At 63.3% G+C, this 57,671-nt stretch carries 51 protein-coding genes and 1 riboswitch (2 of these 52 running past the window's edge); of the genes, 35 read left to right on the plus strand and 16 right to left on the minus strand.

Annotated features, from left to right (window positions below):
- From C6558_RS07615 to C6558_RS07645, 7 genes are all read left to right on the plus strand, one after another.
- Positions 1-1,491, plus strand: partial view of an aromatic amino acid lyase gene (locus C6558_RS07615; protein ID WP_025427806.1) — the 3' portion only. 48 nt of this gene lie to the left of the window's left edge; 1,491 of the gene's 1,539 nt are visible here — the last part of the coding sequence; its start codon lies off the left edge, out of view; the stop codon is at positions 1,489-1,491.
- A gap of 42 nt (positions 1,492-1,533) precedes the next feature.
- Complete coding sequence (locus C6558_RS07620) at positions 1,534-2,913, plus strand: dihydroorotase family protein (protein WP_057211100.1); 1,380 nt, start codon at positions 1,534-1,536, stop codon at positions 2,911-2,913.
- An 8-nt stretch (positions 2,914-2,921) separates the two neighbouring features.
- On the plus strand, positions 2,922-4,181 hold the full coding sequence (locus C6558_RS07625; RefSeq protein ID WP_025427804.1) for a Zn-dependent hydrolase: 1,260 nt from the start codon (positions 2,922-2,924) through the stop codon (positions 4,179-4,181).
- A 1-nt stretch (position 4,182) separates the two neighbouring features.
- Positions 4,183-5,280, plus strand: a complete 1,098-nt coding sequence (locus C6558_RS07630) for a DUF917 domain-containing protein (protein ID WP_025427803.1) — start codon at positions 4,183-4,185, stop codon at positions 5,278-5,280.
- A 111-nt stretch (positions 5,281-5,391) separates the two neighbouring features.
- The gene (locus C6558_RS07635; RefSeq protein ID WP_025427802.1) at positions 5,392-5,721 is read left to right on the plus strand and encodes a TfoX/Sxy family protein; all 330 of its coding nucleotides are present in this window, start codon (positions 5,392-5,394) and stop codon (positions 5,719-5,721) included.
- Positions 5,722-6,032: 311 nt separating this feature from the next.
- A complete protein-coding gene (locus C6558_RS07640) occupies positions 6,033-7,694 on the plus strand; it encodes a urocanate hydratase (protein WP_107027135.1) in 1,662 nt (553 codons plus the stop codon).
- A gap of 193 nt (positions 7,695-7,887) precedes the next feature.
- The gene (locus C6558_RS07645; RefSeq protein ID WP_025427800.1) at positions 7,888-8,694 is read left to right on the plus strand and encodes a class I SAM-dependent methyltransferase; all 807 of its coding nucleotides are present in this window, start codon (positions 7,888-7,890) and stop codon (positions 8,692-8,694) included.
- Positions 8,695-8,990: 296 nt separating this feature from the next.
- Here the strand turns inward: C6558_RS07645 and C6558_RS07655 are convergent, their stop codons facing one another.
- The 5 genes from C6558_RS07655 to C6558_RS07675 all read right to left on the minus strand — a co-directional run bounded on the left by C6558_RS07655 (position 8,991) and on the right by C6558_RS07675 (position 13,840).
- Entirely contained in the window at positions 8,991-9,752 is a 762-nt protein-coding gene (locus C6558_RS07655) for an SDR family NAD(P)-dependent oxidoreductase (protein ID WP_025427799.1), read from the minus strand.
- Between the two features lie 4 nt (positions 9,753-9,756).
- On the minus strand, positions 9,757-10,575 hold the full coding sequence (locus C6558_RS07660; protein ID WP_025427798.1) for an ABC transporter permease: 819 nt from the start codon (positions 10,573-10,575) through the stop codon (positions 9,757-9,759).
- Positions 10,575-11,441: an ABC transporter permease gene (locus C6558_RS07665; RefSeq protein WP_025427797.1), complete on the minus strand. Its 867-nt coding sequence runs from the start codon at positions 11,439-11,441 to the stop codon at positions 10,575-10,577. Before C6558_RS07665 ends, C6558_RS07660 begins: the two co-directional genes overlap by 1 nt.
- A gap of 78 nt (positions 11,442-11,519) precedes the next feature.
- Positions 11,520-12,680: a spermidine/putrescine ABC transporter substrate-binding protein gene (locus C6558_RS07670; protein WP_057211169.1), complete on the minus strand. Its 1,161-nt coding sequence runs from the start codon at positions 12,678-12,680 to the stop codon at positions 11,520-11,522.
- A 71-nt stretch (positions 12,681-12,751) separates the two neighbouring features.
- Positions 12,752-13,840 (minus strand): ABC transporter ATP-binding protein, encoded by a 1,089-nt coding sequence (locus tag C6558_RS07675; protein ID WP_084814685.1) that lies wholly within the window; start codon positions 13,838-13,840, stop codon positions 12,752-12,754.
- 186 nt (positions 13,841-14,026) lie between these two features.
- Here C6558_RS07675 and C6558_RS07680 point away from each other — a divergent pair, with 186 nt between their 5' ends.
- Positions 14,027-14,830: a LuxR C-terminal-related transcriptional regulator gene (locus C6558_RS07680; RefSeq protein WP_025427794.1), complete on the plus strand. Its 804-nt coding sequence runs from the start codon at positions 14,027-14,029 to the stop codon at positions 14,828-14,830.
- A gap of 339 nt (positions 14,831-15,169) precedes the next feature.
- On the opposite strand, the gene C6558_RS39610 is transcribed toward C6558_RS07680, so the two are convergent.
- Complete coding sequence (locus C6558_RS39610) at positions 15,170-15,466, minus strand: hypothetical protein (protein ID WP_128090449.1); 297 nt, start codon at positions 15,464-15,466, stop codon at positions 15,170-15,172.
- A gap of 32 nt (positions 15,467-15,498) precedes the next feature.
- Here C6558_RS39610 and C6558_RS07690 point away from each other — a divergent pair, with 32 nt between their 5' ends.
- The 17 genes from C6558_RS07690 (at position 15,499) to C6558_RS07770 (ending at position 34,277) form a co-directional block, all read left to right on the plus strand.
- Positions 15,499-16,467 (plus strand): sugar-binding transcriptional regulator, encoded by a 969-nt coding sequence (locus C6558_RS07690; RefSeq protein WP_025427792.1) that lies wholly within the window; start codon positions 15,499-15,501, stop codon positions 16,465-16,467.
- Positions 16,468-16,593: 126 nt separating this feature from the next.
- Positions 16,594-18,036 (plus strand): extracellular solute-binding protein, encoded by a 1,443-nt coding sequence (locus C6558_RS07695; protein ID WP_025427791.1) that lies wholly within the window; start codon positions 16,594-16,596, stop codon positions 18,034-18,036.
- A gap of 157 nt (positions 18,037-18,193) precedes the next feature.
- Positions 18,194-19,117, plus strand: a complete 924-nt coding sequence (locus C6558_RS07700) for a carbohydrate ABC transporter permease (protein ID WP_025427790.1) — start codon at positions 18,194-18,196, stop codon at positions 19,115-19,117.
- 10 nt (positions 19,118-19,127) lie between these two features.
- Positions 19,128-19,985, plus strand: a complete 858-nt coding sequence (locus tag C6558_RS07705) for a carbohydrate ABC transporter permease (protein WP_025427789.1) — start codon at positions 19,128-19,130, stop codon at positions 19,983-19,985.
- 3 nt (positions 19,986-19,988) lie between these two features.
- Complete coding sequence (locus C6558_RS07710; RefSeq protein WP_057211104.1) at positions 19,989-21,107, plus strand: ABC transporter ATP-binding protein; 1,119 nt, start codon at positions 19,989-19,991, stop codon at positions 21,105-21,107.
- Entirely contained in the window at positions 21,104-22,228 is a 1,125-nt protein-coding gene (locus C6558_RS07715) for an ABC transporter ATP-binding protein (protein WP_057211106.1), read from the plus strand. Before C6558_RS07710 ends, C6558_RS07715 begins: the two co-directional genes overlap by 4 nt.
- Positions 22,228-23,805 (plus strand): FGGY-family carbohydrate kinase, encoded by a 1,578-nt coding sequence (locus tag C6558_RS07720; RefSeq protein ID WP_084814683.1) that lies wholly within the window; start codon positions 22,228-22,230, stop codon positions 23,803-23,805. Before C6558_RS07715 ends, C6558_RS07720 begins: the two co-directional genes overlap by 1 nt.
- A complete protein-coding gene (locus C6558_RS07725; RefSeq protein ID WP_025427785.1) occupies positions 23,802-24,839 on the plus strand; it encodes a 2-hydroxyacid dehydrogenase in 1,038 nt (345 codons plus the stop codon). The genes C6558_RS07720 and C6558_RS07725 overlap by 4 nt, the downstream gene beginning before the upstream one ends.
- The gene (locus C6558_RS07730; protein ID WP_038576262.1) at positions 24,839-26,371 is read left to right on the plus strand and encodes a glycerol-3-phosphate dehydrogenase; all 1,533 of its coding nucleotides are present in this window, start codon (positions 24,839-24,841) and stop codon (positions 26,369-26,371) included. Before C6558_RS07725 ends, C6558_RS07730 begins: the two co-directional genes overlap by 1 nt.
- A gap of 12 nt (positions 26,372-26,383) precedes the next feature.
- Positions 26,384-27,436 (plus strand): class II aldolase/adducin family protein, encoded by a 1,053-nt coding sequence (locus C6558_RS07735; protein ID WP_025427783.1) that lies wholly within the window; start codon positions 26,384-26,386, stop codon positions 27,434-27,436.
- Positions 27,433-28,719: an FGGY-family carbohydrate kinase gene (locus tag C6558_RS07740; protein WP_084814682.1), complete on the plus strand. Its 1,287-nt coding sequence runs from the start codon at positions 27,433-27,435 to the stop codon at positions 28,717-28,719. The genes C6558_RS07735 and C6558_RS07740 overlap by 4 nt, the downstream gene beginning before the upstream one ends.
- Positions 28,716-29,555 (plus strand): TIGR01459 family HAD-type hydrolase, encoded by an 840-nt coding sequence (locus C6558_RS07745; RefSeq protein WP_025427781.1) that lies wholly within the window; start codon positions 28,716-28,718, stop codon positions 29,553-29,555. The genes C6558_RS07740 and C6558_RS07745 overlap by 4 nt, the downstream gene beginning before the upstream one ends.
- A gap of 14 nt (positions 29,556-29,569) precedes the next feature.
- Positions 29,570-30,508 carry a sugar phosphate isomerase/epimerase gene (locus C6558_RS07750; RefSeq protein WP_025427780.1) on the plus strand — a complete coding sequence of 313 codons (939 nt, stop codon included), beginning with the start codon at positions 29,570-29,572 and terminating at the stop codon, positions 30,506-30,508.
- 104 nt (positions 30,509-30,612) lie between these two features.
- Positions 30,613-31,398: a DeoR/GlpR family DNA-binding transcription regulator gene (locus C6558_RS07755; RefSeq protein ID WP_025427779.1), complete on the plus strand. Its 786-nt coding sequence runs from the start codon at positions 30,613-30,615 to the stop codon at positions 31,396-31,398.
- Complete coding sequence (locus tag C6558_RS07760; protein WP_025427778.1) at positions 31,395-32,162, plus strand: triose-phosphate isomerase; 768 nt, start codon at positions 31,395-31,397, stop codon at positions 32,160-32,162. Before C6558_RS07755 ends, C6558_RS07760 begins: the two co-directional genes overlap by 4 nt.
- 42 nt (positions 32,163-32,204) lie before the next feature.
- Complete coding sequence (locus tag C6558_RS07765; RefSeq protein WP_025427777.1) at positions 32,205-32,642, plus strand: RpiB/LacA/LacB family sugar-phosphate isomerase; 438 nt, start codon at positions 32,205-32,207, stop codon at positions 32,640-32,642.
- Positions 32,643-32,999: 357 nt separating this feature from the next.
- Positions 33,000-34,277 (plus strand): low temperature requirement protein A, encoded by a 1,278-nt coding sequence (locus C6558_RS07770; protein WP_025427776.1) that lies wholly within the window; start codon positions 33,000-33,002, stop codon positions 34,275-34,277.
- Positions 34,278-34,517: 240 nt separating this feature from the next.
- On the opposite strand, the gene C6558_RS07775 is transcribed toward C6558_RS07770, so the two are convergent.
- From C6558_RS07775 to C6558_RS07805, 7 genes are all read right to left on the minus strand, one after another.
- Positions 34,518-34,991, minus strand: a complete 474-nt coding sequence (locus C6558_RS07775; RefSeq protein WP_025427775.1) for a 6,7-dimethyl-8-ribityllumazine synthase — start codon at positions 34,989-34,991, stop codon at positions 34,518-34,520.
- A 91-nt stretch (positions 34,992-35,082) separates the two neighbouring features.
- A riboswitch (FMN riboswitch) is annotated at positions 35,083-35,232 on the minus strand.
- Positions 35,233-35,398: 166 nt separating this feature from the next.
- Positions 35,399-35,752, minus strand: coding sequence for a TfoX/Sxy family protein (locus tag C6558_RS07780; protein ID WP_025427774.1), 354 nt, complete (start codon positions 35,750-35,752; stop codon positions 35,399-35,401).
- A gap of 194 nt (positions 35,753-35,946) precedes the next feature.
- Positions 35,947-37,008, minus strand: coding sequence for an ABC transporter ATP-binding protein (locus tag C6558_RS07785; RefSeq protein ID WP_025427773.1), 1,062 nt, complete (start codon positions 37,006-37,008; stop codon positions 35,947-35,949).
- A 4-nt stretch (positions 37,009-37,012) separates the two neighbouring features.
- Positions 37,013-37,801 carry an iron ABC transporter permease gene (locus C6558_RS07790; RefSeq protein ID WP_025427772.1) on the minus strand — a complete coding sequence of 263 codons (789 nt, stop codon included), beginning with the start codon at positions 37,799-37,801 and terminating at the stop codon, positions 37,013-37,015.
- Positions 37,798-38,673, minus strand: a complete 876-nt coding sequence (locus tag C6558_RS07795) for an ABC transporter permease subunit (protein WP_025427771.1) — start codon at positions 38,671-38,673, stop codon at positions 37,798-37,800. Before C6558_RS07795 ends, C6558_RS07790 begins: the two co-directional genes overlap by 4 nt.
- A gap of 282 nt (positions 38,674-38,955) precedes the next feature.
- On the minus strand, positions 38,956-40,059 hold the full coding sequence (locus tag C6558_RS07800) for an ABC transporter substrate-binding protein (protein WP_025427770.1): 1,104 nt from the start codon (positions 40,057-40,059) through the stop codon (positions 38,956-38,958).
- 187 nt (positions 40,060-40,246) lie between these two features.
- Positions 40,247-41,125, minus strand: a complete 879-nt coding sequence (locus C6558_RS07805) for a MurR/RpiR family transcriptional regulator (RefSeq protein WP_025427769.1) — start codon at positions 41,123-41,125, stop codon at positions 40,247-40,249.
- Between the two features lie 173 nt (positions 41,126-41,298).
- On the opposite strand from C6558_RS07805, the gene C6558_RS07810 reads away from it, so the two are divergent.
- From C6558_RS07810 to C6558_RS07840, 7 genes are all read left to right on the plus strand, one after another.
- Positions 41,299-42,072, plus strand: coding sequence for an N-formylglutamate amidohydrolase (locus C6558_RS07810; RefSeq protein WP_025427768.1), 774 nt, complete (start codon positions 41,299-41,301; stop codon positions 42,070-42,072).
- 111 nt (positions 42,073-42,183) lie between these two features.
- The gene (locus C6558_RS07815; protein WP_107027138.1) at positions 42,184-43,731 is read left to right on the plus strand and encodes an amino acid permease; all 1,548 of its coding nucleotides are present in this window, start codon (positions 42,184-42,186) and stop codon (positions 43,729-43,731) included.
- A 95-nt stretch (positions 43,732-43,826) separates the two neighbouring features.
- Complete coding sequence (locus C6558_RS07820) at positions 43,827-45,191, plus strand: glutamine synthetase family protein (protein WP_084814681.1); 1,365 nt, start codon at positions 43,827-43,829, stop codon at positions 45,189-45,191.
- An 86-nt stretch (positions 45,192-45,277) separates the two neighbouring features.
- Positions 45,278-46,663 carry an aldehyde dehydrogenase family protein gene (locus tag C6558_RS07825; RefSeq protein WP_025427765.1) on the plus strand — a complete coding sequence of 462 codons (1,386 nt, stop codon included), beginning with the start codon at positions 45,278-45,280 and terminating at the stop codon, positions 46,661-46,663.
- Complete coding sequence (locus tag C6558_RS07830; RefSeq protein WP_025427764.1) at positions 46,660-47,808, plus strand: iron-containing alcohol dehydrogenase; 1,149 nt, start codon at positions 46,660-46,662, stop codon at positions 47,806-47,808. Before C6558_RS07825 ends, C6558_RS07830 begins: the two co-directional genes overlap by 4 nt.
- 234 nt (positions 47,809-48,042) lie before the next feature.
- Positions 48,043-48,762: a ParA family protein gene (locus tag C6558_RS07835; RefSeq protein WP_025427763.1), complete on the plus strand. Its 720-nt coding sequence runs from the start codon at positions 48,043-48,045 to the stop codon at positions 48,760-48,762.
- Positions 48,763-49,051: 289 nt separating this feature from the next.
- A complete protein-coding gene (locus tag C6558_RS07840; RefSeq protein WP_025427762.1) occupies positions 49,052-50,572 on the plus strand; it encodes a globin-coupled sensor protein in 1,521 nt (506 codons plus the stop codon).
- A 430-nt stretch (positions 50,573-51,002) separates the two neighbouring features.
- Here C6558_RS07840 and C6558_RS07845 read toward each other — a convergent pair whose 3' ends face one another.
- Together C6558_RS07845 and C6558_RS07850 are read right to left on the minus strand one after the other, a co-directional pair.
- A complete protein-coding gene (locus tag C6558_RS07845) occupies positions 51,003-52,292 on the minus strand; it encodes an FAD-binding oxidoreductase (RefSeq protein WP_025427761.1) in 1,290 nt (429 codons plus the stop codon).
- A 490-nt stretch (positions 52,293-52,782) separates the two neighbouring features.
- Positions 52,783-54,210, minus strand: a complete 1,428-nt coding sequence (locus C6558_RS07850; RefSeq protein WP_025427760.1) for a L,D-transpeptidase — start codon at positions 54,208-54,210, stop codon at positions 52,783-52,785.
- Between the two features lie 166 nt (positions 54,211-54,376).
- Here C6558_RS07850 and C6558_RS07855 point away from each other — a divergent pair, with 166 nt between their 5' ends.
- From C6558_RS07855 to C6558_RS07865, 3 genes are all read left to right on the plus strand, one after another.
- Positions 54,377-55,222 carry a DUF4432 family protein gene (locus C6558_RS07855; protein WP_025427759.1) on the plus strand — a complete coding sequence of 282 codons (846 nt, stop codon included), beginning with the start codon at positions 54,377-54,379 and terminating at the stop codon, positions 55,220-55,222.
- Positions 55,223-55,299: 77 nt separating this feature from the next.
- On the plus strand, positions 55,300-55,638 hold the full coding sequence (locus tag C6558_RS07860) for a TIGR01244 family sulfur transferase (protein WP_025427758.1): 339 nt from the start codon (positions 55,300-55,302) through the stop codon (positions 55,636-55,638).
- Positions 55,639-55,795: 157 nt separating this feature from the next.
- Positions 55,796-56,146, plus strand: coding sequence for a cupin domain-containing protein (locus tag C6558_RS07865; RefSeq protein WP_025427757.1), 351 nt, complete (start codon positions 55,796-55,798; stop codon positions 56,144-56,146).
- 276 nt (positions 56,147-56,422) lie between these two features.
- On the opposite strand, the gene C6558_RS07870 is transcribed toward C6558_RS07865, so the two are convergent.
- A protein-coding gene (locus C6558_RS07870; protein WP_025427756.1) for a thiamine pyrophosphate-binding protein crosses the window boundary here: on the minus strand, positions 56,423-57,671 show its 3' portion. 398 nt of this gene lie beyond the right edge of the window; the window shows 1,249 of its 1,647 coding nt (coding positions 399-1,647); its start codon lies beyond the right edge, outside the window — the gene reads right to left on this strand; its stop codon occupies positions 56,423-56,425.

The raw sequence follows: 57,671 nt of genomic DNA on the forward strand, positions 1-57,671 counted from the left end.
TTCGCGACGCTCGAGGAAATCGGCTCGGGTGCGGCGCGACCGGTCGCGGACGAGGGCGGCATGGAGCGGGTGGCGGCTGCCCACAAGGTGATCGCCGATCGCATCGCGCTCGGCCTGCCGGTCTACGGGTCCAACACCGGCGTCGGCTCGATGAAGGACCGGCTCTGGACGGCGGACGATCTGGCGGAGTTCAATACCTCCTTGGTGCGTGCCCATCATTTCGGCACCGGCGAATTTTTTGCGGTGCCGATCGTGCGCAAGGCCATCGCCATTCGCTGCAACACCGCGATGCGCGGGCATACCGGATGCAGCCCCGAGCTGATCCACGCCTTCCTCGCACTCATCGAGCACGACATCATCCCGGCAGTGCGTCGGCACGGCTCGATGGGCTGCGCCGATATCGGCCTGATGGGGCAGATCGCGGCCGTTCTGACCGGGGTCGGCGAAGCCTATCATCGCGGCCGGCTGGTTCCGGCCGAAACGGCGCTTGCCGATGCCGGGCTGACGCCTTTGGTGATGCGGCCGCGCGACGCGCTTGCGGCACTCAGCGTCAATGCGATTGCCTATTCGGCGGCCGCCGACGTGCTGCGCGAGGCGGCAGCGGCCATCCGCGTGCTGCTGGTGACCGGCGTGATGTCGTCGCAGGCGCTTGGCGCTTCGGCTGATCCGTGGCGGGTGGCCGCGACGCTGTCGACGCGGGGCGAGGCGCTGGTCGGCTCCTGGCTCTACGGCCAATCGGGCGTTTCCGACTGGCCCTTGCCGACGGCGATCCATGACCCATTGAGCCTGCGCATGACCGCACAGGTGTTCGGCGCCGTTGTCGATACGCTGCTGGTTGCCGCCGGCCGTCTGGTCGAGGCGACCTATCTTTCCGACGACAATCCGGTGGTGCTCGGCGGCCAGGTGCATGCCTCGGGTGCTTCGCTGCCCTTGACCACGACGCTCTATGTCGAAACGGCGCAAATCGCGTTTTCCCATGTGGCGCGCAACGTGCTCAACCGTTGCATCCTTCTGTCGAACGGCGGGCGCCGCAACCTGCCGGTCAATCTGGTGGCGCCGGGCGAAATCGCCACCGGCCTCGGCCCGCTGATGAAGCTTGCGGTCGAGCTCTACATGCGCGTGCAGTCGATGGCGGTGCCGCTTTCGGCCCAGTCGATCGTCGTTGCCGGCGGGTTGGAGGAAGAGGCGACCTTCCTGCCTTTGATCGTCGAGCGCATGGAAACCCAGGTGCGCGATCTGCGGCAGTTGGCGGCGATCGAGGCGATCCTGTCGTCGCAGGCGATCGATCTTGTCGGCGATGCGCCACACGGCATCGTCAAGCTCGCGCATGAGCGCACCCGCTCGATCAGCCCGATCTATCTGAAGGACCGGCCGCTATCGAAGGAAATCGAGGCGTTGCAAGGCGCGTTTACCTGCCATGACCTGCTGCGCACCTTCGTCACCATGGCGCCGATGCCGGAGTTCGACGACTTCTTTGCGCTGAGCAAGTGATCCAGGCTGATCCAACAAGGCTGATCCGATGGAGAGAACACGATGTCCGATTTCGATCTTGTCCTGAAAGGCACCATCGTTCTCCCGCACCGGATCGTCGAAGGCGGACATGTGGCCGTGCGCGATGGCAAGGTCGTGCATGTCGGGCAGGGGGTGGCACCGGCTGCCCGTGAACGCCACGATCTCGGACGCGCAATGATCCTTCCCGGCGCCATAGACGCGCAGGTGCATTCGCTGTCGCAGAAGAACCAGGAGGATTTCGTCTGGTCGACGCGCTCGGCCGCGGCCGGCGGTGTGACCACGATCGTCGACATGCCCTATGACGAAGGCAATCTCGTCTGCTCGGCGGAGGCCGTTGGGCGCAAGGTCGCCCATGCGAGCCCGCAGGCGCGGGTCGACTTCGCCCTCTACGGCACGGTCGACCCCGAGGAGGGGCCGGCCCGCATCCTCGAAATGGTCGAGGCCGGCGTTGCCGCCTTCAAGTTCTCCACCTTCGGCACCGACCCCAAGCGCTTTCCGCGCATTCCCGCAGCGCTGCTCGAGGATTGCTTTCGCGCGATCGCGCCGACGGGGCTTACAGCCGGGGTGCACAACGAGGACGACGAGGCGGTGCGCGGCGCGATCGAAAAGGTCAGGGCCGCTGGGATCACCGATTATCGCGCCCATGGCCTTTCCCGTCCGCCGCTCACCGAGCTCTTGGCGACCAACCAGATCTACGAAACGGGTGCTTCGACCGGATGCCCGGCGCATGTGGTCCACTGCTCGCTCGGGCGCGGCTACGAGATTGCCGACGCCTACCGGCGCCAGGGCCACGCGGCGACGATCGAATGCTGCATCCATTATCTGACGCTCGACGAGGAGAACGACGTTCGCCGGCTTGGCGGCAAGGCGAAGATCAATCCGCCGATCCGCCCGCGTGCCGAGGTGGAAAAGCTATGGCGGCATGTGGCCGATGGCACGGTGACGATGGTTTCGACCGACCATGTCAGCTGGTCGGAGGATCGCAAGACCAATCCGGACATGCTCGCCAATGCCTCCGGCGTGCCGGGTCTGGAGGTCATGGTGCCGCTGTTCGTCAAGGGCGCGCTTGAGCGCGGCATCCCGCTGACGCGGGCGGCCGAGCTGATGACGCTGAACCCGGCGCGGCATTTCCGGCTCGACCACCAGAAGGGCGCGCTGGAGGCCGGCAAGGACGCCGATATCATCGTCATGACGCCCGAGCCCTATACCTATGATGCGGCGACAAGCGGTCACAACGTCGTCGGCTGGTCGCCCTATAACGGCATCAGGCTGCCCTGGCGGGTGTCTGCCACCTATCTGCGCGGGTCGCTTGCCTTTGACGGGCGCGCCGTCGTCGCCAAGCCTGGCACCGGCGCCTTCGTTCGCCCGCTGCAGACTTTGCCTTTGCAGGAGGCCCGATGAGCACGAGCATCAAGACCAATCTGCCGGTGGATGCCAGCCGGATCGCCGGCATCGTCAACGGGCTTGCGGGGATCACGGAGCCGGATCGGCCCTATACCCGCCGGGCTTTCACGCCGCTGTTTCTGGAGGGCCGCGCCTTCCTCGATCGCCGCTTTCGTGCGGCGGGGCTGGAGACGCGCATCGATGCGGCCGGCAATCTCATCGGCCGGCGCAAGGGGCGAAAGTCCGCGCTCGGAACGCTGATGCTTGGTTCCCACTCCGACACGGTGCCGGAGGGCGGTCGCTTCGACGGCATTGCCGGCGTCGCCGCGGCACTTGAAGTGGCGCGCGCGCTTTCCGACGGCGGCATCGAACTCGATCACGACCTGGAGATCGTCGATTTCCTTGCCGAGGAAGTGTCGATCTTCGGCGTTTCCTGCGTCGGCAGCCGCGGCATGGCCGGCATCCTGCCGGATGGCTGGCTGAGCCGGGTGCAGGGCGAACTGAGCCTGCGGCAGGGCATCGTCGAAGTTGGCGGCGATCCGTCGCGGCTGCCAGCGCTCAAGCGTTCCGACATCAAGGCCTTTCTGGAACTGCATATCGAGCAGGGGCCGGTGCTGGAGACCGGGCGCCTGGATATCGGCGTCGTCACAGCGATCTCCGGCATCACCCGCATCGAGATCATCGTCGAAGGGCAGGCCGACCATGCCGGCACGACACCGATGGACCACCGGCGCGATGCGCTTGTCGCAGCCTCCCGGTTGGTGCTGGCAATCGAGGCGCTGGCAACCGAATTCTCCAAGGGCGAGGGACACTTCACCGCGACCGTCGGCGAGTTCTCGATCGAACCGAACGCCGCCAATGTCGTGCCGTCGCGGGCGCGGTTGCTGATCGATGCACGTGCCGAACTGCAGCCGCAGATGGAGAAATTCATCGTCGAACTGGGCGCGCTTGCCGCGCGCGTTGCCGGTGAGGCCGGCGTGACCATCGCGCCCGCCAATGTTATCTCCGACAATCATCCCACACCCGGCGATCCGCTGCTGCTTTCGACGCTGGAGGAAAGCTGCGGCCAGATCGGTGCCCGCCACCGGCGCATGGCCTCCGGAGCCGGGCATGACACCGCGTGGATGGGGCGCATCACCCGCTCGGCGATGATCTTCATTCCGTGCCGGGGCGGTCGTTCGCACGCCCCGGACGAGTGGGCGGAGAACGACGATATCGCGCTAGGCACTGCCGTGCTCTTCGATGCCGTCAGAAGACTCGACAAACAATTGCAGGAGAAGGTTTGAGATGGGTCGGATATTGACGGAGAAGGATGTCGAAGCTGCGGTCAAGGGCGGCTCCGTCTATGCCGCCGGCGGCGGCGGCTGGGCCGATCACGGCCGCATGCTCGGCTATGCCGCGGTCTCGATCGGCAAACCGGAACTGGTGTCGGTCGACGAGCTTGATGCCGACGACTGGGTGGCGACAGCAGCCGCCATCGGCGCGCCGGCCTCGACCACCCCCTGGGAAATGCGCGGCGTCGACTACGTCAAGGCGGTGCAACTGCTGCAGGAGGCGCTCGGCGAGAAGCTTTCGGGCCTGATCATCGGCCAGAACGGCAAGTCCTCGACGCTCAATGGCTGGCTGCCATCGGCGATCCTCGGGACCAAGGTGGTCGATGCGGTCGGCGACATCCGGGCGCACCCGACCGGCGACATGGGCTCGATCGGCCTTGCCGGGTCGCCTGAACAGATGATCCAGACCGCCGTCGGGGGAAATCGCGACGAGAACCGCTATATCGAGCTGGTGGTCCGCGGCGCGACCGCCAAGGTCTCGCCGATCCTGCGCACCGCCTCCGACATGTCCGGCGGTTTCATCGCCTCGTGCCGCAATCCGGTCCGCGCGTCCTACGTCAAGGCGAATGCGGCGCTCGGCGGCATCTCGCTGGCGCTGGCGCTCGGCGAGGCGATCATCGCGGCGGAAGCCAAGGGCGGCAGCGCGGTGATCGATGCGATCGTCAAGACGACCAATGGCGCGATCCTTGCCGAAGGCACGATCACCGACAAGTCGGTCACCTACACCAAGGAGGCCTTCGACATCGGCACGGTGACGCTGGGGAAGGGGGCTGACTCAACGGTATTGCACGTGATGAATGAATACATGGCGGTTGACTCTGCGGAAGGCCGGAGGCTTGCCACCTTCCCTGACGTCATCACCACGTTGTCATCAGAGGGCGAACCCTTGAGCGTCGGCCAACTGCGGGTCGGCATGACGATCTTCGTGCTGCATGTGCCGAAGTCGGTGATCCCGCTTGCGTCCAGCGTGCTCGACCCGACGGTCTACCCCTCGGTCGAAAAGGCGATGGGCATAGAGCTCGCCCGCTACGCTCTGGCCGGGCGGTCGTAGAGCATGTCCAGGAAAAGCGCGAAGCGGTTTGCCGTCCGGAAATGCAAGAGAACAATGAGGTAAAGCGTTTCCAGATTTCGTGTGCACAGGAAACGCCAGGGGAGAGAGGTCATGGCGCGGGATGCGGGACTTGAGGAACTGATCAAGGACGAGATCGCCGGGCGGCCGGGGCTGTCGGAAAAGGCGATGTTCGGCGGCTGGGCGTTTCTGCTCAACGGCAACCTGCTCTGCGGCGCGCGCGAAGGATCGATGCTGGTGCGGCTCGGCAAGGGCAATGACGGCTGGGCGCTGGCGCTGTCCGATGTCGAACTGATGGTGATGAACGGCCGCGCGATGCATGGCTGGGTGCGGGCCGGGGCAGACGCTTATGGCGACGACGCCGTGCGCAAGCGGCTCATCGATGCGGCGACTGCCTTCGTCGAAACGTTGCCGCCGAAGTGAATGCAGAGAGTGGTTTTGCCCCTCACCCTAACCTCTCCCCGTAGGCGGGGAGAGGCGACGTCGTTGCGACCCGGGGCGGCAAGCCGTGGTTATTCTTCTCGCCGAGAAGGGGAGAGGCACGATTGTGATGAGATGGCGCGTTGGCAGCGAGCAGGGGAGCCGTTTACGCCCCCGGCCTGTGGGCGATGGACCATAGCGGCTTCGCACGCGATGTTCGCCGCAAGCTGTGAACAATCCCCTCTCCCCTTGCGGGGAGAGGGTTAGGGTGAGGGGCAGCGAGCTGCCTCGCGACAACGAAGAGGAACGAGACGATGCCCAAGGCCAACCCCCGTCACCCGAACTTTCCGATCCCCGGCGGACTGGTGCTGCGCGCCAAGGGCTGGCGGCAGGAGGCCTTGCTGCGGCTACTCGAAAACGTGCTTTCTGTCGGCGAGGATCCGGACAACCTCATCGTCTATGCCGCGCTCGGCAAGGCCGCGCGCAACTGGCCGGCGCACCGCGCCATCGTCAAGACGTTGATCGAGATGGACGAGGACCAGACGCTGATCATCCAGTCCGGCAAGCCGGTCGGGCTGCTCAAGACCCATGCCAAGGCGCCGCTGGTGATCATGGCCAACTGCAACATCGTCGGCCAATGGGCCAAGGCCGAAGTCTTCTACGAGCTGCAACGCAAGGGGCTGATCTGCTGGGGCGGGCTGACGGCCGGGGCCTGGCAATATATCGGCAGCCAGGGGGTGATCCAGGGCACCTACGAGATCTTCATGCGCATTGCCGAGCGGCGGTTCGGCGGCGATCTTTCCGGCCGCTTCGTGCTGACGGCCGGGCTCGGCGGCATGGGGGGCGCGCAGCCGCTTGCCGGCCGCATGGCGGGCGCCGCCATCCTCTGCGTCGATATCGACCCGGAGCGGGCGAAGAAGCGCCGGGAGATCGGCTACCTCCAGGAGATCGCACCGGATCTGGATACGGCACTTGCGATGATCGATGCGGCGGTCCGGGACAAGCGGGCGCTCTCCGTCGGGCTCATCGGCAACGCCGCCGAGGTCTACCCGGAAATCGCCCGGCGCGGCATCGTGCCCGACGTGGTTACCGACCAGACCTCGGCGCACGACCTCGTCTACGGCTACGTGCCGAAGGGCATGACGGTCGATCAGGTGAAATCGCTGCGTGACGACGGCCAGGGCCATCTGATGGCCGCAAGCCGCGCCTCGATCGTCGAGCATGTTACGGCGATGCTCGAGTTTCAGAAAAAGGGCGCGGAAGTCTTCGACAACGGCAACCTCATCCGCACCCAGGCGCGCGAGGGCGGCGTTACCAACGCCTTCGACATTCCAATCTTCACCGAGGCCTATTTGCGCCCACTCTTTGCCCGCGCCATCGGCCCCTTCCGCTGGATGGCTCTGTCCGGCGAGGAGAGCGACATCGCGCGCATCGACGACCTGCTACTCGAAATGTTCCCGGACAACAAGATCGTCACCAACTGGATCAGGCTTGCACGCGAGCACATCCCGTTCGAGGGCCTGCCGGCGCGCATCGCCTGGCTCGGCCATGGTGAGCGCACAGCGCTGGCCCGTCGCGTCAACGAACTGGTGGCGTCGGGCGAATTGAAGGGACCAGTCGCCTTTTCGCGCGACCACCTCGATGCCGGCGCCATGGCGCATCCCAACATCATGACCGAGCGGATGAAGGACGGATCGGACGCGATCGCCGACTGGCCGCTGCTCGACGCCATGCTGCTCTGCTCCTCGATGGCGGATCTCGTCGTCGTGCATTCGGGCGGCGGCGGCTATGCCGGCTACATGACGAGCTGCGGCGTGACGGTGGTGGCCGACGGCACGCAAGCTGCCGACGAGCGGCTCGACCATGCGCTCACCAACGACACCGCACTCGGCGTCATCCGCTACGCCGATGCCGGCTACGACGAGAGTTTTGAGGAGATCGCCGCCAAGGGCATCGGGCACATTGCCCTGACATAGCCAGGGGCCGGCGTCTTGCCACCGTCTCTCCGAGAGGATCGTCGACGCCTTGGTATCGAGCAGTGCGCGAGCTACAGCGCCGCGCGTACGCGCGAAGGTCGTTGTAGCACTTTGAATTGCCGCATGTTTCCTTAAATCGAATACGATTTATGGAAACGCGGTAGAATGCTGGCTTTGCTGCTTGGGGGCGATCATGACATCAAGCTTCAATGTTCAAAGTGCGACTGGCTATGAGCAACTGATGGGGCGTTGGAGCAAACAGCTCGCGCCGCTTTTTATCAACTTTTCAGGCCTTGCAGATGGCGAGCGGATCCTCGACGTCGGATGTGGTACCGGAAGCCTGACCTTTGCGCTGCCGCATGCGGCAGATCTCCGTGAGATCACGGCGATCGACTTTTCGCCCGTCTTCGTCGAAGCGGCGATCAAGGCGAACACCGATCCGAGGATCAGGATCCAGCAGGCCGATGCCTGCGCGCTTCCCTTTGCCGATGATTATTTCGACCGGGCGCTGGCGCTGCTGGTCCTGCATTTCGTACCTGAAGCGGAAAAGGCCGTCGCCGAAATGCGCCGGGTGGTGCGGCCGGGCGGCGTGGTTGCGGCCGTGGTCTGGGATCATTTCGGCGGTCTGCCGGGCATGCGCATGGTGCTCGATACGGCGGCGATGCTCGATGAAAATGCCGATCAGGTACGCGCCCGCTATTGTTTCCAGCCGATGATGCGGCCCGGAGAGATGATACAGAGCTTCGCGGCGCATGGCCTCGTGGATATCGAGCAGACGTCGCTTATGATCCGGATGGACTATCAGTCGTTCGCAGATTTCTGGCAGCCGATCTCCGCGGGTGAGGGACCTCTCGGCAAATACGTCTCGGCACTAGAGCCAGCCCAGCGGGTGAAGATCGATGCAGCCGTGAAGGCCGCCTATGAGGCTGGCCAACCCGACGGCCCCCGGTCGTTTGCGGCAGTGGCCTGGGCATGCCGGGGTATTGTTCCGGAGGTGTGATAGGGCGTCAACATTTGCCGACCTCATCTCTGTGCTTGTCACAGAGATCCAGCGGCGCCGCGTCGGCGGCGCCAGAGGCTCCTTCGTTCCGGCGTCTGGCACAAGTCCTTCACGGCGCAGACGCGCCGTGGCTGGATTTCTGTGACAAGCACAGAAATGAGGGAAAGGAGGAAGCGCTTCGCGCACCACAGACACCAGGGACGCGAGGAAAACGCTCCGAGCCAGCGCGGAAATGAGGCGAGTGGGGCGGCGGCGCCTTCACAACGAGGCCTGGTGGGTACCTCAGCGTCCGGACGTCACACCACCGTCTCGCCGCCATCGACCACCAGGATTTGGCCGGTCATGTAGGACGATCGGTCGGACACCAGGAACAGGATCGACTCGGCGATTTCGTCGACGCTTGCCCAGCGGCCGAGCGGTACCTTTTCGCGGATGTAGGCCTCGATCGCGCCGCGACCGCCCATCTGGGCGATGAAGGGGTCGTTGAAGGGCGTATCGACCCAACCGGGGCAGAGCGCGTTGACGCGGATGCCGTGGCGGGCGTAGTCGCCGGCCATCTGCTTGGTCATGGCGATAACCGCATGCTTGGTGGTGGTGTAGGCGATCATCTCGCGGTCGTAGAGCACGCCCGACGATGACGAGGTGTTGACGATGACGCCGCGGCCGGCGGCCTTCATCGACGGCATGACCAGGCGGGCGGCCATGAAATGCGCACGCACATTGAGGTTCCACGAGCGGTCGAAGCCGGAGACTTCGACCTCTTCAAGATCGCCGGCAACCTGCGCGCCGGCGTGATTGTGCAGGATATCGATGCGGCCGTGGCGATAGAGGATATCGGCGATGCCGTCGGCAAGCGCTGCATCGTCGGTAACGTCGAGGGTGACGGCCTCGGCCTTGCCGCCCATGGCGCGGATGGTGTCGACGGTCAGGCTGCCGGCCTCGGGGCTGCGGTCGACGACGACGACATGCGCACCCTCGCGCGCCATGATGGCAGCGCCCGCCTGACCGATCCCGGAGCCCGCTCCGGTCACGATCGCGACCCGGTCTTTCAGGATCATCTGTTCACTCCCCGGATTTCGGTTTTTTGTCCCGCATCAGGATGCGGGCGGTCAGGATCAGGAGCAGCGAGGCGACGAGCACCAGCGTCGCGATCGCGTTGATTTCCGGCGTCACGCCGCGGCGGATCGAAGCGAAGACGTAGATCGGCAGCGTCGTCTTCGAACCGGCGACGAAGAAGGCGATGATGAAATCGTCGAAGGAGAAGGTGAAGGCGAGCAGGAAACCCGCCAGGATCGACGGCAGGATCTGCGGTAGCACGATCAGGCGGAAGGTGGTGAGCGGCGTCGCATAGAGATCGCTCGATGCCTCGACGATATCGCGCCCGAGGCTGGCGATGCGAGCTTTCACGATCATGGTAACGAGCGCCATCGAGAACAGCCCGTGCGCGGCGATGATCGAGCCATAGCCGAGCCCGAGCTGTGGCGGCTGGTCGCCCGGCCAGATGGCGGATAGCGCCGGATTGACGAAGGAAAAGACGGCGACGAGCGCCACAAGCGTGGCGATGCCGATGACGACGCCGGGCACGACGATGGCCGCGGCAAAGAGCGCGTCGAAGATCGCCCGGTTGCGCGGCGCCAGCCGCTCCATGCCGAGTGCGGCCATGGTGCCGAAGATGGCGGCAAGGGTGGCGCTGGTAAAGGCGATCATCAGGCTGTTCTGCAGCGCCGAGACCAGGAAGGTATTGCCGAGCGCCTTGCCGTACCATGCGGTCGAAAAGCCGGTGAACTCGCTGGCGCTGCGGCCGGCATTGAACGAAAACAGGACGACCAGCGCGATCGGCGCGTAGAGGAAGATATAGACCGAGGAGATGAAGGCGCGCATCAGACGAGATCCACCTGTCTTGTGCCGGCGACCCTGAAGGCGATGCGCATCGCCACCATCAGGATGACCACGACCACGGCCACCAGCGTCACGGCGATCGCCGAGCCGAAAGGCCAGTTTCGAGATTGCAGGAAGAGATCGACCAGCGCGTTGCCGATGAAGAACACCTTGCCGCCACCGAGAAGCTGCGGGATCAGGTATTCGCCGAGCAGCAGGATGGTGACGAGCGCCACGCCCGTCATCACGCCCGGCAGTGACAGCGGCAGGGTGACGCCGAAGAAGGTCGAGACGGGTCTCGCGCCGAGATCGGCGGAGGCTTCGAGCAGCCGGCGATCGAGCTTTTCGAGGCTGACATAGATCGGCATGATCATCAGCGGCAGGTAGCCATAGACGATGCCGAGCAGCACGGCGCCCGGCGTATTGAGCAGGCGCACATCCTCAAGGCCGATCATCGACAGCAGGTTCGGAATGCCGCGCGAGCCGAGGATATACATCCAGGCATAGGTGCGAACGAGCAGGCTCGTCCAGAAGGGTACGACCACCAGCGACACGAGGATAAGGCGGTACCGCGGGTCCGCCTTGACGGCGAGATAATAGGCGACGGGGTAGGCGACCAGCAGGCAGAGCAGCGCACCGACCGGCGCCAGCACCATCGTGTTCCAGAAGGCGGCCGCCCGGGTCGGGAGCCTGGCGAACTGGGCGAAGGTGAACGCCGCCTGATAGCCGCCTTCGGGCGCGCGCTCGCCGAAGGCGAAGACCAGCATGGCGATGAACGGCAGGACCAGAAAGATCATCAGCCATGCCGCCGCCGGCGCCACCAGCGCTGCCGTCACCAGGTTTCTCTTCGTGTTCGTTGCCGCGGGCATGTGAGTTGATCCGTCAAGTTTCATTGGCATTTCGGCCCCTCACCGCGAGGATGAGGGGCGGTCACGTCAAAGTTTCAATCAGGCTGACTTGAACCGCGCCATCAGCTCGGCGCGGCCCGGATCGGTCAAGGTTACCGCGGCGCCGAATTCGAGCGGCGTCAGCGAGGCCTCGTCGGGATAGACGATCTTGTTGCCGGTGACGTCGGCCGGCAGCAGCTTCATCACGCGGCTGTCGGTGGTCGGCGCGCCATTGGCGATATGTTCCTTGACGGCGTTTTCCGGTGCCATCAGGTAGTTGAGCAGCGCATAACCGGCCGCCTTGTTGGCCGCACTCTTCGGGATGGCGTAGAAGTCCGACCAGATTTCGCCGCCGTCCTTGCCGAGCACGAACTGGATTTCCGGCATGTCGCGGTTGAGCTGCGCGCCGTCATTGGTCCAGCACATCGTCATCCAGGCGTCGGTGGCGCGCATCGACGGCTGGTAGTCGCTGTTGATGGCGTAGAGGTGCGGCTTGACCTTGATCAGCAGTTCCTCGGCCTTGGCGAGCCCTTCCGGCTTGGTCGAATTGAAGGAATAGCCGAGCGAGACGAGCGCATTGCCGATGGTGGTCAGCTGGTAGTCGTGGACCATGGCGCGGCCGTCGGCCTCGGTCATGGCGATCTCGAAGAAGTCCTTCCAGCTGGTCACCGGTGTCTTGATCTTGCTGGAGTTGAGCGCGATGCCCGTGGTGCCCCAGTTCTTCGGCACGGCATAGGTCTTGCCGTCGACGACACCCTCGTTGGTGAAGCGCGCGGTCTCGGTCGAGGCGTCGTAGTTCGGCAGCTTGGAGAGATCGAGTTCGTCGATCAGGCCGAGCTTCACATAGGTGGAGATGGTGTAGTTGGTGGGCACGAACAGGTCCCAGCCGGTGCCGCCGGCCTGGAGCTTGGCGAGCATTTCCTCGTTCGAGCCGAAGACGTTGACCTCGACGGCAACGCCGGTTGCCGTCTGGAACGCCTCGAAGGTGGCAGGATCATGATAATTAGGCCAGGTGGCGATCGACATCTGCGTGCCGAGATCGCCGGCAAAGGCCGTCGAATTGAAGAGGCCCGGCTGGCGCGCCAGAACCGCCGTTGCAAGGCCAAGGCCGGTGACGCCGAGGAAGTGGCGGCGGGTGACCGAGCCGCGCTTCAGGCGCATCAGCTCGTCGGCCAATTGCTCGGCGGTGATCGGGGCATTTTCTCTGTACCATTTGGTCATGACGCTGTTCCCTTTATCGTTGACGTTCATGCAAGGCTCAGGGGGCGGCCGGGTCGGGCCGGAAACACATTTCAGGCCGGAAAGACGTGAAGCGCATTCGGATCGAAGGCGAGGCCGACCTTGTCGCCGGGCTCGACGAGATCGCTGTCGCCGAGCGCCCGGCGGTCGGCGGTGACGAGGAAATCGCCGAGGCCATCGACATCGATGGAGTATTCGACCGATGATCCCAGGAAGATGCGGTGCGTGACGGTGCCGGTGAGGGCGGCAGTGGCGGCAGCACCATTGCGTTTCAGGCTGATCGCCTCGGGGCGCAACGCGACCATGGCAGCACCGGCGCTCGGTGTCGTGGTGGCCGGGGCGGCAAACCGCGTGCCGTTGGCAAACAGGATGGAGGCGCCGCCATTGTCGACGGTGGCAGCGATCCGGTTGGTCTTGCCGACGAAATCGGCGACGAACAGGCTTGCAGGGCGATCGTAGATTTCCTGCGGCGGCCCGACCTGGACGATGCGGCCGGCATTCATGACGCAGACGAAGTCGCTCATCGACAGCGCTTCCTCCTGGTCGTGGGTGACGAGCACGAAGGTGATGCCGAGTTCGCGCTGCAGGGTCTGCAGCTCGATCTGCATGGCGGTACGCAGCTTCTTGTCGAGTGCCGCCAGCGGCTCGTCGAGCAGGAGCACCCTCGGCTTGTTGACGATGGCGCGGGCGAGCGCGACGCGCTGCTGCTGGCCGCCGGACATTTCGTGGATCCGGCGCTTGCCGAAGCCGCCGAGCCGGACCATCTCCAGCGCCTCCTGGGCGCGGCGCGAAATCTCGGCACTGGCGATGCGCGGCCGCATCTGCCTGAGGCCATAGGAGACGTTCTGCTCGACGTCGAGATGCGGGAACAGCGCATAGTGCTGGAACACCATGTTGACCGGGCGCCGATAGGCGGCAACGCCGTTCATCGCCTCGCCGTTGATATAGACGGTGCCTTCGCTCGGCTGCTCGAAGCCGCCGATCATGGGCAGGCAGGTGGTCTTGCCGCAGCCGGAAGGTCCGAGCAGCGCCATGAAGGCGCCCCGGGGCACCGCGAAGTTGATGTCCGAAACGGCGGTCACGCTGCCATAGCGTTTGGCGACCGAACGGAATTCGATGTCGTTCGTCGAAGCGGATGTCACGTCTGTTCCCTGCGGTTGTTGTCGGATACCGCCAAGGCTCTGATGCCCCCGCGCTCCACCGTCATTGACAGGCAGCCTAGTCAAAGTGCCCGGTGCCGGTATATACCCCGAGAGAGGTATTTCAACGCGAATTGGCTTGTGGGAGGAGTATACCCCGGAACAGGGCCGGATCGGCGGGAGAGCGGTTTGGGCATCGATCTCGAGGGATTATTTCAGGTCTTGGCGCCCATGGTCGACGGTGCGACCATGGACGACGAGGCTGTGGGTGCGGCCTATCGGCAATTGATGTCGACGCTGATGACCTTCGATTATGTCGTGGTTTTCGCCTATCGCGGCAAGGAACGGCCGATCGACCTCTACAGTACCTTCAATGCCAAGGACCATGTTCTATTCGTCAGCCTCTACCAGGCCGGGCCCTATCTGCTTGATCCGTTCTACCACGCGGCCTGCGAGGGCAAGCCGGGTGTCTGGCGCATGCGGGAGCGGGCGCCGGACCGGTTCTTCTCCAGCGAATACTATCGGACCTATTACGTGCAGACGGGACTGGCGGAGGAGGTCGGCTTCTTCGTGCCGATCAGCGAGCAGATCACCGTCGTGCTTTCGCTGATGCGGCGCGAGGCGACAGGCCCGTTCAGCACGGCGGAATTCGCGTTGCTGAAGAAGGTCGAGCCGCTGGTCTCCGCCCTTGTGCGCCACCACTGGGCCGACCTCGGGCGCCGGTTCGACACGGCGCTGGCAAAGACCGGCCGCAGCCGGAGAAAGTCGGCGCACCCTCCCGCGGACGGCGTCTGGCAGCACCTGAATCTGACCGAGCGCGAAGCCTCGATCATCGAACTCGTGCTGCAGGGTCATTCGTCGGAATCGATCGGCCTGAAGCTTGGGATCTCGACCGGCACGGTCAAGGTCCACCGCCGCAACGTCTACCGTAAGCTCGGCATCTCCTCTCAGACGCAGCTTCTTTCCCTCTACCTGCGCAATCTCGGCCAGTAGGGTTCAGCGCCACACCAGTCTTTCGGGGGGCGTGTTGGCGAAATTCTAAGAGCGCGCCCTTGCTTGACGGGCGGCGTATCCCCGTCGCCCCTCATTCCGGCCCTGTGCCGGAATCCAGCGACCTGACGTCTGTCGGGTCAAAAGACCTTCCAGCCCAAGGCCTTGGGCTGGCTGGATCCCTGTGACAGGCACAGGGATGAGGAGGTTTTTGCACCCTTGGCGTTCCCAGAGAACTGCCAAAGTGTGAAGCGTCGGCTGAGAATGGCTGTGTTGGAGGTGCGGCGCATCCCATTCTCCCTCATTCCGGCCTTGTGCCGGAATCCAGCGACCTGACGTCTGTCAGGTCAGAAGATCTTCCAGCCCAAGGCCTTGGGTTGGCTGGATCCCTATGACAGGCACAGGGATGAGGCGTCTCGATGCGCCCTCGGCCCTCCCTATGCCCGCCAGCGGCAGCAGTCCCATCGCCATCGATTCTCGGCCCATTGCACGCTCGTCGGCCAGTCCTTTCTCCTCGTCATTCGCCGCGATCCACAAACCATGAACGCACCGCGCACGTACTTGCTTGACATTTTTTTCACGGCATGAAATTTCTTTCAGCAACGAGATAAAAATATCATGCAATGCAAAAGGTATCATGCGTTGCAACATAACGAACCTGGGTGGAGACGATGGCGATCATCGGTGGTGCAAACCTTCGCGACGACGAAACCAGCATGGCGACGCGCGCCGCGTGGCTGCATTATGCCGGCGGTCTGACCCAGGCCGAGGTTGCCAAGCGGCTGGGGCTGACGTCACTGAAAGCCCACCGCCTGATCATGAAGGCCAACCAGGAAGGCCTGGTGAAGGTCTATATCGATGGCGAAGTGTCGGAATGCGTCGAGCTGGAGCAGAAGCTTTCCGCGCGCTACGGACTTGACTACTGCGAGGTCGTTCCCGACTTCGATGCCGACGATCTGCCGCTGAAGGCGCTCGGCATTTCTGGCGCGCAGTTCCTGAAGCGCGAGATCGAACGCGGCGAAACTGCGCTCGTCGGCGTCGGTCATGGCCGCACGCTTGCTGCTTGTGTCGAGTATCTGCCGCGCACCACCAGCAATAACACCCGTTTCGTCTCGCTGCTCGGCGGTCTCACCCGCAAGTTCTCGGCAAACCCGCATGACGTGATCCACCGGCTGGCCGAGCGTACCGGCGCGGAAGCCTATGTCATGCCCGTGCCGTTCTTCGCCAACACCGTCGAGGATCGCGACGTGCTCTTCAGCCAGCGCGGCGTGCGCGAAGTGTTCGATCTCGCCAAGACCGCCGACCTCTTGTTGGTTGGCATCGGCACGGCAGAGCGCGAGGCGTCGCTGGTTTCGACCGGAATGATCGAGATGAGCGAGATCGAGGAAATTCAGAGGGGCGGGGGCAAGGGCGAGTTGCTTGGCCACTTCTTCGACGAGGATGGTCGCCCGATCGAGACGACGCTGTCGAACCGCACCTTCACGCTCAGCCGCGACGACCTGAAGGATCGGCGCACGGTGGCCGTCGCCGGCGGCAAGATCAAGACGCCTGCCATTCGTGCCGTGCTTGGCAGCGGCCTGCTGAGCGGCCTCATCACCGACGAAAAGACCGCTCGGGCGCTGGCCGCCGACGGAAAATGAGGAGTGCCTGACAAAGTCGAGAGGCGAGGGCGAGGAGGTGTCGCTCTAACGCCTCGGGGGAGGAATCCCGGTCGGGTAGCCGGTGATCGCATGATGCAATCATACCCGCAACGGAGGAGAAGACTTATGTACGAGAAGGAGAAAGACCTCATCAGCGCGTTTCTGCGCGGAGAGGTAGATCGTCGCGGCATGCTCAAGGGTCTCGGCGCTGCCGGGATTGCGGCCGGTTCGGCCGGCACGCTCTTCAACATGATGTCGACCCAGGCGCTGGCCGCCGATTTCGACTGGAAGGCGCATTCCGGAAAGTCGTTGAAGCTGCTTCTGAACAAGCATCCCTATGCTGACGCGATGATTGCCAACCTTCAGGCCTTCAAGGATCTGACCGGTATCGAAGTCACCTATGACGTGTTCCCGGAGGACGTCTATTTCGACAAGGTGACGGCAGCGCTTTCGTCGGGCTCGTCCGAATACGACGCCTTCATGACCGGCGCCTACATGACCTGGACCTATGGTCCGGCCGGCTGGATCGCCGACCTCAACGAATGGATCAAGGATCCGACCAAGACCAACCCGAACTACAACTGGGACGATTTCCTCGCCGGCGTGAAGAACTCCTGCGCCTGGAACGGTCAGCCGGGCGGGGCGCTCGGTTCGGAAGACGCCAAGCAATGGTGCATTCCGTGGGCGTTCGAACAGAACAACATCACCTATAACCGCGAGATGTTCGACAAGGCCGGCGTCGAGCTGCCGAAGAACCTCGACGACATGATCGCGGTCGCGGCCAAGCTGCAGAAGGACATCGGCGGCATCTACGGCATCGGCGTCAGAGGTTCGCGCTCCTGGGCGACGATCCATCCGGGCTTCCTGTCCGGTTACGCCAACTTCAACCAGAAGGACTTGAACGTTTCAGCCGACGGTAAGCTGTCGGCAGCGATGAATACGGCCGAGTCCAAGGCCTATCACACCAAGTTCGTGCAGATGATCCAGGAAAGCGGCCCGAAGGACTGGTCGACCTATACCTGGTATCAGGTCGGCGCCGATCTCGGTGCCGGCGCATCGGCGATGATCTTCGACGCCGATTGCCTTGGTTACTTCATGAACGGCGGCGACAACAAGATGGCCGGCAAGCTCGGCTACGCCGCCTTTGCCGCCAACCCGGAAGCCACGGCCTCGACGCCAAACATCTGGATCTGGTCGCTCGCCATGTCCAATTTCTCCAAGGACAAGGACGCCACCTGGTACTTCCTGCAGTGGGCGTCGGGTCCGGAGCACGCGCTGTTCGGCGCCACCAAGATGGACTTCGTCGATCCCGTTCGCCAGTCGATCTGGAAGGACGAGATGTTCCGCGAGAAGCTGAACGGCAAGTATCCGGGCTATGTCGAAATGTTCGACGCTTCGGCCGCCGGCGCCTCGATCAAGTTCACGCCGCAGCCGCTGTTCTTCGACGTCACCACCGAATGGGCGGCGACGCTGCAGAAGATGGTCGCCAAGCAGGTACCGGTCGATGAAGGTCTCGACCAGCTCGTCGAAAGCATCGATCGCCAGCTGAAGGAAGCTGGTCTCGGCTGATACGCCTCCCAAGCGATGCCCGGCGCATTCGGCGCCGGGCATCCCGCGAGATCGGCTTAAGGCCGCCCAAACCAACCTGAGATGCCGGTGGACTGGCGCGGGGCTCGACCTCGCGTGCCGCGTGCTTTCTTCAAGACTTTAGAGAACGGAGCTCCACATGGCTTCAACAGCAACACTCCGCAAACCGGCGTCAGGTTTCAGGATCAGCAGGAAGATGCTTCCCTATGTGCTGAGCCTGCCGGCGCTGCTCGTGTGCATCGGCATTCTCATCCCCTTCTTCACGGCGGTTATCTATTCGTTCCAGCGTTATAGGTTGAGCCAGCCCTGGGCGCGTCAGTTCAACTGGGGCGAAAACTACCTGAACTTCGTCACCGATCCGGCCTTCTGGAACACGCTGAAGGTGTCGCTGCTCTATGCCGGGATCACCGTGACGCTGGAACTGCTGCTCGGTCTCGGCATCGCATTGTTGCTGCAGCGCCGCTCAACGATCAACAACTTCATCTCGATCATGCTGCTGTTGCCGCTGATGATTGCGCCGGCGCTCGCCGCTTTGATGTGGAAGCTGATGACCAATCCGAGTTTCGGCATCCTCAGCTACCTCGCAAGCCTGATCGGCCTGCATGACTTCCGCTGGGCCTCTTCGCCCGACACGGCACTCCTGACCGTCATCCTCGTCGATATCTGGGTCTATACGCCCTTCATCATGATCCTGCTTCTGGCCGGCCTTCGGTCGCTGCCGACCCAGCCTTTCGAGGCGGCGGCGCTTGACGGCGTGCCGCGAAGCTTCGTCTTTTTCCGCATCACCCTGCCGATGCTGACGCCCTATATCCTGACGGCGACGCTGTTCCGGTTGCTCGACAGTATCCAGCAGTTCGACATCATCTATGCGATGACGCAAGGCGGCCCCGGCAACACGCTGACCGTCTTTCAGGTCGAGGCCTATCTCAACTTCTTCCAGTCGACCAATGTCGGCCGTTCGGCAGCGCTTTTGATCATCCTGTGGGCGATCACCTACACGCTCTCCAACGTCTTCATCAAGAACTGGCTGCGCCTGCGCGAACGCGCCCGCGGCGAAGCGTAAGGAGGTTCACATGGAAACCACGTCTCCCATCGAACGGGTCCTGCGCGCTGTCGCCCTGACGCTCGTCGTTGTCTTCTTCATGTTCCCGATCTTCTGGATCTTCCTGATGTCGTTCCAGACGAACGAGACGATCCTGACCATTCCGCCATCGATCGTGTTCTCGCCGACACTATCCAACTATGCGGCGCTGATCACCGGCAAGTTGCAGACGGCCGCCGGTACGCTCGACATCGCCTTCATGCGCAACCTCGGCAACTCGATCTTCCTGTCGGTCGCTTCCGTTGCGGTGGCGCTGGTGCTCGGCGTTCCCGCGGCCTACGCCTTTGCCCGGCACAAGTTCAGGGGTTCGGAAGACATCGCGTTCACGCTGCTGTCGTTCCGCTTCGCGCCACCGCTGCTGGTGCTGCTGCCGCTGACCCAATATTTCCAGTGGCTCGGCCTTTCCAACACCTATTTCGGCCTGATCTGGGTCTACCAGCTGATCTGCCTGCCACTGATCCTGTGGATCGTGCGTGGTTACTTCGAGGATATCTCGGCCGACGTCGAATATGCCTACCGCATCGCCGGCCATTCCTGGTTTGCGACCTTCCGCAAGATCGCCCTGCCGCTCGCCGGTCCCGGTATCGCTGCCGCCGGCCTGCTCGCCTTCATCTTCGCCTGGAACAATTTCGTCTTCGCGCTGGTGCTGGCCTCCGCCGACAAGCAGCCGGTGACCGTGGGCGCACTTGCCTTCGTCACATCCTCAGGCATCCAATACGGGCAGATAGCCTCGGCCATCGTTCTCTCGGTCACGCCGACGCTCGCGCTCGCACTCTACGCCCAGCGTTACCTCGTCGAAGGTTTGTCGCTTGGCGCGGTGAAAGGGTAAGACATGACGACGCTTCACCTAAAAAACATCGTCAAGCGCTACAAGAGCCAGACGGTTCTCGACGACCTGTCGCTCGATGTCGCCAATGGCGAACGCCTGGTGCTCTTCGGCCCGTCCGGCGCCGGCAAGACGGTGCTGCTGCGCCTTGTCGCCGGCGTCATCGAGCCCGACGAGGGCAGGGTGCTGATCGGCGGCGAGGACATGACCGATGTCGATGCCGAACACCGCGGTGTCGGCATGGCCTTCCAGAACTTCGCGCTCTTTCCCCACATGAGCGCCTTCGACAATATCGCCAGCCCGCTGACGGCGACGCGGTCGTCGAAGGATGCGATCACCGCGGGCGTGCAAAAGGTCGCCAAGCTCCTGAAGATCGACCATGTACTGAGCCATCACCCGAAGGCGCTTTCCAACGGCCAGAAGCAGCGCACGGCATTGGCCCGCGCGCTGGTCGGCTCGCCGCCGCTGCTTTTGCTCGACGACCCGTTGCGCAATGTCGACGCGAAACTCCGCTTCGAGATGCGGCTGGAACTGCCGCGCCTTTTGGCAGCAGAAGGTGCTACCGTCGTCTACGTGACCCAGGACTACAAGGAAGCGATGGCGCTCGGCGACCGGATCGCGGTGATGTCGCAGGGGCGCATCCGCCAGATCGGTACGCCGCAGGAAATCTACAACGCACCCGCCGACATCGAGATCGCGCGGCTCTTCGGCGATCCGACGATCAATCTTTTGGACGTGGCGCCGCAGAAGAGCGGTGACGGTGTCTTCGTCGAACTCTCCAACGTCCGGGTGCGGCTTGCCGATTATGACGGCGATGTCTCGGGCAAACCTTGTGTTCTCGGTCTGCGCCCGGAAAGCATCGTCTTTGTCCAAGCATCGGCGCCGGGCGCCATCCCGGTGACGGTGGAGGCGGAAACGCCGCTCAACGAGAAGACCGTGACGCTGGCGATGACCGCGCGCGGCCGTGAAATCCTCGTGTCGCGTCCGGCCGGAACGCCTGGACCGGTGGCAGGACCGGCCCATATCGCCGTCAACGGTGCCCACGCCTTCCTCTTCGACAAGGCGAGCGGCCGGCTTCTGCCGCGCGCCGACATCGCATCCAAGCGCAATGGAGAAGCGGCATGAACGACACCGCTCTTTTGATCAGGGACGTCGATAAGTTCTATGGTCCGGTCGATTACGGCGTCCACGCCGTCAAGAAGCTCAACATGGACGTCCGGAAGGGCGAGATCATCGCGCTGCTTGGCTCGTCCGGCTGCGGCAAGACCTCGACGCTGCGCATGATCGCCGGTTTCGAGGCGGTGTCGCGCGGCACGATCTCGCTTGGCGGACGCGAAGTCCAGACGTTTGCGCCGGTGCGCCGCAACGTCGCCATGGCGTTTGAGGGCTATTCGCTCTATCCGCCGCTGACGGTGCGCGAGAACATCGCCTTTGCGCTCAAGGCGTCCAAGCTGTCGCAGAGCGTCGTCGACGAGAAGGTGGCTGGTATCGCCAAGCTGCTCGAGATCGAGGATATTCTCGGGCGTTATCCGAGCTCGATCTCCGGCGGCCAGCAGCAGCGCGCCTCGCTGGGGCGGGCGCTGATCCGTGATGCCAACCTGCACCTGCTCGACGAGCCGATGGGCCAGCTCGAGCCGCAGCTGCGCGCCGTGCTGCGCGGCCGCATCAAGCACTACATCAAGGAACGCGGACTGACGGCGATCCTCGTCACCCACGACCAGACAGAAGCCAATGCCCTTGCCGATCGCATCGCGGTGATGGAAGGCGGCGTGCTGCAGCAGTTCGATACGCCGCAGAAGATCAAGGAGCGTCCGGCGAACCTCTTCACCGGCACCTTCGTCGGTGAGCCGCCGATGAACGTGTTCGAGGCGAGTGTCACCGGTTCGGACGCCAAGGTCGCCTTCGGCCTCAGGGACGGCGTGCGGCTGGAATATCCGGCGTCGGATTTCTCCCATGCCGTGCGCGACGCGCTGATGAAGCGGCAGAAGGTGGTGCTCGGGATCCGGCCATATGCGGTGCGCCGCAGCGCCGACGGAGTTTCCGGACGTGTGGCGGTCAACCAATGGCTCGGTGACCAGACGCATATCGCGGCAGACTTTGCCGGCGGCACCATGGTGCTGGTCGAGCATGACCGCACCGAACTTGCCGTCGGCCAGCCGATCGGCATCCACCTCGATCCGTCGAGCCTGCATGTGTTCGACGGTGACAGCGGCAAGGCGATCAGCCACGGCGTGGAGCTTGCCTGATGCGCGACATCCTCATCGGCATCGATGCGGGAACGTCGGTCATCAAGTCGGTGGCCTTCGACCTTGGTGGGCGGCAGCTTGCCATGGCATCGGTGCCGAACACGTACGAGGCGGTCGGCAGGACCGGCAGCGTGCAGGACCTCAATCGCACCTGGACCGACACGGTCACCACCTTGACCGAGCTTTCGGCCAGGGTCGAGAACCTCGCTGGCCGTGTTGCGGCGGTCGCGGTGACCGGGCAGGGCGACGGCACCTGGATGATCGACAGAGCGGGCGATCCCATCGGTAAAGGCTGGCTCTGGCTCGACGCGCGTGCTGGCGACACGGTGGAGCGCCTACGTGGCGACAGCGGCGATGTCGAGCGTTTCGCCAGCACCGGCTCCGGGCTTGCCGCGTGCCAGCAAGGCGCGCAGCTGCGCTGGATGAGCGACAACGCGCCGGAAATGCTGTCCGGTGTTGCAACCACGTTTCACTGCAAGGACTGGCTCTACTTCAAGCTGACGCAAATGCGTGCCACGGATCCCTCCGAAGCCAACTTCACCTTCGGCAACTTCCGCACCCGCAGCTACAACGACGACGTCATCCGTTTTCTCGGCCTTCAGAAGCTCAAGCATTTCCTGCCAGAGATCGTCGACGGGGCAACGTCGCACCACCTGCTTTCGTCGGAGGCAGCCGGCGCCACCGGTCTTCCCACGGGCACACCGGTGGTGCTCGGCTATGTCGATGTCGTCTGCACGGCACTTGGCGCCGGGCTCTACGATCCAGGCACCGACACCGGCTGCTCGATCATCGGCTCGACCGGCATGCACATGCGCCTTGCCACGAGCGCCGACGACGTGCGGCTCAACCGTGATCTCACCGGCTACACCATGTGCATGCCGATCACGGACACCTATGCGCAGATGCAGTCGAACATGGCGGCAACGCTCAACATCGACTGGATCCTGTCGGTCGCCGGCGGCCTCTTGAAAGGCATGGGCGTCGAAAAGACCAAGGGCGAGCTTCTGTCCCATGTCGACGGCTGGTTGGCGGAGGCCAAGGATACGTCGCTCCTGTTCCAGCCCTATATTTCGGATGCGGGCGAGCGCGGGCCCTTCGTCGACGCTTCGGCGCGCGCTTCCTTCGTCGGGCTTTCGATCACCCACGGCTTCGGCGACATGGTGAAGGCGGTGTTCGACGGGCTCGCCATGGCCGCGCGCGATTGCTACGCCGAGATGGGGCCGCTTCCGGGCCGCATCCGGCTGACCGGCGGTGCCGCACGTAGCGCCTCGCTTCGGCGCATTCTTGGTGGTGCGCTCGGGGCCAGTGTCCAGACCAGCGAGCGCGAGGAGGCGGGGGCGGCAGGAGCAGCCATGATCGCGGCCGTCTCCCTCGGTATCTACCCCTCGATGGCAGAATGCGTGCGTGACTGGGTGTCGCCGCATCAGCGCGCTGCCGAGCCCGCCGACGCGGCGCTTGCGCGCCGTTACGACGGCCTCTTCCCCTCCTACCAGCAGTCGCGCATCGCGCTTCGACCCGTGTGGCACGCACTTTCCCAGGATGCTGCCTCGGGATCACAACAGGAAGAACTGAAATGAAAAAGATAGCCATCATCGGCGACCGGTTCATGCTGCCGGACGTGTTTCGCGACAAGATCGTCGAAGCAAGCGGCGACGGCCATGAGATCCGCACCCTCGAGCTGCCCTGGCCGGATGTGCCGATGGAGCATGGTTACGCCGTCGAAGGCATGGACGGTCTCAAGGAATATCTGGGGAAGGCGGACGATATCGTCGAATTCATCGGCGACGCGGAAATCCTGGTGACGCAGCTTGCGCCGCTCTCGCGCGGCATGCTGACGTCGCTTCCCGGGCTGAAGCTCGTTGCCGTCTCGCGTGGCGGGCCCGTCAATATCGACATGTCGGCGGCACGCGACGCCGGTATCAGCGTCGTCAATACGCCCGGCCGCAATGCCAGCGCCGTTGCCGAGTTCACGCTCGGCGCCATCCTCGCCGAGACGCGGTTGATCCGCACCGGCCACGAGGCGCTACGCAAGGGCGAGTGGCGCGGCGACCTCTACCGCGCCGACCGCACCGGCCGTGAGCTTTCGGAAATGACCGTCGGCGTCATCGGCTACGGCAACATCGGCACCAAGGTGGTGCGGCTGCTGCGGGCCTTCGGCACAAAGGTTCTGGTGCATGACCCCTATGTGCAGCTGAGCGCCGACGATCTCAACGCCGGCGTCGAGCATGTGGCGCTCGACGACCTCCTGTCGCGCTCCGACCTTGTGACGCTGCACCCGCGCGTCACCGAGGAAACCCGGAACATGATGAATGCCGAGACCTTCGCGAACATGAAACCCGGTGCAATCTTCGTCAACACGGCGCGCGGGCCGCTCTGCGACTACCACGCGCTCTATGAGAACCTTGTGAGCGGCCACCTGTCGGCGGCCATGCTCGAGACCTTCTCTGTCGAACCGGTGCCGGAGGACTGGCCACTGCTCCAGCTTCCGAACGTGACACTGACGCCGCATATCGCCGGCGCTTCTGTTCGCACCGTCACCTACGCCGCCGAGATGGCTGCCGAAGAGGTGCGCCGCTACATCGCCGGCCTGCCGCCGGTCAATCCGTGCTGATGACGGGAGGCAAGAACGTGGGTTCCGAGACCGGAATATATGATCTTTTTGTCGTCGGCGGCGGCGTCAACGGTGCGGGGATCGCGCGCGATGCGGCCGGGCGAGGGCTCTCGGTCCTCTTGTGCGAGAAGGACGATCTGGCGCAAGGCACAAGCTCGCGCTCGGGCAAGCTGGTGCATGGCGGGCTGCGCTATCTCGAATATTACGAGTTCCGGCTGGTGCGCGAGGCGTTGATCGAGCGCGAGGTGCTGCTCTCATCCGCGCCGCACATCATCTGGCCGATGCGGTTCGTGCTGCCGCACAATCCGGCCGACAGGCCCGCCTGGCTCGTGCGGCTCGGACTGTTCCTCTACGACCACCTCGGCGGCCGCAAGCGTCTGCCAGGCACCCGCAGCCTTGATCTCAGCACTGCGCCTGAGGGTGCGCCGATCAAGCGGGACTATCGCAAGGCCTTCGAATATTCCGACTGTTGGGTCGATGACGCCCGGCTCGTTGTGCTCAATGCACTCGATGCGCAGAAGAAGGGCGCGCGCGTCTTGACCCGAACCGCCTGCAGCGCCATTCGTCGCGTCGACGGCCTCTGGCAGGTGGAGATGACGGATCTGCGCACCGGCGTGAAATCCGAGGTCAAGGCGCGCTGCGTGGTCAATACAGCGGGGCCATGGGTCAACGATGTCATCGGCCGGATCGCCGGGCTCAATTCCAGCCGCAGTGTGCGACTGGTCAAGGGCAGCCATATCGTCGTGCCGAAATTCTGGGAGGGGCGGCAGGCCTATCTGGTGCAGAACCCGGACAAGCGGGTGATCTTCATCAACCCCTACCAGAACGACCTGGCGCTGATCGGCACGACGGATATCCCCTATGAGGGGCGGCCCGAGGACGTATCCGCCGATGGCAACGAGATCGCCTATCTCTTGAAATCGGTGAACCGCTACTTCAAGCAGCAACTGACCGAAGACGATATCGTCCACTCCTTCTCCGGCGTGCGTCCGCTCTATGACGACAATGCCGAAAACCCGTCGGCGGTGACGCGCGACTATATCTTCGAGGTCGATGCGGCCAACGGCCAGGCGCCGCTTCTCTCCGTCTTCGGCGGCAAGATCACCACCTTCCGCAAGCTGTCGGAACATGCGCTCGAGCGGCTGAAACCGTTCTTCCCTGAGATGGGTGCGGCCTGGACCGCCAAGGCGCATTTGCCGGGTGGCGACATGGCCAATGCCGATTTCGAGCAGTTTCTTGGGGATCTCAAGGCGCGCTATCGCTGGCTGACGGCCGACCTCGCCAAGCATTACGCGCGGCTCTACGGCACGCGCACGCACGATCTGATCGGCAATGCCAAATCGCTCGAAGACCTCGGCGCTGTCTTCAGCCCGCTGTTTCGCGAGCGCGAGGCGCGCTTCCTGATCGACAACGAATGGGCGTCGACGGCTGAAGACCTACTGGAACGGCGGACGAAACACGGCCTGCACATGACACAGGCCGAGAGGCTGGCTTTCGCCGGCTGGCTGGAACGCCAGCAAGTGGCGGCCTGAAGGAGAGTGGGAATGCGCAGTCTGGAATTGGAGGCCTTGCTTGATATCTCGGCGCGGGTCGGCGCCGACCCGCTGCTGGTGCAGGGGGCGGGCGGAAACACGTCGATCAAGGAGGTCGGCACGCTCTGGATCAAGGCCTCCGGCCTCTGGCTTGCCCATGCGCGCCAGCGCGACGTCATGGTGCCGGTGGCGCTCGACCCATTGCTCGAAGCGTTGGATCGCATGGATCCCGCGGCCGAGAAAGCCCAGGACTTCGTCATCTCCGAAATGAACCCTTCCGGCCTCAGGCCGTCGATCGAGACGACGGTACATGCGCTGATGCCGCAGAAGGTGGTGATCCATGTCCATTGCGTCGAAACCATCGCGACCGCCGTGCAGACGATCGGTGCGGCCATCGCTGCCGAACGCCTGACGGGTATCCCGCATGTCTTCGTACCCTATGCGCGGCCGGGGCTGCCGCTTGCCAAGGCGATCGCCGAGCGGCTGCAGGAGAAGACGTCGGTGCTGATCCTCGGCAATCACGGCCTTGCAGTTGCCGCCGAGACCGTCGCCGATGCGGCAATCCTTCTGACCGAGGTCTCCCGCCGGTTGACGACGCAGCGACGGGCGGCGCCATCAGCCGATCTCGCGGCACTGTCCCGCCTTGCGGTCGACAGTGGCTATTGCCTGCCCGACGACGCACGACTGCATGCGGTCGCAACCGACCTCGAAAGCTGCCGGATTGCTGCCGGCGGCAGCCTCTATCCCGACCATGTCATCTTCCTCGGCAAGGGGTCCGTCATCGCCGCGCCGGGCGAAACCGCCGTTTCGATCGAGACCGCCAGGAATGAACGTGGCGAAACCCTGCCGCCGCTTCTGCTGTTTCCCGGCAAGGGGGTACTGGTCGAGAAGACCATTTCCGCAGGCGCGCTCGCCATGGCGCGCTGCCTTGCCGACGTGACGGCCCGCATTCCCGCAAATGGGCGTCTTCGCTATCTGAGCGATGCCGAGAACGCCGAACTGCTCGGCTGGGACGCGGAGAAATATCGCCAGAAGCTCAACCGGGCAGGGCAGGCGCTGCAATGAGTGGAAATCAGAACGCCCTTGTTGTCGGCATCGATATCGGCACGTCGGGCGCGCGCTCCGTGGCGATGGTGCCTGACGGCACGATCGTCGCCTCTGGTGCGGCCAAGCTCGCCGCTTTTTCCGATGACCACCGCGATCCGGTCGGCTGGTGGAAGGCGGTGCGGGCGGCGCTTGGCGAGGTGCTCGAGGCGGTCGATCGTCGACGGATCCGCGCCATCAGCATCGACGGAACCTCGGGCACGATGCTGCCCGTTTCCGCCGACGGTGCGCCGCTTGCCACGCCGATGATGTACAACGATCCGGTTTCCGACCGGACGATGCTGGACGCAATTGCCGCCCATGCACCGAAGGAAAGTGCCGCCCACGGGGCAACCTCCGGTCTTGCCAAGGTGCTGCTGTTCCAATCGGTGCCGGATGTCTTCCGTGTCATCCATCAGGCCGATTGGCTCGCCGGGCATTTTACCGGGCTCTACGACGTTTCCGACGAGAACAATGCCTTGAAGACCGGCTACGATCCGGTGGCGCGGTGCTGGCCGGAGTGGATCTCACGAACTGGCGCGCGCATCGATCTCCTGCCGGAGGTGCTGCCGGCCGGTGCGCCGGTTGCGACGATATCGGCGGCCGCAGCCGAAGCCTTCGGCCTGACGCCGGATGTCATTTTAGTCGCCGGCACGACCGATGGCTGTGCCTCGTTTCTGGCGACCGGTGCCGATCGTCCGGGCGATGGCGTCAGCGCACTCGGCACGACGTTGACGGTGAAGGTGCTTTCCGACCGGGCGCTGTTTGCCCCGGAATATGGCCTCTACAGCCACCGGATCGGCGACATGTGGCTGGCGGGCGGCGCATCGAATACGGGAGGCGTTGTTCTGGCCGAGTATTTTTCCGCAGAGCGCATCGATGAGCTTTCCGCCCGCATCGATCCGGCTGTCGATAGCGGGCTCGACTATTACCCGCTGACGAAGCCCGGCGAGCGCTTCCCCATCGCCGATCCGAATCTTGAGCCACGCCTGACGCCGCGACCCGAGGATGACGCGATGTTTCTGAAGGCAATCTTCGAAGGCATCGCCGGTATCGAAAGCCTTGCTTATCACAGGCTGACATCGTTCGGCGGACCCAAGCTCGGTTCCATACGCACCGTCGGTGGCGGTGCAAGAAATGCGGCGTGGTCGGCAATCCGCGCGCGCAAGCTCGGCGTGCCGTTCCTGACGGTACGTTCGGAAGAGGCCGCAGCCGGCACGGCGCGGCTGGCGCTTGCCGGTGCAAGACAGGCAGGTGTGTTATGAGTACTGTCATCTCAGGCCTCGGCGATATCGCCGATCGTTATGACGCCTTTCTGATCGACCAGTTCGGCGTGCTGCGCGACGGCCGCAGGCCCTATCCTGGTGCTGCCGAAACGCTGGTGCGGCTGAAGAATCAGGGCAAGCGCATCATCATTCTCTCGAATTCCGGCAAGCGCTCGGCGGAAAACGACCGCCGTCTCGTCGATCTCGGCTTCGTCGCCGGCAGCTGGGACTGGTTCCTGACCTCGGGCGAAGTGGCGTGGCAGATCCTGAAAAAGGAAGGCGGGCAGGCAAGCGGGCCTCCGAAAAAGTGCCTGCTGGTCAGCCGCGACGGCGATCTGTCGCCGCTCACCGGGCTCGACCTCGAGCGCACCGAAGATGGCGCGGATGCGGACTTCGTGCTTCTGGCTGCGAGCGAAGGCGATGTCCTGCCGCTGTCGCACTATGAGGCGCTGCTGGCGCCTGCGGCACGGCGCGGCGTGCCGTGCCTCTGCACCAACCCCGACAAGGTGATGCTGACCAAGAGCGGAATGGCTTTCGGGGCTGGGCGGATTGCGGAGCTTTACGAGGAACTCGGCGGCACGGTGCGCTGGATCGGAAAACCATTCGCCGACATCTACGATTTTGCCCTCGACTTTCTCGGTCATCCCGATCCGTCGCGCGTCTGCGCAATCGGCGACAGCATCGAACACGATATCGCCGGGGCGGCAAGTGCCGGCCTTGAGTCGGCGCTGGTGACCACCGGGATACTGGAGCATGCCTCCGACAAGGAGCGGCAAAAACTCTTTGCCGAGCATGGCGCCACGCCCGATTTCATCCTCCCGAAATTTCTCTGGTAGTCAGGAGTACGGTCTTGGCTTTCACGCTGTCGCTCAACACCAATCCGCTGGTCAATCGTTTTGCCGAGCCTGATGATCTGATCGAGACAATCGGGGAGCAGATCCGCATCGGCTACGTGCAGCTGACGCATGAGTTCGTCAATCCGGGCTGGCCGGCGGCAACGATCTCCAAGACCATCCGTCAGTTCAGGGCAGCGCTTAGCCGCACCGGCGTCAGGATCACCTCGGGCATGACCGGGCCCTATGGCAGGCTCAACCACTTCGGCCACCCCGACCCGGATGTGCGACGCTACTATGTCGACTGGTTCAAGACCTTTGCCGATATCTCCGCCGAGCTTGGCGCATCCGGCATGGGCACGCAGTTTGCGATCTTCACGCTGAGGGACTATGACGACCCGGCCCGGCGCGAGGAGATGATGAAGATCGCCATCGACTGCTGGCGCGACGTGGCGGAACACGGCAAGGCGGCCGGTCTTTCCTATGTGTTCTGGGAACCGATGTCGGTCGGGCGCGAGTTCGGCCACACGATCGCCGAGTGCCGCTCGCTCGACCGGCGGCTCGCCGAGGCGGAGTTGCCGCTCCCAATGAAGATGATGGTCGATATCGACCATGGCGACGTCACCTCCGACGACCCCGATGACATCGACCCCTATGCCTGGGCGGGCGCATTTCCCGAGCGCTCGCCGATCATCCACATCAAGCAGTCGTCGATGAACAAGGGCGGGCACTGGCCGTTTACCGCTGCCTACAACCGGGATGGCCGCATCACGCCGGAGAAGCTGATCGATGCGGTCAAGGCCGGCGGCGGCACCGACAACGAGATCTGCCTGGAGCTGTCCTTCCGCGAGCGGGAACCGACCGACCACAACGTTGTGGAGATGATCCGCGAATCCGTGGAGTTCTGGGAGCCCTACATCGATACCGGGTTCAACCGATCATCAAAATCACACTGAAATATCACAAAGTATCATTAGCTAGATTGAAATATAACATAAAGGTGTTATCTTCTCAGGTGTGATGTCGCGCTCTCGCGGCATCGGGATCGAGGCGGATGACGATGAAGCCGGAAGACAGGCGACAGGCGATCATGGATGTTTTGATGGAGGCCGGCACGGCGTCCGTCGAGGATCTGTCACTCCGTTTCGGCGTCAGCAAGATGACGGTGCATCGCGACCTCGACGATCTCGAACAGGCTGGCCTGTTGCGCAAGGTGCATGGCGGCGCTTCGATCCAGTCGAGCCCGCAGTTCGAAAGCGATTTCCGCTACCGCGAGAAGATTGCCGCCGCCGAGAAGAACCGCATTGCCGAATATGCGGCGAGCCTGATCGAGCCGGGGCAGAGCATCCTCATCGACGACAGTTCGACGGCCGGCGCGATTGCCGGCTGCATCAGGGACATCAGGCCGCTGACCGTCATCACCAACAACCTCGGCGTCATCACCGGTCTGTCCGGTGCGCCCGGCATCAACGTCATCGCGCTCGGCGGCCAGTACAGCAAGAAGTTCAACGGCTTTTTCGGCATCGTCACCGAAGAGGCGCTGCGCTCGCTGCGCGTCGATATCGCCTTCCTCTCCAGCTCCGCAGTCGCGGGAACGGCAGCCTTCCACCAGGACCAGGAGGTCGTGCAGGCCAAGCGGCTGATGGTGAAGTCGGCGGCGCGCAAATATCTCATGGTCGATCACGACAAGTTCGGGCGTTCCGCCCTGCATTTCCTGACAGGGCTCGACGCCTTCGATGCGGTGCTGACCGGCGCCGAGGTGGCGGATGAGCATGCCGCGACGCTCCGCGAGGCCGGAATCCCCCTGGTGACGGTCGACAATCGAAAAGCATCGGAGAAAGCATGAACAAGCCGCAGCTCTGGGTGGGCACAAGCTGGAAGATGAACAAGACGCTGGCGGAGGCCATGGTCTTTGCCGAGAGGCTGGCCGCAGCGGACGGAGCGCGCGACGAGCGCATCCAGCGTTTCGTCATTCCACCCTTTACCGCCGTCAGACAGGTCAAGGAACGGCTCGTGCAAACGGGCGTCAAGGTCGGTGCGCAGAACATGCATTGGGACGACGCCGGCGCCTGGACCGGCGAGGTTTCGCCGGTGATGCTGAGGGACTGCAACCTCGATGTGGTCGAGCTTGGCCATAGCGAACGGCGCGAGCACTTCGGCGAGACCGACCGTACCGTGGGCCTGAAGACGGCAGCGGCGGTGCGCCACGGCCTGGTGCCGCTGATCTGCATTGGCGAGACGCTCGCCGAGCGCGAGGCGGGCGAGGCGGATGCCGTCCTGAAGCGGCAGGTTGAAGGCGCGCTGGAACTGCTGGAAGGCGACGCGCGCAAGGCGACGATCCTGCTCGCCTACGAGCCGGTCTGGGCCATCGGCGTCAACGGCATTCCGGCAACATCAGACTATGCCGACGAGCGCCATAAGCGGATCGCCGACGTGGCGCAAGGCGCGCTCGGCGTGCGCGTTCCCGTCCTCTACGGCGGCAGCGTCAATCCCGGCAATTGCGAAGAACTGATCACCCAGGGGCACATCGACGGCCTGTTCATCGGCCGCTCCGCCTGGGACGTCAATGGCTATCTCGACATTCTGCAGCGCGTCTCGAAGGCGATCTGAGCCCTCGTACCCCGCAGATCAACAAGACGGAAAGGAACAATCATGAAGATCGCAATCGGAGCAGACAGCGCCGGCAAGCCCTTGCTCGACGTCATCGCCGCCCATCTCAAGGGCAAGGCCGACCTCGAAGTCAGCGACCTCAGCCAGTCCGGTTTCTACGCCGACCTGTCGCAGAAGCTGGCGCAGACCATCGTCGATGGCGACAACGAGCGCGGCATCCTGTTCTGCGGCACCGGTATCGGCGTCTGCATCTCGGCCAACAAGGTGCCGGGCATCCGCGCCGCGCTGACCCACGACACCTATTCCGCTGAGCGGGCGGCAAAGTCGAACAACGCACAGATCATCACCATGGGCGCGCGCGTCATCGGGCCGGAGCTGGCGAAGTCGATCGTTGATACCTGGCTCGCCTCCGAATTCGACGCGAACGGCCCGTCGGCCGGCAATGTCGACGCGATCGATCGTCTCGACGCGGCGAAGTAAGCGAGCCAACTGCTAGAGCGTTTCCGGTTTAAACGGAGCCACAGACCCGCTCTATCTCTTTGTTTTTACGCATTTCCTGGCGGAAAGCCGATTCGCACTTTTCCTGGAAATGCTCTAATACCGCAATGCACGTTGATCCTCCCTCGCGCATCGCGGCGAGACGCCCGGCAGAGATGCCGGGCGTCTTTTCCTGATTTGCCACTGCCTAATTCGTTTCAGCGTCGTTTGCGCGTCATGTTTGAGGCGCGGCGCTGTCGGGTGTTTTGGCAGACCGCCGGGGCACTGCCGGCTTGACGAAGCTTCTGTAAATATTTGAACATGCTTGCATATCGTCACGTCAGCGAGGAATGCCGCCCCATGCCCGACGCCCCAACGACACCGCCGCATGCCGGAAGCCACCGCCTGGCGCGCATGAGCGGCCGCGACACGCACGAACACCACCGCACAGCCACGACGCTCGAGCTTCTGTTCGACCTGACCTTCGTCATCGCCTTCAGCCTTGCGGCATCGCAGCTTGCGCATCTGATGGCCGAAGGACATTTCAAGGCGGGGCTGATCGGCTTCTTCTTCGCCAGCTTCGCCATCTGCTGGGCCTGGATCAATTTCACCTGGTTTGCTTCCGCCTATGACACCGACGACTGGGTGTTCCGGTGCGTGACCATGGTGCAGATGGTCGGCGTGCTGATCCTGGCGATCGGCCTTCCCGCCATGTTCCGCTCGGTCGACGAGGGTGCCCATCTCGACAATGGCGTGATGGTGCTCGGATACGTCGTCATGCGGGTGGCGATGATCTTCCAGTGGCTGCGCGCCGCCGGCCAAGATCCGGCACGACGGCAGGCCTGCATGACCTATGTGGTAGCGATCACGGTTGCGCAACTCGGCTGGGTCGTGCAGATCTTCGTCGACTTCTCGATCGTTGTCACCTTCGCCATGGTCGTGGCGCTCACCGTCATCGAGATGCTCGGGCCCTATATCGCCGAGACGCGGCATGGCGGCACGCCCTGGCATGCCCACCATATTGCGGAACGCTACGGCCTTCTGGCAATCATCGCGCTCGGAGAAGGCGTCGTCGGCACGGTCGCCTCGATCACGGCGGTGGTGGATGGGGAGGGCTGGAACCTCGACGTGGCGCTCGTCTGCCTTGCGGGCACCGGGCTTACCTTCGGCATGTGGTGGATCTATTTCCTGTTGCCGAGTGCCGAGGTCCTGCACGTGCACCGCAGACGCTCCTTCGTCTGGGGCTATGGTCACATGTTCATTTTCGCCGCGATCGTTGCGACCGGTGCGGGCCTGCATGTCGCCGCCTATTACATCGAGCACAAGGCGCATATCGGGTCGCTTGCGACCGTGTTGACGGTGGCGGTCCCGGTCGCGGCCTATATCGCTCTGGTCTACGGCATGTATGCCTATCTGCTGCGGCAGTCGGAACCGCTTCATGCCTGGCTGCTCGCCGGCACGATGCTGCTGCTTGCGGCGTCGATCGCGGCCGCGATGGCGGGCGTCGACATGGCGATCTGCCTGATCATTCTGATGTTTGCGCCGTTCGTGACCGTCGTCGGTTTCGAGGCGGTCGGTCATCGCCACCGGATGGCGGCGCTGGAACGGTGCCTTGATGAGGCAGAGCCGGTGCATTGAACGCCGGGAATTGGCTATTCGAAACAGCGGTTTGCCGGCTGTTGCTGGCGGCTTGATTCAGGTGGTTCAGAGGTTGATTCAAGCAGGCGCCGCGAAGCGGCTCGATGGTTGCGCATCGGAGCGCTGAGCGAGCCTTGCCCCTCACCCTAGCCTTCTCCCCGCAGGCGGGGAGAAGGTGGCCGGCAGGCCGGATGAGGGGTGGCGGCCGGATACGGCGCGGGCTTGCGGCCCGCCAGCAGATCAGGCGTTGAGCAGCGCCAGCTTGGCGCGGGCGTCGAGGATCTGGGCGCAGGCATTGGCGGCTTCTTCGCCCTTGGCGACGAAGTGTTCGCGGAAGAAGGCGATCAGCGGCGCGCTTTCCTGGAAATTGTGCGGCGTCAGCACGGCCGACAGCACCGGCACGTCGGTATCGAGCTGGACGCGCATCATACCGTCGAGCACCGTGCCAGCGACGAAGTCATGGCGGTAGATGCCGCCATCGACGACGAAGGCGGTGCCGAGGATCGCGGCGTAACGGCCGGTCCTGGCAAGCTTCTGCGCGTGCAGCGGGATTTCCAGCGCGCCTGGCACGTCGAAGATCTCGACGTCGGCGGCACTGCCGCCGAACTTCGTCCATTGGGCGACGAAGGCATCGACACAGCGGTCGACGATGTCGGCGTGCCAGCGGGCACGGACAATCGCAATCTTGGCGGTGGGGTGGGAAAGAATAGTCATGGTCTCAAGCCTTCCAGGGTTTGGCGTTTCCAATTTTCCCGTCGGGCGAACATGCACGCGCGCGAAACCCCGGTGTGGGGTCCACGTTCCTGCTTGCTCTCTTCCATCCGGACTGTGACCGTCGGCTCCGGAATCTGACCGGATCTGCTGACCTCCGAAGTAGACCTCCGAAGCGCTCGCGGGCTTCGATCTTTCGATCGCTACCGCCGGTGGGGAGTTTCACCCCGCCCTGAGAACAAGAGCGACTATATAGATCGGCCGTGCCTGGTCAAACGCATGACGCGACGAAAATCCGGGAAATCGCGACAGATTTTTTCCGTGCCGTATCGCTCCCGGACAAATCTGTTCCCGTCGGGAGCCGCCGTAGTCTGACCTCGGCCGCGTGCCGCGTCGCCGCCACGAGACATTTATCTGCGGACGCGACGCGGGGCTTCGTCTTCGGCGGCGATCGCGCGTGCGGACCAATGGAGCAGCGCCTGCCTGTCATCAAGGCAAGTGACCGGTGCTTCGTAGTAGCGGTGCACGACCACCGGTTTGCCGCCCTTGTTGTAGGTGAACGGCTGACATCCTTCGCTGAGAAGCGCATCTCTCAGGGGCTGATCAACCCTGAAATAGAGGCGATCCTTGATGCTGATGGCGAACTGGCGATCAGCGACAAGATAGGCCCAACCGCCGAAGAAGCGGCCTATGTCAACGGGACCGATATCCGCGAGTTCTTCGTGGATATGGGTGACGAACGCACTCGGCTGCGCTTTAGTCATGGCGGCCGCCGGTGCAAAATGCGCTGTTTTTCATTCGACGGTTCAGGCAATCTCTCCACGGCATGTGCAAGGCAGCTACTGCATGTTTCCTTAAATCCTATTCGATTTAGGGATAAAAACATGCAGCACTTCAAAGCGCTACAGCGACCTTTGCGCGTAACAAGACGCACGCGCTGTAGGGGGACGCTGGAGATCTACTCGCGGATGACGAGCAGGTCCTTGGCGGCAAAGCGGAGCGTGACGTTCGAGCCGAAGGCCGGCGGCGTCAGGCCGGGGTCGTTGAACATGTCGAAGGAGATGACGTCGCCGCCGATGCGCAGCTTGGTGCGGATGACCGAGCCGAGGAAGCTGGTCGAAACCACCTCGCCGGTCAGCGCGGTGTCGCCCCTGGCGCTGTCGGCGATCGAGCCTGCCTCCGGGCGCAGCGCCAGCGAAATGTTGTCGCCACCCTTCATGCCGGCGATCGGCTCCTTCAGCGACACCTGCTGGTTGCCGATGGTGACAGCACCGGCGGCCGGGTCGGCGACCTTGGCTTCGATGATGTTGAGCGTGCCGACGAAGGAGGCGACGAATCGGGTCGCAGGGGTGTTGTAGATCTCGAACGGCGTGCCGATCTGGTCGGCTCGCCCGGAATTCATGACGACGATGCGGTCGGAGATCGACAGGGCTTCTTCCTGGTCATGGGTGACGAAGACAGTGGTGATGCCGAGCTGCTGCTGGATCTGGCGGATTTCCTCGCGCAGCGACACGCGGATCTTGGCGTCGAGCGCCGACAGCGGCTCGTCGAGCAGCAGCACCTGCGGCTTGACGGCGAGGGCGCGCGCGAGCGCCACGCGCTGCTGCTGGCCGCCGGAAAGCTGGTAGGGGAAGCGGTCGGCCAGGTGCTCGAGCTTGATCAGGCTCAGCATCTGCTTGACGCGTGTATCGATCTCCGACTTCTGCGCCCCGGCGACTTTCAGGCCGAAGGCGACGTTGTCGTTGACGTTCATGTTGGGAAACAGCGCATAGGCCTGGAACACCATGCCGATGTTGCGCTGGTTGGGCTTCAGCGTTCCCTGGTCCTTGCTGTCGATGGTGATCGTGCCGCCCGACGGCGTCTCGAAGCCGGCGATCATGCGCAGGATCGTCGTCTTGCCGCAGCCTGACGGGCCTAGGAACGAAACGAACTCGCCCTTGTCGATGACCATGTTGAAGTTGTGCACGACCTGAACCGGGCCGAAGGACTTCTGGATATTGTTCAGTGTCAGGAATGCCATGTGATCAAGCCTTGGCCGGAGCGGATTTCTGGATGCGGGAAACGAGCTGGATCAGACCCATGCTGAGCCAGGTGATGGCGAATGCGATGACCGCGAGCGCCGAAGGCTCATAGGCCTTGTTGGCGCCGACGAGCTGCAGGTACGGACCGAAGGCCGGGCGGTTGAGCAGCGCGGCCATGGTGAATTCGCCCATGACGATCGCAAAGGTGATGAAGGCGCCGGAGAGCACGCCACTCATGACGTTGGGGAAGATGCAGCGAAACAGGATCGTCGGCCATTTGGCGCCGAGGCTTTCGGCGGCTTCCGTCAGCGTGCGGACGTCGATCGCCCGCATCGCGGTATCGACCGCCCGGTACATGTAGGGCAGGGACAGCGTCATGTAGGAGAACATCAACAGCGCATTGGTGCCGGAGATCGAGCCGGTCAGCGGGATCCACGACGAGGAGTTGTAGAGGCGCAGATAGCCGAAGACGATGACGATCGCCGGGATGACCAGCGGCAGAAGGGTGATGAATTCGATGATCGGGCGCACCTGCGGCAGGCGAAGGCGGACCCAATAGGCGGTCGGCACCACCAGCAGCATGCCGAAGACGATGGTCAACACGGCCATCATCATCGAATAGCCGAAGGTCTCGCGGAACTGCAGGTCGGAGAAGACCGAGCGATAGGCGTCGAACGAGTATTCGCCGCGGCGCATGCGCAGCGAGAATTCCAGCGTGCCCAGCAGCGGGATGATGAAGTAGCTTGCACCGATGGCGATGGCGATCCAGGCGCCGAGACGTTGTGCTTTCATTTCTGCCACCGTTCGGCGCGCATACGCAGCCAGATATAGAGAACGTTCGAGATGCCGGTGATGACGATCATGCCGAGCGCCAGCGCATAGCCGAGGTTCGGATTGTGCAGCACGTCGCCGCGGATCTGCGCATAGAGCAGGATCGGCACGATGTTGAGCGAGGACCCGGTCAAGGCATAGGCCGTGGCGATCGCGCCGAAGGCGTTGGCAAACAGCAGGAGCGTGGTGCCGAGCAGGCTCGGCCACAGGATCGGCAGCGCCACCATGCGCCAGTACTGCCAGGTCGAGGCGCCAAGGATTTCAGAGGCTTCGCGCCATTCTTTCTTCAGACCATCGAGCGCCGGCGTCAGGATCAGCACCATCAGCGGGATCTGGAAATACATGTAGGTGATGGTCAATCCGAAAAACGACAGCAGGTTGAAGCCGGTCGAATAGAGATTGAAGCCGAACCATTCGCGCAGGAAGACGGTGACGAGGCCGGTGCGCCCGAGGGTCGCGAGGAAGGCGAAGGCGAGCGGCACGCCGGCGAAGTTCGAGGCGACGCCCGAAAAGGTCAGGAGGCCCGAGCGGATCCAGGTCGGCACGCCGCCGAGCACGATTGCCCAGGCGAGGAAGAAGCCGATCAGCGCGCCGCCGATCGAGGACGCGATCGAGATCCGGATCGAGATCCAGTAGGCGCTGAGGATCGAGGGCGTGAACAGATCGCCGATGTTCTTGAAGGTAAAGCTGCCATCGGGCGTCAGGAACGCGCCGGTGACGAGATAAAGCGTCGGGATGATCAGGAACAGCAGCGCGAAAAGCATGAAGGGAGCAATGCCGAGCCAGTCGATGACGGCTCGCTTGCTGATCAAGGTCGGTGAAGCGGTGCTCATATAGGCTTTCTGTCCCGAGGCTTGCAGTGACCTTTGCGCGTCCGCATGAACGCACAAAGATCGCCTTAGCGCTTTGATTTGCTGCAAAATTCCTTAGATCGATACCGAGCTAAGGAATTGTGCACGAGATTAAACCATGTCGCGCAAAAGCGTGTTGCGGTTTGCGACAACGACATGCGCAAAAACAAGACCTTAAAGCGCAGCAAGCGAATCCTGGTGATCGTGACGCGCTTTAGGGAAACCTCCCCGCGCCGAGGCGCGGAGAGGCGGAAGTCATGGATATTACTGCACGTTTGCGCCGACGACGCTATCCCACTTGGTGGTAATCGCTTCCTTGCCCTTGGCCTGCTCTTCGAGCGTCGGGAAGACAGCCTTTTCGTAGGCTGCTGCCGGCGGCAGCTTGTCGAGCAGTTCCTGCGGGATCTTGCCGTTCTTGGCGAGGTCGTTGAAGCGGATCGGGTGGCAATAGCCCTTCAGCCAGCCGAGCTGACCTTCGTCGGAATAAAGATACTCCATCCACAGCTTTGCCGCGTTCGGGTGCGGCGCGTAGGCCGAGATCGCCTGGACGTAGACGCCGGCGACGACGCCCGAAGCCGGAACGACGACTTCAACCGGCGGGTTGCCGTTGAGGCTGTCGCGCCAGGAAAGGCCGTTGTAGTCCCAGGCGATCACGACCGGGGTCGAGCCCTGCGCGAGCGAGGCGGACTTGCCGATAACCGGAACGAAGTTGCCGGCCTTGTTGACTTCGGCGAAGAAGCCGAGGCCCGTTTCACCAGCCTTGACGGCATCGGTTTCGCCAGCGGCGAGGCCGGCGGCGTAGACGGCCTGAACCGCCTGGTTGGAGGCGCGCGGGTCGCCGGCCATGGCGACCGAGTTGGCGTAGTCCGACTTCTTCAGGTCGGCCCAGTCCTTCGGCACGTCCTTGACGATGTCGGTGTTCACCACGAAGGAGAGAACGCCGTAGTAGTCGCCGTACCAGTAACCTTCGGCGTCCTTGGCCGAATCCGGGATCGAATCCCAAGTGGAGACCTTGTAGGGCTGGATCAGGCCTTCGGCCTTGGCCGACGGACCGAAGGAGAGACCGACGTCGATGACGTCAGGCGCCTGCGGGCCGGTGTTGCCCTTGTTGGCCTTGATGGCTTCGATTTCGTCGCCCGAACCGGCATCCGGGTTCAGCTCGTTGACTTCCAGGCCATACTTGGCCTTGAAGCCTGCGATGACGTCGCCATAGCCGCACCAGTTGTGCGGAAGTGCGATGGTGGTCAGCGAGCCTTCCTTTTTGGCGGCGGCGATGAGCTCTTCGCTCGGCTCGGCAGCGGCGATGGCCGTCGTTGCCAGAAGCATGGCGGTGGAAAGCGAGAGCAGGCGTTGAGTCGTTGAAATCACTGGCGTTCTCCTTATGGGTTTTCAGTCAATTTCGGCGATGCTGTTAAAGAGATGCGATGAAACTTGTGTGACAGCGATCTGTCTGTTCGCGCCGCGCATGTCGTTGGAAGAACAATTCTTTTTTCGACACGGCGCCTTCACTGAAACACACGTGCATAAAATTCCGTGAACGTGCCGGCCACTCCTCCTAAACCGGTTTGCGAAAGATGCGGGTCGAATCGAACAATCCCTCTAGCGTCTTCATCCGGTCGCGGGTTGCGTCCCAGTTGGTGCTCTGGACGGCCTCGATCAGGGCCTCGACCAGAAACAGGATCACCACTGAACTGTCCCAGGCCGAGGGCACCTCGATCTGCGAGCGGAAGACCTTGGAGGCGGATTTTGCCACCGGCGAGCTCCAGCGATCGGTGAAGAGGACGATCTCGACGCCGCGTTCGCGCGCCGATTTCGCCAGCGTCTCCATTTCCTGCTCGTAACGGCGGATGTCGAAGAGAATCAGCACGTCGCCGTGGCGCATGTCGAGCACGTAGTGTGGCCATGCGCTGGCATTCGACGCGATTTCGGTGACACCAGGGCGGATCACCTGCAGATGGGTGAAGAGATAATCGGCAACGGCGCGGGTGATGCGGCCGCCAAGCAGATAGACGTTGCGCTTGCGGTCGGCGATAAGGGCGACCGCCTCGTCGAATTCGCGCGGCTCGATCTGCGCCAGCGTCTCGCGCATGTTGTTCATGGCGGCATCGGCAAAGCGATTGAGCGTGTGGGTGCCCGGCGCGCTTGCGGCCCAGCGGTCATGCTTGGTGATCGGGTTGGAAATCGTGGCTTCCAGCTCCTGGTGCAGCCGCGACTGGAAATCGGGAAAGCCTTTGAAACCAAGCTTTTGCACCATGCGGGCGACGGTCGGAGTCGATACGCCGGCGTTCTCGGCGACCGTGGTGATCGAACCGAGTCCCGATACGGGATAGTTGTCGAGAAGTGTCTCTGCCAACTGTCTTTCCGCGCGGGTCAGCGCGGCGAAGTGGGCGTTGATCACATCCGACACCGTCGTGGGTGTCGCCTTGCTAGTCATAGTCTCCCCTGAACTGGTCTAACGCCAGTTTGTGACAGATTAAACATCGCTGTCACAATTGGAGTCAATCGCAATTTTGAAGAGATCGTTTCAGATTTCGATTGACACTCGCTAATCTCTGAACAAATCTTTTCATTAACGAACGTCTAACGGGGCAAGAGGGGATGCCGGTGTTGACGCGACTTTTGACCGATACAGATGGCGATCCGGTTGCGATCGAGAACGCGGCCGGGAGAGGCGATATCGTTCTCGTTTGCGAACATGCGTCGCGCCGGGTGCCGGAGCGTCTCGGTTCGCTCGGCCTTTCGCCGCAGGCGCTCGAAAGCCACATTGCCTGGGACCCGGGCGCGCTCGCGGTTGCAGAGTTTCTGTCGCGCAAGCTCGACGCGGTCCTGATCTACCAGCGCTTTTCGCGCCTTGCCTATGATTGCAACCGCCCGCCGGAGGCCGACGGCGCCATGCCTGCCGTCAGCGAAGTCTATGAGGTTCCGGGCAACCGCGACATGGCGGAGGAGGAGCGCCGGGCACGGGTCGACGAGATCTACCTGCCGTTTCACGACGCCATCAGCCAGTTCGTGACCGAGCGCAAGGCCAAAGGCCGACCGCCGGTGGTCGTCACGATGCATTCGTTCACGCCCGTCTATTTCGGCAAGCCGCGTTCCGTCGAAGTGGGCATCCTGCATGATGCCGACAGCCGGCTCGCCGATCAGATGCTGACCTTCGCAACCAGGGGCAAGGTCGCCTACGATATCCGCCGCAACGAGCCTTACGGGCCGGCCGACGGCGTTACGCACAGTCTGATCGAATACGGCGTCCACAACGGGCTGCCGAATGTGATGATCGAGATCCGCAACGATCTCATTCGAAACGAGATCGGCCAGAGGGTCATGGCCGATTATCTGGAAGGGCTGCTCAGCAAAGGCGTGGCAGCGCTTTCAGCAAAATAAAGACCCTGGGGAGCGGCTTTGCCGCGGTCCTGTTCCGGCTTGCCGGGGCAGGTGGTGATGGGACCCTGCTGCAATGGGGCGGTCGGGTCTGAAGAAATCAGGGGAAGAAAAATGTCAGACTACAGTGATCTCGACAAAAAGCAGGACATGCAGGTCCTGCATTCGATGGGCTATGCCCAGGAGCTCGAGCGGCGAATGAGCCAGTTCTCGAACTTCGCGGTCTCATTCTCCATCATCTGCATTCTCTCCGGCGGCATCAACTCGCTGGCGCAGGCGACGTCGGGTGCGGGTGGGGCCGCAATCGGCATCGGCTGGCCGCTTGGCTGCTTCATTTCGCTCGTCTTTGCCGTCGCCATGGCGCAGATCAGCTCGGCCTATCCGACGGCCGGCGGCCTTTATCACTGGGGCTCGATCCTCGGCAACCGCTTCACCGGCTGGGTAACCGCCTGGTTCAACCTGCTCGGTCTCGTCACCGTTCTCGGCGCCATCAACGTCGGCACCTATTACTTCTTCATGGGCTCGTTCGGCACGCCGTATTTCGGTCTTGCGGATACGACGCTCACCCGCATCATCTTCCTTGCGGTCATCACGGGCGCTCAGGCGCTGGTAAACCACATGGGCATCGGGCTTACGGCCAAGCTCACCGACTTCTCGGGTTACCTGATCTTCGCAACGGCGATCCTGCTTGCGCTCGTGTGCCTTGCCGTCGCCGACAGCTACGACATCGCCCGCCTCTTCACCTTCTCCAACTATTCCGGCGAGACGGGTGGAAACGTATGGCCGGCGACCTCGGGCACCTGGGTGTTCCTGCTCGGCCTGTTGCTGCCGATCTACACGATCACCGGCTACGACGCCTCCGCGCACACCTCGGAAGAAACCGTAAAGGCGGCAGAATCCGTGCCGCGCGGCATGGTCTCGTCGGTGCTGTGGTCGGCGCTGTTCGGCTACATCATGCTTTGCTCCTTCGTGCTGATGCTGCCGAACATGGACGAAGCCGCCAAGCAGGGCTGGAACGTGTTCTTCTGGGCAATGGACGCGCAGGTTCACCCTGTGATCAAGGACGTGCTCTACCTCGCCATCCTCGTCAGCCAGTGGCTGTGCGGCCTGGCAACCGTCACGTCGGTCTCGCGCATGATCTTCGCCTTCTCGCGTGACGGCGGCCTGCCGGCGTCCAAGGCTCTGGCCAAGGTCAGCCCGAGCTACCGCACGCCGGTGGCTGCGATCTGGACCGGTTCGATCCTCTCCGTGCTCTTCGTCTGGGGCTCGTCGCTGGTCTCGATCGGCGAAACGCCGGTCTATACGATCGTCGTATCGTGCACCGTCATCTTCCTGTTCTTCTCCTTCGCGATCCCGATCACGCTCGGTCTGTTCGCCTGGGGTACGTCGAAGTGGGACAAGATGGGTCCGTGGAACCTGGGCGAGGGCGTGTTCAAGCTCTTCGCGGTGCTCTCGATCATCGCCATGGTGCTGATCTTCGTTCTCGGCATCCAGCCGCCAAACGACTGGGCGCTCTACATCACCGTCGGCTTCTTGGCGCTGACTGCGATCATCTGGTTCGGCCTGGAAAACCGCCGGTTCCGCGGTCCGCCGATCGGCGATGAAGTGGCTCGCCGCCAGGCGGAAATCGCCGCTGCCGAAAAGGCGGTCGGCCAAGTCTAACCAATAATAAAATGGGCGGGAGCGCATCTGCAGCTTCCGCCTTTCTTTTTGCGGCCACGGGAACGGCCGCTTGCCGAAACATGGGATGAAATTTGATGAGCTATTCGTTCGAGCAATTGAAAGAGGATGTCGCCGCCGGCCGCATCGATACGGTTCTCGCCTGCCAAGTCGACATGCAGGGCCGGCTGATGGGCAAGCGCTTCCACGCGCAGTATTTCGTCGACAGCGCCTGGCAGGAAACGCATAGCTGCAACTACCTGCTGGCGACCGACATGGAGATGGAGACCGTCTCCGGCTACAAGGCGACGAGCTGGGAGAAGGGCTATGGCGACTACACGATGAAGCCGGACCTTTCGACGCTGCGGCGCATTCCGTGGCTCGAAGGCACCGCACTCGTGCTGTGCGACATGCTCGATCATCACACCCATGCCGAAGTGCCGCATTCACCGCGCGCCATCCTGAAGAAGCAGATCGCGCGGCTGGAGGCGATGGGCCTCAAGGCGTTCATGGCGAGCGAGCTCGAATTCTTCCTGTTCGATCAGACCTATGACGACGCGCGCCAGTCCGGCTATCGCGACCTGCAGCTGGTCAGCGGCTACAACGAGGACTACCACATCTTCCAGACCACCAAGGAAGAGGATGTAATGCGGGCGATCCGCAACGGCCTGCAGGGCGCGGATATCCCGGTCGAGAATTCCAAGGGCGAGGCGTCCGCCGGCCAGGAAGAGATCAACGTGCGCTATGCCGACGCGCTGACGATGGCCGACCGGCATGCGATCATCAAGAACGGCTGCAAGGAGATTGCCTGGTCGCGCGGCAAGGCGATCACCTTCCTCGCCAAGTGGAACTATTCGGCCGCGGGCTCCTCCTCGCATATCCACCAGTCGCTGTGGAGCCCTGACGGCAAGACGCCGAAATTCTTCGACAAGGACGGCAAATACGGCATGTCGGAGCAGATGCGCCAATATGTGGCCGGCCTGCTCAGCCACGCCAGCGAGATCACCTATTTCCTCGCGCCCTACATCAACTCCTACAAGCGCTTCATGGCCGGCACCTTCGCGCCGACCAGGGCGGTGTGGAGCAAGGACAACCGCACGGCCGGCTACCGCCTCTGCGGTGAAGACACCAAGGCGATCCGCATCGAGTGCCGCGTCGGCGGCTCCGATCTCAACCCTTATCTCGCCTTCGCGGCTTTGCTCGCGGCCGGCATTTCCGGTATCGAAGGCAAGATGGAACTGGAAGCGCCCTTCGTCGGCGATGCCTACGGCGGCAAGAACGTGCGCGAGATCCCGCGCACCCTGCGCGCCGCCACCGAGGCGCTGACGGGGTCCAAGATGCTGCGTGCCGCCTTCGGCGACGACGTCATCGACCACTATGTCCGCGCGGCCGAGTGGGAGCAGGAAGAATACGACCGTCGCGTCACCGACTGGGAAGTGGCGCGCGGCTTCGAGCGGGCCTGACAAGGCCGGAAACTTAGATCTCAGTGGCCGGTCCGGTACCAAGGGCCGGCTACGCCGTCATTCGAAATGGAAGCAGGAAGACGATCATGAGCATGATCAAGTGTATTTCTCCGGTGAACGGAGAGGTTTATGCCGAGCGCCCGGCGCTGCCGCTGGAAATGGCCAAGCAGGCCGTCGCCCACGCGCGCCAGGCGCAGAAGAGCTGGGCCCGCCGTCCGCTGGACGAGCGCGTCAACCTGGTACTATCAGGCGTTGCCCGTCTCAACGAGATGGTCGACGAGGTCGTGCCGGAACTGGCCTGGCAGATGGGCCGGCCGGTGCGCCACGGCGGCGAGTTCAAGGGTTTCAACGAGCGCTCGAACTATGTCGCTTCGATTGCTGCCGACGCGCTGAAGCCGATCCTCGTCGAAGAGAGCGACCGCTTTGGCCGTCGTATCGAGCGCGAGCCGCATGGCGTGGTCTTCGTCATCGCGCCGTGGAACTACCCCTACATGACCGCGATCAACACGGTCGCGCCGGCGCTGATGGCCGGCAACACGGTGGTCATCAAGCATGCCAGCCAGACGATCCTCGTCGGCGAACGCATGGTGCGCGCCTTCGTCGAGGCCGGCGTTCCGGCCGACGTGTTCCAGAACGTTTTCCTCGACCATGAGACGACGGCGGCGCTGATCGCGGCGAAAAGCTTCGACTTCATCAACTTCACCGGCTCGGTCGAAGGCGGCCGGTCGATCGAGCGCGCGGCCGCCGGAACGTTCACCGGTCTCGGCCTCGAACTCGGCGGCAAGGATCCGGGCTATGTCATGGAAGACGCCGATCTCGATGCGGCCGTCGACACGCTGATGGATGGCGCTACCTTCAATTCCGGCCAGTGCTGCTGCGGCATCGAGCGCATCTATGTGCATGAATCGCTCTATGACGCCTTCGTCGAGAAGTCGGTTGCCTGGGTGTCGAACTACAAGCTCGGCAACCCGCTCGATCCGGAAACGACGCTTGGCCCGATGGCGCACAAGCGCTTCGCCGCAACTGTGCGCGAGCAGATCGCCGATGCGATCGCCAAGGGCGCCAAGGCGCTGGTCGATCCGAAACTATTCCCGCAGGATGATGGCGGCGCCTATCTCGCGCCGCAGGTGCTTGTTGATGTCGATCACTCGATGGCCTTCATGCGCGAAGAAACCTTCGGTCCGGCGGTCGGCATCATGAAGGTGAAGAGCGACAGCCAGGCGATCGAGCTGATGAACGATTGCCAGTACGGTCTGACCGTGTCGCTGTGGACCCAGGATGCGGACCGCGCCTCGCGCATCGGCCGCGACCTTGAAACCGGCACCGTTTTCATGAACCGCGCCGACTATCTCGATCCGGCCTTGTGCTGGACCGGCGTCAAGGAAACCGGCCGCGGCGGCTCGCTTTCGGTCATCGGCTTCCAGAACCTTACCCGTCCGAAATCCTACCATCTGAAGAAAGTCACAGCATGACGATCACCGCGAACTGGAGCTACCCGACCGCCATCAAGTTTGGCGCCGGCCGGATCAAGGAGCTTGCCGAACATTGCAAGGCTGTCGGCATGAAGAAGCCGCTGTTGATCACCGACCGTGGCCTGGCGCCGATGCCGATCACGCAGAATGCGCTCGATATCCTCGAGGCCAACGGCCTTGGCCGGGCGATCTTCGCCGACGTCGATCCGAACCCGAATGACGTCAACCTCGCCGCCGGCGTCAAGGCGTTCAAGGACGGCGGCCATGATGGCGTCGTCGCCTTCGGCGGCGGTTCCGGCCTCGATCTCGGCAAGTGCGTGGCCTTCATGGCCGGCCAGAGCCGCCGCCCGGTCTGGGACTTCGAGGATGTCGGCGACTGGTGGACACGTGCGAGCGTCGAAGGCATCGCGCCGATCGTCGCGGTGCCGACGACAGCGGGCACCGGCTCAGAGGTTGGCCGCGCCAGCGTCATCACCAACTCCGCCAGCCATGTGAAGAAGGTGATCTTCCACCCGAAGTTCCTGCCAGCCGTCACCATCTGCGACCCGGAACTGACGGTCGGCATGCCGAAAGTGATTACCGCCGGCACCGGCATGGACGCCTTTGCCCATTGCCTGGAAGCCTATTCTTCGCCGTTCTACCATCCGATGTCGGCCGGTATCGCGCTTGAAGGCATGCGCCTGGTCAAGGAATACCTGCCGCGCGCGTACAAGGACGGCACCGATATCGAAGCACGCGCCAACCTGATGAGCGCGGCCGCCATGGGTGCCGTCGCCTTCCAGAAGGGGCTCGGCGCGATCCATTCGCTGTCGCATCCGGTCGGTGCGATCTACAACACCCATCACGGCATGACCAATGCCGTGGTGATGCCGCCGGTGCTGCGCTTCAACCGCAGCGCGATCGAGGACAGGATCGTCAGGGCGGCCGCCTATCTCGGCATTTCCGGTGGCTTCGACGGTTTCTACGACTACGTGCTGAAGCTGCGCGAGGAACTCGGCGTTCCCGACAAGCTTTCCGCACTCGGCGTCGGCACCGACCGTATCGACGAGATGTCGGAAATGGCGATCGTCGATCCGACCGCCGGCGGCAACCCGGTTGAACTGACGCTCGATGCGGCCAAGAAGCTGTTCAGGGAGTGCATTTGACCGCCGGCAAGTCGCTCTAAAGTAACTGACCGTTAATTTTCTTCGGCCCGGGAAACCATTGGTTTTCCGGGCTTTTTCGCGCCCTGCCTGCGGATTGGGCAGGGCGGGGGTTAATCTTCGCCAACGAAAATTTCCAATTCGTTAACCATGTTCTGAAAGGTTCTATTAAGCGGCATTGCCCGGCGAAGCATCGGTTGGGCAGGCCACGGAACACAGGACAGAATGAGGAAGAAGATGGCGGTCATCACATTCGCCAATGCAAAGGGCGGCGCGGGCAAGACGACGGCGGCGCTGATCCTGTCGACGGAACTGGCGAGACAGGGACACCGTGTTGTGGTCCTCGATGCCGATCCGCAGCGTTGGATCACCAGCTGGGCGGAAAACTCCGGCCAGATCGCCAATCTCTCCGTCATCTCGCATATCACGCCGGCATCGCTGGAATGTCATATCCGGGAAATGAAGGACGAAGCCGACTACATCATCATCGACCTCGCCGGCGCCAAGGATCAGATCGTCGCTTTGGCTCTCGCTCTTTCCGACCAGGTGCTGATCCCGGTGCAGGGCTGCGCGATGGATGCGCGCGGTGCCGTGCAGATCCTCGAGCTCATCCGCCAGATCGAGGACAGGTCGCGTGTGCGCATCAACCATTCCGTCGTTCTCACCCGGGTCAATTCTCTGGTGACGACGCGGGCGCTGCAGACCATCAAGACTTTGCTTGCTTCGCGCGGCGTCTCCGTGCTCGACACGCCGATCGTCGAGCGCGTTGCCTATCGCGAGATTTTCGACTGCGGCGGCACGCTTCAGTCGATGGATGATACCCGCGTCAGCAACCTCGACAAGGCCCGCGAAAATGCAGCTGCGCTTGCCAAGGAAGTGCAGGCTCTGACGCCGGTGAGGGCGCGCCGCTCCTGGGCTTCGCGTGCACCATCCTGGGCGACGCGGCGCGCGGCCTGATCAGGGATCGGCATACGAAGTTAGCCGCTTTGAAGACTGCCATAACCGGAATTGATGTTCGTCAATTCCGGTTGAATCGCGTTGCGACCACCCGAAAAGGCTGTTGCCCCTAAGGCTTCCTTTACCATGGGCTTATACCAGTGCTGGTGGAAAGCGATTGCACCTTATGGCGGTTTGCGAGGGTGCAGGTAGCCGCCATGATTGCGGCAAGGATTGTGGATTCGACCTTTCTCGCTTGGTCTCCCGTCCAGCTTCCATGATCCAGCAAGAGCATGCAGGGAAATCGCGCATGAAAACGGAACACGTCGCTGCCGGCAAGGAAGACATTGCCGGTCGTCTCAATTTCATGGCGCTTGACGATGCCGCCAAGGCGAGCCTGAAGGCCCTGAAGCCGATCCTCGAAAAGGAGCTGGCGCCGGCGCTCGACAAGTTTTACGCCCGGGTCAAAAAGACGCCGGAGACGAACCGCTTCTTCTCGTCGGATGCGCACATCAACCGCGCCAAGGGCGCGCAGGTCGGCCACTGGGCCAACATCGCCGACGCCAATTTCAACGACGAATATGGCGCGAAGGTCCGCACCATCGGCCAGGTGCACGCCCGTATCGGGCTGGAGCCGCGCTGGTATATCGGCGGCTACGCGCTGATCGCCGAACATCTGATCACGGAGATCGTCAAAGCGAATTGGCCAAAGGGCGGTCTGTTTTCGCGCCAGACGACCTCGGCGGAAGAGATGAGCGCGATGCTTTCGAGCCTCGTCAAGGGCATGTTCCTCGACATGGACCTGTCGATCTCGGTCTATATGGACGCCTCCGACGTCACGAAGCAGCGCGCGGTGCAGGAAGAGGTACTGGCGACCGAACGCAAGCTCGTCAGCCAGACCTTCGGCGTTGCCCTGAAGAAGATCTCCGACGGTGACCTGACGGCGCGCATCGCCGCCGATTTGCCGGTTGCCTACGAGGAACTCGGCGAGAACTTCAACCATGCGATCAGCGAGCTTGCCCGCGCGATCGGCGGCATCGAGGCCGGCGCCAGCCAGATCCATCTGAGCGCCAAGGAAATTGCGGCAGCAGCCAACGATCTCGCCAAGCGCACCGAACGCCAGGCGGCAAACCTCGAGGAGACGGCCGCTGCCGTCGAACAGGTGACGCGCACCGTCAAGCAGACGGCCGAAGGCGCCGATCAGGCGAACTCGACGGTGATTGCCGCCCGCGCCAATGCCGAGCGGAGCGGCGAGGTGGTCAGCCACGCGATTGAGGTGATGCAGGAAATCCAGACCTCGTCTGCGAGCATCGCCCGCATCGTCGACGTCATTGACGAGATTGCCTTCCAGACCAACCTGCTTGCGCTCAACGCCGGCATCGAGGCGGCGCGTGCCGGCGAGGCGGGCAGGGGCTTTGCGGTTGTCGCTTCGGAAGTGCGGGCGCTCGCCCAGCGCTGCGCCGATGCGGCCAAGGACATCCAGGGCCTGATCGCCAAGTCGCGCGGCCAGGTGGATGATGGCGTCAGCTCGGTCAACCAGGTCGCCCAGTCGCTGCAGCAGATCGTCTCGCAGGTGGTCGAAGTCAGCTCGGTCTTCGGCAACATCCGCGCCAGCACGGCGGAACAGGCCACCGGCCTGCAGGCGGTCAATACGGCGATCGGCCAGATGGATCAGATCACCCAGCAGAATGCTGCCATGGTTGAAGAAGCCAATGCCGCGAGCCAGGCGCTGACGGTGGAATCAGAACAGATCGCGCTGAAGCTGAAGGCGTTCCAGACGTCTACCCAGGTTCACGTCGGCACCGCGTCCGGTTATCGCCGCGCGGCCTGAGCCCACGTATCGCAGTATGGGCAATAGCGCCTCGGATCATCCCGGTCCGGGGCGCTGTCTATTATAGCCAGAGTTTTATGAGCGCACTTGGATCGCCGCGAAGTTCGTAGGAATTTCGGCGTCCGCTGTGATCATGGTAAGTTTTGACCACTCAGTCAGCCCCGAGCTTGTCTTCGTGACGTTCCGTCCCCGGGCTTCACTTCTCCGGTCGTCATCCTCGGGCTTGACCCGAGGATCCCGTTCTGCAGTTCCACGAAAGCACATGCCAATTTCGCGTGGCAGGCCCTGGATCCTCGGGTCAAGCCCGAGGAAGACGGAGGATGGGGTGCCACCTGCGCATGAACGTGCGTCGACATGGCGCCCGTCTCAGACGGAGTTCACCATCTTCGATGTCTGCAAGGGATGTCTCGTCGCGCGTTGACGAAACCGCTCAGAACCGGCGGTCGACCAGATGCTTGGCCTGTGCGCCCGCATGGTAGAAGGCGGACTTGACGCTGCGCCAGGTGTCGGGCGTCACAGGCGTTTCGGCAAGCGGGATCGCGGAGGTCTGGCCGGTGACGTGGTCGGCGAGCGCCTTGCCGAAGACGGTGCCGGGTGCGATGCCGCGGCCGTTGTAGCCGCTGACGGAGACGACGTTCGGCGCCAGCGTATGCATGGCCGGCAGGTTGTTGGTCGTCATGCCGATGCGGCCGTCCCACCAGTATTCGAAGCGGAAATCGCCGATATAGGGGAAGAGCTTGCGCACGGAGCGGGCGGCGAAGGCGCGGTGCGTGCCCTCGGCCATCGCATCGAGCCGGCCGATCGAACCGAAGATCAGGCGGTTCTGCTGGTCCATGCGGAACGAGGTCATGACAAGGCCCGTATCCCATGTGCCCTGGCGCTCCGGCAGGATGCGGCTTGCGACCTTTTCCGGCAGCGGATTGGTGGCGAATTGGAAGTAGGGCAGGATCGTCAGTTCCTGCGTGTGTTCCTGCCACGGGGTCTCGGCAAACATGCCGCCATAGGCATTGGTGGCGAGGATCACCTGCTTGGCCCTGACGATGTTCTGGCCGGCTCTCAGCACCCAGGTTTCGCCCTTGCGTTCGGCGCCGACGAGCGCAGTGTCGGTATAGATCTCGGCACCGGCGGCAAGGGCCGCACGGGCAAGGCCGCGGGCATAGGCAAGCGGCTGGATCGTGCCGGCGCGACGATCGAGAAGCGCACCGGAGAAACCTTCAGCGCCCGAGAGCGCGCTCGATCGCTCGGCCGAGAGAACCTCGACCGGCGCTCCGCGCTTCTTCCATTGGGTCTCGCGGTCGCTGATATCCTTCAAGCCTTCGGCGCCGACGGCCATGTGCAGGGTGCCGTTGCGGACGGCTTCGCAGGAGATGCCGTGCTTCTCGACCAGGGCATAGACCATTGCCGGGCCGTCGCCGAGTTCGCCGAGCAGGCGGTTGCCGGCCTCGAGCCCCAGCGTCGCGATCAGATCGTCGGGCTTGACCCACATGCCGGCATTGACGAGGCCGACATTGCGGCCGGAGCCGCCGAAGCCGATCATCTTCGCCTCGATCGCCGTGGCCTTGACGCCTTTTTCCGCGAGATGAAGTGCAGCCGAAAGACCGGTGAAGCCGCCGCCGATGATGGCGACATCTGTCGTCAGGTCGCGGGCAAGCGGGCGCGTGTCCGGCGCTGCCGGTGCCGTCGCATGCCAGAGGTTGGGCAAGGTGCGCTCGGTCGCCATCGCGGACATTCCTTCGGTCAAGGGCCTGAAATTTAGAGGTGGCTAAGTGATAGGGCCATCGCCTCGAAAATTCTCATGACAATGTTTCATGAGGTCATGAGGGGTTTCATGAGGTCATGAAGGTTGACTGTGGGGCGTCCGCAAAAAAATGACCGCAGCCGGTTCGTGGGCGGCCGCGGTCTGGGTCGTGTCGGTGGAGTAGTCGGGTGTAAATGTCTTTGCCGGGTCGGCGGTCCGCCGCACCGGCCCTATGGGTTCCGATGAAAATAACCTGACCGATGACGTCATCGATCAGGCAAGCTCATTTTCAACGGAGACATGTCGCTGTCACTCCCCCAATTGGGGGACGGGATGCGAAAAAAGCTGCGATTTCAGTCAATTCCACCGGGGTTCCTACGCGGCAACGCTTGCCACGGTCGGCAAAGAAGAAAGCCCGGGTGGTACCCGGGCTTTGATCGTTTTCTGCGGGATGTATCGAGCGGCTGATGCCTCAGTCTGCGAATTCGACCGTGACGCCGACACTCACCATCTTGGCAAGTTCCGTTGCGTCCCAGTTGGTCAGGCGAACGCAGCCGTGGCTCTGGGTCTTGCCGATCTTGGAGGGCTCCGGCGTGCCATGAATGCCGTAGGTCGGCTTCGAGAGCGCGATCCAGACCGTGCCGACCGGGCCGTTCGGCCCCGGCTGCAGCGTCAGGATCTTGTCGTTGTTGCCCTGCTTGAAGTTGATCTTCGGGTTGTAGGTGTAGCCGGGATTGAGCGCGATGCGCTCGACATTGACGATGCCTGACGGCGAGGGCGTGTCGGACGAGCCGATCGTTGCCGGGTAGGCGGCGACGAGCTTGTCGGCGGCATCATAGGCCAGAACCTGCTTGCGGGCCTTGTCGGCAACGATGCGCGCGACCTTTTCCTTGCGGTTTTCTCCGGGATTGATGACCTTGATGATCGTGCCCGGAATGGTGAAGTCCACGCCTGGGTTGAGCTCGCGCAGATAGGTCTCGTCCATGTGGAACTTCTCGCCGAGCATTTCGGTCGTCGCGGTGAAGGACATGTGCGGCAGCATCGCCTTGTGGGCGTAGTCGTCGGGGATCGAGGCGACATAGGGGCCTGCGGCATCGGCGGCCGTGATCGTATAGCTGGTGATCGGCAGGCCGCCGTTCATGCGCAGGCGCTCGAGGATATCTTCGGTGTTGTTCGGATCGAGCGTTTCGCCGGTTGACTGCTGCCAGGCCTCGATCGCCTTGGTGACGTTCGAGCCCATCTTGCCGTCGATGACGCCGGGCGAGAAACCTTCGCGGTCGAGGAAGACCTGCAGCGCGGTGATTTCGGCGCGCGACTTGGACTTGACCGATATGGCCGGCGGCATGGACTGCCGCAATGGCTGCTCATATTGCGGATCGATCGCCGCCTCTTCGCTGCCGTCGATCAGGCCGGGCAGGCTGTTGGGCAGGTCGTTGCGCTCGACCGAGGGCGGCACCACGTCGCGATAGGCCGGATCGCGATAGTCTTGAATGGATCCGGTGACATCGCCCGGCTCGGAATAGCCGTAGCCGCGGTCGCCGTTGCGGCGGTTGGAATAGACATCGACGTCGCCCTGGCGGCGATAGGCGCGATAGCCGTCGGACGGTACTACGGTTGCGACCACGTTGCCCCAGTTGTCGACCAGCACGGTGCGGCCGCGACGGTCACGCATGGTGCGCACTTCATCGGGGCCCGGCATATAGTCGAGAATTTCGCCTTCCGGCGTCACCAGCATCACGTCGCCATTGCCGCGGCGATTGCGGCCGTAACCTTCCTGAGCAAAGGCGGATGCAAGATCCACGGCGAGGAAGCCGGCTGCGGCGAGGAGCGAGAGGCCGGTGCGGGTCGCTGACGTCACGATAAAACCTGTTCTCATGGTGGTTGATGTGGCGCGGTACATTTGGATTTCGACGTTAATGTGAAAAAAGTGAATTCATCATGAATAAGCGGTTAAATTCTATCTAGGCGCACCCTTAGCAGCTTTCAACCGATGAAAAACAGCCCCTGTCGGCTATCATGTCTTTGTGATCGCTGTGATTCCCGTGAGTTGGACTGGAGGCTGGTGCATGCGAACGAGATTTGATGCACCCGATAACGAACAGGAGAATCATCTGCTGTTCGACCGTCTGTCGGCACTCGATATCGCCGCCTTCGTCGTTGATGGCGTCGATCTTTCGCCGGGTACCGCGATCCCCTCCGATGGCGACCCGCGCATCGACCGGGCACTCGCCGGTTTTCTCTTTACCTGCGGACCAGACCACATCCGCCATCCCGAACCGATTGCCGGCCGCGGGGAAGGCACGCGCTATCCCTTGCACGGTTCGCTTGCCGGCACGCCGGTCAAGCACACGCACATGTCCGCCGACACCACGCTTTGCATCGCCACCGTCGAGGTCAATCTTGCCGATGGCGGCCACGCGCTCCTGGAACGGCGCTGGCATGTGGATGCGGACCGACATGAGGTGATGCTGGAAGACCGGCTCACCAACACCGGCGCCGGCGCCTTTCCGCCGATGATGATGTACCACCTCAATATTGCCGGCCGACTGGTCGGCGACGCGACCCGCATAACCAGTCCCTCTTTTGCCGAGGGTGAACGGGCCTGGCGCTTCGGCGAGGGCGAGAGCGCGCATTTCTGCATCCCGGCCAGCGTCGGGGCCGACGGCTGGTCCGAAGTGGCGCTTTCGCCGCTGGTCGGTGCGGGCGGGAAGTGCTTGGCGGTGCGCTTTCGCGCCGACACGCTGCCTTACTTGCAGATGTGGCGCTGTCAGCGTGGTGCGGCCGATGTCATCAGCATCGAGCCTGCGTCGCATCGCCTCGCCAAGCGGCCGGAGCTTGCTGCTGCCGGTGAGCTGCAACTGCTCGAGCCCGGGCAGACACAGACCTATGCGCTTGCCTTCGGTGTCTCCTGACTGAGCGATTGGAATTGACGCCGGCGGGCACCGCGCCTACATCAGTGGCCAAGGTTTTTTGCAGGGATTAAGCGACCATGGACATCCGCCCGATCAACGATGAATACTCGGTTTCCGGCCAGATCACGGTCGAAGACCTCGACCAGATCAAGGCGCTTGGCTTCAAGTCCATCGTCTGCCACCGCCCCGATTTCGAGGCGCCGGACCAGCCGACCTTCGATTCCATCGCAGCGCGCGCGCAGGAGCTGGGCATCGAGACCATGCACATCCCGGTCGGCCCGATGGGCGTGACGGCGGATGCGGTCCAAAAGATGGTCGACGCGCTTGACGAATTCCAGCGCCCGATGCTCGGCTATTGCCGCTCCGGCGCTCGCTCGACGGCGGTCTTCCAGCAGACACAGCATATTCGCGGCTGAGCCGGCCTACCGCAGCATAAGGGCGCACTTCGTGCGCCCTTTGCGACGATGTGTCCTCGGGTCCACATAGCCCCCAAGGGATGCATGCCCCAGGGAATGCGCACCTGACGCGCCGGCTCGACCGCGGTTCGGATACACGAACGGCGGAGGATATGGCATGACGGGAATACATTTGATCGAACGCGAGCAGTGGGCTGAAAAGCCCGATGTCTGGCAGGGCGAGTTCCAGGGCGGCTCCTATGGCGCCGACGTTTCGGTGATGTTTTATACCACCGACAAGGTTGGCGGCGGGCCGAAGCTGCACCGTCATCCCTATCCCGAGACCTTCATCATCCGCACCGGCCGCGCGCTGTTTACCGTCGGCGATCGCAAGATCGAGGCAGAAGCCGGGCAGATCGTCGTGGCGCCGGCCAACGTGCCGCACAAGTTCGAAAACCTCGGACCTGGGCGCCTGGAAACCACCGACCTGCATGTGACCGGTGCGTTTGCGACGGAGTGGCTGGAATAAGCAAGAAGCGGCAACTCAGTATAGAGGAGGACACCACCTCCCTGCGTCGTCGACACGACGCAGCTGGATTCCTGTGACAAGCACAGGAATGAGGGAGCGCTAGGAGGTGTCGCAGCGCGCATGCCGCGTTTGCGGAGATGTGCGATCACGCCGGAAACGGGCTCGGTTGGCCGCAACAGTTCCATGCCCTCATTCCTGTGCTTGTCACAGGAATCCAGCCACGGCGCGTCGGCGCCGTGATTGAAGCGTGCTCGAAGGAAAACCTGCCCGTTCCGCTCAGCCTTTCCTTATTTCGCTCAGCGTGCGCGTCGGGGTGATGGCTTCCGGATCGAGCTTGATCTCGATGATCGCCGGCTTGCCGCTGGCGCGGGCGCGCAGGAATGCATCGGCAAACTCCTCAGTCTTTTCCACCGTCTCGCCGTGGCCGCCATAGGCGCGGGCAAGGGCGGCAAAGTCAGGATTGGTCAGGTCCGTGGCGCTGACGCGGCCGGGATAATCCCGCTCCTGGTGCATGCGGATCGTGCCGTAGATGCCGTTGTTGACAACCACAGTGATGATCGGCAGGCGGTAACGCACGGCAGTTGCGAATTCCTGACCGTGCATCAGGAAACAGCCGTCGCCGGCAAAGCAGATGACTTCGCGATCCGGGTGCAGATGCTTGGCGGCAACGGCTGCCGGCAGGCCGTAACCCATGGAGCCGGAGGCGGGGGCTGCCTGTGTTGCGTATCTGCGGAAGCGGTGGAAGCGATGCACCCAGGTGGCGTAGTTGCCGGCGCCGTTGGTGAAGATGGTGTCTTCCGGTGTGTTCGCCTCGATCCAGTTCATGATCGGGCCCATGCGCACGTCGCCGGGGCCGGTTTCCGGCGGTGTCGACCACTTGAGGTAACCTTCATGCATCGCCCTGGTGCGTGCCGACCACACCGGCTCGGCCGCTGGCGCGAGCCCTTCGAGTGCTGTGACGAAATCGCGGGGGCTGGCGGCGATCGGCAGTTCCGGCCGATAGACGCGGCCGAGTTCGGATGCATCGGGGTGGACATGGACAAGCGTCTGGCGCGGATAGGGCGCATCCATCAGCGTATAGCCGGACGACGGCATTTCGGAGAAGCGCCCTCCGACCAGAAGCACCAGATCAGCTTCCTTGATCTCTTTTGCCAGCGCCGGGTTGATGCCGATGCCGACATCGCCGGCATAGTTGGGGTGCAGGTGGTCGAACAGCATCTGGCGGCGGAAGGAGCAGCCGACAGGCAGGCTCCAGCGCTCGGCAAAGCGCTGGAATTCGGCGACGCTGTCAGCCGTCCAGCGCGTGCCGCCGAGGATGGCGATCGGGCGCTTGGCGCCTTCGAGCAGCGCGCCGAGCTGCTTGATCTGGGACGGACCCGGATGGCCCTCGACCGGCTGGTAGGGCTTTGCCGCTGGCGCCTCGGCGCTGCGCGTAAGCATGTCCTCGGGAAGCGTCAGCACGACCGGGCCCGGCCGGCCTGAGGTCGCGACCGCGAAGGCGCGGGTGACGAATTCGGGAATGCGG

Source organism: Ensifer sp. NM-2, from assembly GCF_003024455.1.
Lineage (GTDB): Bacteria > Pseudomonadota > Alphaproteobacteria > Rhizobiales > Rhizobiaceae > Ensifer > Ensifer canadensis.

Bases quoted from the DNA above. Each gene is read 5' to 3' on its own strand.
- C6558_RS07620 (WP_057211100.1), top strand. From the start codon at position 1,534: ATGTCCGATTTCGATCTTGTCCTGAAAGGCACCATCGTTCTCCCGCAC.
- C6558_RS07630 (WP_025427803.1), top strand. From the start codon at position 4,183: ATGGGTCGGATATTGACGGAGAAGGATGTCGAAGCTGCGGTCAAGGGC.
- C6558_RS07635 (WP_025427802.1), top strand. From the start codon at position 5,392: ATGGCGCGGGATGCGGGACTTGAGGAACTGATCAAGGACGAGATCGCC.
- C6558_RS07640 (WP_107027135.1), top strand. From the start codon at position 6,033: ATGCCCAAGGCCAACCCCCGTCACCCGAACTTTCCGATCCCCGGCGGA.
- C6558_RS07645 (WP_025427800.1), top strand. From the start codon at position 7,888: ATGACATCAAGCTTCAATGTTCAAAGTGCGACTGGCTATGAGCAACTG.
- C6558_RS07655 (WP_025427799.1), bottom strand. From the start codon at position 9,752: ATGATCCTGAAAGACCGGGTCGCGATCGTGACCGGAGCGGGCTCCGGG.
- C6558_RS07660 (WP_025427798.1), bottom strand. From the start codon at position 10,575: ATGCGCGCCTTCATCTCCTCGGTCTATATCTTCCTCTACGCGCCGATC.
- C6558_RS07665 (WP_025427797.1), bottom strand. From the start codon at position 11,441: ATGCCCGCGGCAACGAACACGAAGAGAAACCTGGTGACGGCAGCGCTG.
- C6558_RS07670 (WP_057211169.1), bottom strand. From the start codon at position 12,680: ATGACCAAATGGTACAGAGAAAATGCCCCGATCACCGCCGAGCAATTG.
- C6558_RS39610 (WP_128090449.1), bottom strand. From the start codon at position 15,466: ATGATACCTTTTGCATTGCATGATATTTTTATCTCGTTGCTGAAAGAA.
- C6558_RS07690 (WP_025427792.1), top strand. From the start codon at position 15,499: ATGGCGATCATCGGTGGTGCAAACCTTCGCGACGACGAAACCAGCATG.
- C6558_RS07695 (WP_025427791.1), top strand. From the start codon at position 16,594: ATGTACGAGAAGGAGAAAGACCTCATCAGCGCGTTTCTGCGCGGAGAG.
- C6558_RS07700 (WP_025427790.1), top strand. From the start codon at position 18,194: ATGGCTTCAACAGCAACACTCCGCAAACCGGCGTCAGGTTTCAGGATC.
- C6558_RS07705 (WP_025427789.1), top strand. From the start codon at position 19,128: ATGGAAACCACGTCTCCCATCGAACGGGTCCTGCGCGCTGTCGCCCTG.
- C6558_RS07710 (WP_057211104.1), top strand. From the start codon at position 19,989: ATGACGACGCTTCACCTAAAAAACATCGTCAAGCGCTACAAGAGCCAG.
- C6558_RS07715 (WP_057211106.1), top strand. From the start codon at position 21,104: ATGAACGACACCGCTCTTTTGATCAGGGACGTCGATAAGTTCTATGGT.
- C6558_RS07720 (WP_084814683.1), top strand. From the start codon at position 22,228: ATGCGCGACATCCTCATCGGCATCGATGCGGGAACGTCGGTCATCAAG.
- C6558_RS07725 (WP_025427785.1), top strand. From the start codon at position 23,802: ATGAAAAAGATAGCCATCATCGGCGACCGGTTCATGCTGCCGGACGTG.
- C6558_RS07730 (WP_038576262.1), top strand. From the start codon at position 24,839: ATGACGGGAGGCAAGAACGTGGGTTCCGAGACCGGAATATATGATCTT.
- C6558_RS07735 (WP_025427783.1), top strand. From the start codon at position 26,384: ATGCGCAGTCTGGAATTGGAGGCCTTGCTTGATATCTCGGCGCGGGTC.
- C6558_RS07740 (WP_084814682.1), top strand. From the start codon at position 27,433: ATGAGTGGAAATCAGAACGCCCTTGTTGTCGGCATCGATATCGGCACG.
- C6558_RS07745 (WP_025427781.1), top strand. From the start codon at position 28,716: ATGAGTACTGTCATCTCAGGCCTCGGCGATATCGCCGATCGTTATGAC.
- C6558_RS07755 (WP_025427779.1), top strand. From the start codon at position 30,613: ATGAAGCCGGAAGACAGGCGACAGGCGATCATGGATGTTTTGATGGAG.
- C6558_RS07760 (WP_025427778.1), top strand. From the start codon at position 31,395: ATGAACAAGCCGCAGCTCTGGGTGGGCACAAGCTGGAAGATGAACAAG.
- C6558_RS07765 (WP_025427777.1), top strand. From the start codon at position 32,205: ATGAAGATCGCAATCGGAGCAGACAGCGCCGGCAAGCCCTTGCTCGAC.
- C6558_RS07770 (WP_025427776.1), top strand. From the start codon at position 33,000: ATGCCCGACGCCCCAACGACACCGCCGCATGCCGGAAGCCACCGCCTG.
- C6558_RS07775 (WP_025427775.1), bottom strand. From the start codon at position 34,991: ATGACTATTCTTTCCCACCCCACCGCCAAGATTGCGATTGTCCGTGCC.
- C6558_RS07780 (WP_025427774.1), bottom strand. From the start codon at position 35,752: ATGACTAAAGCGCAGCCGAGTGCGTTCGTCACCCATATCCACGAAGAA.
- C6558_RS07785 (WP_025427773.1), bottom strand. From the start codon at position 37,008: ATGGCATTCCTGACACTGAACAATATCCAGAAGTCCTTCGGCCCGGTT.
- C6558_RS07790 (WP_025427772.1), bottom strand. From the start codon at position 37,801: ATGAAAGCACAACGTCTCGGCGCCTGGATCGCCATCGCCATCGGTGCA.
- C6558_RS07795 (WP_025427771.1), bottom strand. From the start codon at position 38,673: ATGAGCACCGCTTCACCGACCTTGATCAGCAAGCGAGCCGTCATCGAC.
- C6558_RS07805 (WP_025427769.1), bottom strand. From the start codon at position 41,125: ATGACTAGCAAGGCGACACCCACGACGGTGTCGGATGTGATCAACGCC.
- C6558_RS07815 (WP_107027138.1), top strand. From the start codon at position 42,184: ATGTCAGACTACAGTGATCTCGACAAAAAGCAGGACATGCAGGTCCTG.
- C6558_RS07820 (WP_084814681.1), top strand. From the start codon at position 43,827: ATGAGCTATTCGTTCGAGCAATTGAAAGAGGATGTCGCCGCCGGCCGC.
- C6558_RS07825 (WP_025427765.1), top strand. From the start codon at position 45,278: ATGAGCATGATCAAGTGTATTTCTCCGGTGAACGGAGAGGTTTATGCC.
- C6558_RS07830 (WP_025427764.1), top strand. From the start codon at position 46,660: ATGACGATCACCGCGAACTGGAGCTACCCGACCGCCATCAAGTTTGGC.
- C6558_RS07835 (WP_025427763.1), top strand. From the start codon at position 48,043: ATGGCGGTCATCACATTCGCCAATGCAAAGGGCGGCGCGGGCAAGACG.
- C6558_RS07840 (WP_025427762.1), top strand. From the start codon at position 49,052: ATGAAAACGGAACACGTCGCTGCCGGCAAGGAAGACATTGCCGGTCGT.
- C6558_RS07845 (WP_025427761.1), bottom strand. From the start codon at position 52,292: ATGGCGACCGAGCGCACCTTGCCCAACCTCTGGCATGCGACGGCACCG.
- C6558_RS07850 (WP_025427760.1), bottom strand. From the start codon at position 54,210: ATGTACCGCGCCACATCAACCACCATGAGAACAGGTTTTATCGTGACG.
- C6558_RS07855 (WP_025427759.1), top strand. From the start codon at position 54,377: ATGCGAACGAGATTTGATGCACCCGATAACGAACAGGAGAATCATCTG.
- C6558_RS07860 (WP_025427758.1), top strand. From the start codon at position 55,300: ATGGACATCCGCCCGATCAACGATGAATACTCGGTTTCCGGCCAGATC.
- C6558_RS07865 (WP_025427757.1), top strand. From the start codon at position 55,796: ATGACGGGAATACATTTGATCGAACGCGAGCAGTGGGCTGAAAAGCCC.